Here is a 55,016-nt window from a genome sequence, read left to right as displayed (position 1 = left end):
CCGTTTCGAACGGTAGAGTGCCAATCAAATTCAAACCCACGGCAGTGCCATTCGTGTCAGGAACCGTTTTCGGGTTTCCGAGGTCTGCCTCTGGGTTTGATGGTGCTTTCCAGGCCGAGTTTTTTGATGATTTTTGCTGTCCACTCTGTGTTCCCAAAAGGACTGCCGCGTTGGATACTGCGTTGCAGGGCTACCTGTTCCCCGTCGGTAAGCGGCTGATTGACATGCGCCTGCCAACCCTGTTTTCGTCGTAGTGGCCAGGGAGATAAAAGTTGCCGTTGATCTGAAGACCCCTGTTTCCAATGGTGGAGGCTGCCCCACTGCCAGTCTTCTGCCTTCTGAACCAGATTCGCCGTTAAGGCATTGCGTTCAACATAGCGACACACGGTATAGAAGTGCTCATCGTTCTGAATCGGAAACGATTTAAAACGACCCTGATAGACATGACCAGAGCCGGTGCTCTGCCGATGTGCGTGCCAGCGTTGGGTATGTGTTAGAGTGAGCCAGCCTGTAAAACGCGATAGTTGACCGTCTTCACTGGGATAGACGACCAGATGCCAATGGTTGGGCATGATACAATAGCTGAGCAATCGTATTTCAAATCGTTCGACCGCTTCAGACAAGATGCGCTCAAATGCGGCATAGTCTTCATCGCTCTCGAAAATCGTCATCCGAGCATTCGCCCGATTGAGAACATGATAAATGAATCCAGCTTGAGCCGCGCGTTTTGGTCTTCCCATAATCACTAATTCTAACGCGATGGGACTGGAAAGTCAATTAATAGGTTCCTGACACCTTTAATTCTGCCCTGACTCCTTTTTCTGTCCATTAATGTATATTTGAAAGTACGTCTTTTGCTGATCATCACTTCTATGATGACAAACCACTAACCGAGGAAATTGATCTCCTTCTTCAAGGTCACCGGAATTGGTATCGTTACAGACAGGACATTTCCAGTAGTAATGTACAATTTCATTTTTCGCAAAACTTCCATAAATATGCCCATGGAGCTTTTTTACTTCAATTTCTTGAGATTCGATGCGCCACCCGTCCTCACTATTGCTCGCCCATTTAGTACCTAGCATATAGCGAGCATCATCTTCATTTTCTGGATCACCATAAGCAGGGCAACGATTAGTCAATTTTTCATATGCTTCTTCTTCCGATCTCCCAAATACGTAACTTTTGTTTCCCCATAAAATTTTATAAATCGTTATAAATTCTGAATCTGGAATCATCAGCCCTCCTTACCTGAATCAATGAGACTGCCTAGGTAGCTCACCATGTTCTTTGTAATACCCCCAAATCGCTCTCTTGGCATGACGTGTTATGTAGTTTATTCGGTGTCTTACTTTAGCATCGACATCCTGCCGATTATGTAAAACAACATCAGAATCACCATGTGTTCTTCTCCAGTAAGTAGTTCCATCCGGTCTACCTTGTATGACTGCAATCTCAACACCTCTTCTATTTCTGATATGAATATGGAATAAATCCCCATCTTGTAAATTACCAGTATCAATACGATATTCGTAACCTCTACGGCCGAGATTCTTCCATCTTGGATTTGGCGTTATCCAAGACGTAGGAAGTTGTAATCTGTCAGGTGGCTGAGGTGCTTGTGGGACTGGAGCAGGCCTGTTTTTCCTACTGCCTTCAATTTGACTCAATCTTGCTAATTTACGACGCAACTAATTTTGAAGTGCTTTTGATGACGAAGGTAGTGCAAAACCACGCCCCCTACTTCCCTTGGCACCACCACGGCCTCCAGGTAGTGCATCTTGAACCTGCATCAATCGAATGAAGAGTAGTGCATTATAAGCTTTTAAATATTTTAGTCTTTTTATTTCATACCTTTGATGCGCTCCTTCAGAAGCATTCGGCTCAGGTGGATACCCTATGGCCGCTGCCATTTTATCAGATTCTAATGAGAGTCCAGTATAACGTGAGTCATCAATCCTAAATATTACACCTGTATATAAATCAACATAGTAGACGATTCCATTATCAGCATACCATAATGCATAGGAGCGTCCCAAGGGTGGGTGGTATGGCTCATCTCCCCATTCACCATAGAGCTGATCAGCAGCAGAAACTTTGCCACCGATAACTAATCCACCTAAATGCTTCTCTTGTGGGGGAGCATAAGGACCAAAATATGATGGAATAGGAGAACCATCTTCATATACGCCTTGTGCAAAATCCCTTATGCGATCTTGAGAATTATTGGACAGAAAAAGGTGTCAGGAACCAAATAAATAAGGTTCCTGACACCTTTATCTGTTCTTTATCTGTTCGACACCTTTCTGATTACCTTCTGCGCTCACACTGCCACTTCCTGCTCGCTACGCTCGGCCCGAATTACATTCGAGCCCACCCAACGCTTTTCGTGTGTGTTCGTGTTTTTCGTGGTAGCTATCAATCCATTTTCAATCACATGATAGAACACGATCCCACAGACAGGGTAACGTTCTCGTGTGCCACCGCTCGGCTTGCCCGACGGTGCTCGTTCGAATGCAGAGAAACCATTCCAACCGTGTAGCCGTCCATCATGATCAGATCGCAACACCACCAGTTAATTCAAAATGCATCCCCAGCCTGAGCGGCTCGGCGCGAGCCGCCGTTTCGAACGGTAGAGTGCCAATCAAATTCAAACCCACGGCAGTGCCATTCGTTCCTAGTATCTCGCGTACGAGCACTATATAAACCAGACTGACAGAGTTGATGTGGCTGTTTATATTGATAAGGTCTTAATAAACCAACAAGGTCTTACCTGTAAAACAGGTCCAACAATGCTCGTAGATGAGATAGTAGGAACCAATGATTGAGGGACTAGCTGACGCGTTCGAAAATGAGATTAGGTCAATCTGTCGGTATTTCGACGAGACGGCACCTCAGGACCGGACAGAAAAAGGTGTCAGGAACCTTTTTTAATCACCCGAGGCGATAAAACGCTTCGGCGTTGTCGTGGAATAGCTTTCGCTGAAATGTTTCCGATCGATCCTGCACGATCCATTTTAGGGCGTTGAGCCAGGATTCATACGAGGATGTTAAGGTGCAGACGGGCCAGTCGCCGCCGAAGAAAATGTGATCTTCCCCGAATGTGTCCAGACAGAAATCGATGTTCTGCTTCAGATCTTCGGGTTGCCAGTTCCCTTTCGTTGCCGTCGCGATAATGCCGGAAATCTTACATATCACCTGCGGGCGTTCGGCCATCTGTTGCATGCCGGCCTCCCAGGCGGAACGATCGCTCTGCTGATCTGGCTGCACACTCATATTGCCGCAATGATCAATGATGAACCGTGTCTCCGGGCACGCGTCGACGAGTTCGACTGCATCTTGAATCTCGCTGGGGCGCATGCATAAATCAAAACTCAAGCCGAGCTCGCCCAGCAGTTTGATGTTCTGTTTAAACTGTGGCTGTAAACACATGCCACGCGGACGATCCGAATCATGCAAGATTGTTCTGACCCCCTTCACAAACGGGTTGCCGGCAAATTCTTCCAGATACTTTCCAAAACCGGCCTCACCTGGCATACCGCCAATCACAGCGCCCGACATCGGATTATCATCCCGGCTGCATAACTCCAGAACAGAACGCGCTTCCTGCTGCTGTAGATCCGGGTGGACATTGACTTCCATATACACCGACTTTTCGATCTGACAATTCTGCGTCGCTTCGAGATAATCGTCCATTCGAAAACTGCACCGCAAAGGATCTATGCCCGGTAATTCGAGCCAGGGCAAGTCAAATCGATCTAAATCCCAGAGATGCTGGTGTGTATCAATAACGGGCATCGGATTCATCACGGGTCGCTCCTTTTTGAAATAGAAATGATGCCTGGTGCTTTCTCAAGCTAGAAATTGAGGGTTGGGGATGTTGTTTACGTGCTCCGTTGTCGCACTCTCATAATATCTATCAACCCCAAATTTAAAAATGACACTCCACTAGTTTTACTCTGTACACAGACTCATTGCAAATCCGAAATCGCCTCTGTTTACGCTGGTATTGAACCGTTTAATCGGTTAGAAGTGAGATTTACCCGATCTGCGTTTTCGATGAATTATTAACTCGATGCAACCTTCGCCAATCCAACAGAATCCCCAGTTAGAATACGAACAACGGCTCGAACGCCGTGCGAGTAAGGTACGGGCACTGGTCAAACAAAGCGACCAGTTTTCCACCCTGAGAGGCCTGCTCTTTCTAGTCGCCATCGCCATATTAATGGCATCGACAATCTGGGGACTCCTGAGCCTGAAGTGGATCGGTCTCCCCATCCTGGCGTTTGTCATTCTGGTTGTCTTACATGCCCGTTGTATCCGCCGCCTGAAACAGGCCCGACTGGCAGAAGCCTATTACAAAACGTCTCTCGACCGCTTGAATGATCAGTGGATTGATGTCCGCCCGACTGGAGAAGAATTTTATGATCCAGAGCACATGTATGCGGGTGACCTGGACCTGCTGGGACGTGGCTCACTGTTTCAACTTATCTGCAGTGCGCGCACGAAACTGGGAGAAGAAACGTTAGCACGCTGGCTGCTGTCTCCCGTGACCACCACAGAAATTCAACAGCGGCAACAGTCTGTTGATGAACTGCGCAACGAGCTGGACTTCCGCGAAGAACTAGAATTGCTGGAAGCAGAAACGCATAGCGATATCGAACAGACTCATCTTTCAGAATGGATACAGCAACCGCTGGCCGAAATCCCCGCCGCCTTGAAATGGGCATCCATGATCACAGGCGGCTTTGCCGCGTTCTCAGTCATCAGCTGGGTGCTCTCCTATAGTGGGATCGCACCGATTTGCGTGGCAATCATCATTCAAGTCTGCCTGCTGTTTTTTATCGGCCCCCGGATTCGAGAACTGCTGAATCAGACCGATGAAGTCCGCGACGGATTATCCGTTCTCTCAGATGTCCTGTCTCTGATTGAACAACGACAATTTGATTCACCCCACTTAAAAGCCATCATCTCCGCTTTACAAACAGACGGTATTCCTCCCTCACAATCGATTGCCCAGTTACGGCGGCAGATTCAGGGGCTCAATAACTGTTTTCGCAACCAGTTCTCAGCTCCGATCGCAGTCCTGCTGGGGATTCCCTTTCATTACATGTTTGCCATCGAACGCTGGCTAAAACATGTCGGGCCGCATTGCCCTGAATGGCTGGCTGCTGTGGGAGAATTTGAAGCACTCTGCTCACTGGCTGGCTACGCGTACGAACACCCTCAAGATCCGTTTCCTGAAATTGTGGAAACAGCTACAGACGGACCGCGATTAGAGGGAGCAGACTTAGGACACCCGCTGCTTCCCCTGCACCAGATGGTCCGCAACGATGTGACACTGAACTCTGAGAATCGGCTGCTCATGATCAGCGGCTCGAATATGTCCGGGAAGAGCACATTGATGCGAACCGTCGGAACCAACTTTGTACTGGCGATGGCGGGGGCACCAGTGCGGGCCACTCGCCTGACCGTCTCCCCCATGCAGGCGGGAACTGCGATGCGGGTACAAGACTCACTGCAACAAGGTGCCTCGCTGTTTTATCAATCAGTCGCGCGACTTTCCGCCGTAGTCCACCTGGCTGATGAACCGATGCCAGTCCTGTTCTTGCTCGATGAAATCCTACAAGGCACCAATTCGCACGATCGCCGGATCGGTGCCCAAAGCGTGATTGAAACACTCATCGAACGGGGAGGCATCGGCATTGTCACCACGCATGACCTCGCTTTAACGGAAATTACCGCCCAGTTTGGTACACAGGCAAAGAACGTACACTTCGAAGACCAGCTCGTTGATGGCAAAATGACGTTCGATTACCGCATGCAGCCAGGTGTCGTCAAGCACAGCAACGCACTGGAATTAATGAAGATGATGGGCATCGTACTGAAAGATGTCAAAACCGAACCCGAACACGACGCCTCATAAAACCATTCAAAGGTCACTCAACTGACCAGATACATGGCGACCTGAAAATAGATGATCAGGCCCAGGATATCCACCAGAGCGGTAATAAACGGGTTCGACATCAAAGCCGGGTCCATTCCCAACCGACGGAATCCCATCGGCAGCATCCCCCCCGCAGATATCCCCATCAGCACGACTAAAAATACAGCCAGCCCTACCACAGTCGCCTGAATCAATTGCGCCGTAAACGCCCAGGCGATGAAGAAACTAATCAATGACAATCCGCTGCCCAGCAGGAACCCCAGCTGCAGCTCTTTTCGTAACAAGGCACGCAAATCCTCCTGCTGGATGTTCGACTCCAGCGCCATCGCACGAATGATCAATGTCGCCGACTGTGAGCCCGCATTCCCCCCGCTGGCAAGAATCAGGGGGATGAACAGAATCAGCCACTCGTATTTGTCCGAGAGGGCTTCGTAATGTTCCAGAACCTTTGCCGCCAGAAACGAGGGAACCAGCAGAAATATCAGCCAACCAATCCGTTTCTGAATTACGGTCTTAAGTGACGTGGATAAATAACTGTCTTCCAAAGGCTCGACCGCAGCCAGACGATATGTATCTTCGGTTGCTTCTTCCTGCATAATGTCGATGGCATCGTCGTGCGTCACAATCCCGACCAGTTGATTCTGACGATCGACGACCGGAATCGCTATGAAGTCATACTTCGCCATCTGCTGTGCGACAAATTCCTGGTCATCATCCACGCGCACGGATATCACATCTCGATTGATCAATTCTGACAGCGGTCGCGTGGGACGGGCAAAGATCAATTCACGCAAAGATACGATTCCCTGCAATCGACGCCCCTCATCAACGACATAGATATAGGAAATAATCTCACTGTCCGGGGCCTGATGTCGTAATTTTTCCAGCGCCTGCGCCACGGAAACATTTTCCGGCAGAGACGCGTACTCGGTCGTCATAATGGCGCCGGCACTATCTTCCGGATAGGAAAGCAGTTTGCGAATATCCCGCCGCTCGGCTTGCGCAATTAAGGGCAGAAGTTCTTCGACATGATCATCATCCATCCGCGTTAACAGGTCGACCCGGTCGTCGGGCGCCATCTCTTCAATCAGCTTAGAAAGGGGGCCACGATCAATGACACCCACAATCTCAATCTGTTGTGGTAATGCCAGAAATTGAAATATTTCAGCCTGCTTCTCAGGAGTACTACAGACAAGCACACGCCAGACATCCTGGCTGTCAAGCTCTTCCAGAATCTCTGCAGTAACGGCGGGATAGAGAGCTTCACAAAACTCCTTGATGCCTTCGGTGTCATTTTCATTCAGCATCACCTTCAGTTCTGGCAGCAATAATCTCCCATACATTGTTGATATCCCTTCTCTCTCACTGATATTGCTTGATCAACAAATTTGACCTGGGCGAATTGTCTGCGGCAAAGCGTCTGTGGCGAAGTATCTGCCAAAATAGAGAACTTGATTCACGCCAGTCGTCAGCCTGAGGCTTATCGTAAAAAAACACCCTCACTGGAATACGGCGCCAGTCAGGGTGTCGATGACTTCATACAGACAACACATAGTTGCATTGTCTGAAAATAACCATTCGCAGATTATCTCTTGGAGAACTGAAAGCTCTTACGTGCTTTCTTGAATCCAAACTTCTTACGTTCAACCATGCGGCTGTCACGTGTTAGGAATCGTCCTGCACTCAAGGTTTCGTGGAACTGATTATTGTACGCTTCCAGAGCACGCGAGATACCCAATACAATCGCTCCGGTCTGCCCTGTCGTTCCACCGCCGTTGACACGGATCCAGACATCGACTTTGCCAAATGTCTCGGTTGCCTTCAGAGGTGCTTCAACCATCTGGCGATCGCGTTCGACCTTCAGATAGTCTTCCAGAGAACCGCCGTTGATCGTCAGCACACCGGTACCCGCTTTGATCCGAACACGGGCCACAGCAGTCTTTCGACGTCCTGTTCCCATAGCAACACCGTGCTTGTCCAGCTTACCACGAATGACTGGTTCTGGCTTGATTACGTCTTCCGCACCATCTTCACCGTCTTCACTCGGCAGAGTGGAACCCAGAGTCAACTCAGGAACACCAGAAGTCGTTTCCGCAGTGTCAGCAGTGGCTTCTTCTGAAGTCGCTGTCTCACCCTCGATCGGTGCCTGCTGTTCTGTTACTTCTTCTGTTACATTTTCTTCTGGAGTCTCATTTTCCATGACGGTCAACTACTCTTATCTGATTATTTTGAAAAGGAATAAATAGAAGTTCGAATGCCTGTAATTCCGCCTAAGGCAGCAGATAGGCTGGCATCTCTTGAGGTTGCTGTGACTGATGATCGTGAGTCGGACCTGCAAACAACCTAAGCTTCTTCAGCATCTGACGCCCCAGTTTGTTCTTGGGAAGCATCCGGCGAACGGCTTCAGAAAGAACTTGCGTTGACTGGCCCCGTTCCAGCTTCTTTTCAGCTGTGACGACTTTCAGACCACTGGGATAACCACTATATGAAGGATAGCCCTTCTGCAGCATCTTCTTCGAGAAGTAGGGGTGAGAGTCGTGAGCAAGTTCTTTTCCGGAAAACTTGACTCTGTCACAGTTTACGATGATTATATAATCCCCGGTATCAACATGGGGAGTATAAGTAGGCTTGTGCTTGCCCATCAAAACGGTCGCAATTTTTGTGGCCAGACGTCCCACAATTTGATTATCTGCATCAACAACGAACCATTTCTGATCGACAGTAGAAGCTTTTGCCATATAAGTTTTTGTCGTAGACACCGGTCATTCCTCAAACGTAAACAATATAATATTATACACTTATGTCAATATGCACTTCAAAAAGGCATGTCAAATTGTAGTGAATCTTCCACAGTAGGGTCAGAAAAACGTCGACAAAGCGAGCGCATACCAACCGCAAGGGAGCGGATAACAGTAACCTTTTTAAGGTCTATCTTCAACTTCAGTGAGATGGAAAATCTGAGCTGGAACACAAAAAACAGAGAAAGGTCGCTTTTTTGGCTCGGTACTTAGCAGGAAACTGAAAAGCGAGAGCCTCATACGCTCATATTTCCCTTGATTCTACCTGATTGAGCGCCTGTGCTGCCATTCATCACTAATGAGAAATGACCACAGTTTATCGAATCTGTTCTACAGATAGGACAGCAAACTCAACTGAAGCGACTGCGAAGTAATTTTGAGATTGGCCTCAAACGCCGTTTGTCGCTGAGTAATTTCGATAATCACCTCGGTCAGATCCGTATGAAATTCGTTCGAAATTGCCTCTTCTATTTTTACTGCCTGATCTTTGAGGCGGTTATCCGCCTCTTCGAGGACTTTCATCCGGCTCCCGATATCAGCACGCACATGGGTCATCCGACCGATTTCGACATCCAATAGCGCACCAATCCGCTCAATTTCACGATCATCGCCGCTCCTCAAGCCTGCTTCCAGCCGGGACAGTAAACTGATGACTCCCGTTGATTCCTGCGGATTCGGTTCTTTTCCGACCAATCCCACCAGAGGATCAGTGCCAGACTCAATGCCATCAATGCCCAGCGCGTACGCAATTTCGATCGGCGGAATTTCCAGAGGTCCCGTCCCTGATGCATCAAAGATCGTAAGACCGTTCCCCGTTGCATTGAGCGTTGCCTGAAACTTGATCGGAATGAAATTCCCCTGTAGAGGTACGGTATTGATCGCGCCCGGCTCGGTGACCGACAGTCCCAGTGCATCGGAAACCACATTACTGGCAATACTCAATGGCCCCGCACCTGAATTATCAGTAATCTGAAGCGCATTGGTTGTCGGATCAATGCTGGCAACCAGATTTCCCGGATCAACGGCGTTGATGGAATCCAGTACGTCCTGCACCGTAGCATCACCGGCCAGATTCACATTCACCACTGAAGCATCTCTGCGTGTAATATCCAGTGTGGTCGCACCAACGGGCACGCCCTGCCCCAGATTCAAGTCTGCCAGAGGCGTGGTGCCGTCAAACGTCTCAAAATCATTTATTTTGTCAATCACATCCTGCACCGTGACCGAACCACTCAGATCCAGATTGATGGTTGTTCCATCACGACGTATTACCTGAAGCTGATTTGAAGAATCAACATCGACTCCCCGCCCGTAATTCAATTCGGAGAGGGGGGTACTGGCGGAGAATGTGGCGATCCCCAACCCGGCTGCATTCGAGCCTCCATTGTTCTCACCAATCGAAAAGTCAGCACCGCTGATAAGACTCGAAATCGCCAACCCGTTCTGACTCTGATTAATTCCCAGACTGAGATCAGGGTCCTGTGTGCGAATCAGATTAAAAACATCTTCGATCGTAGTGGCCGACGAAAGATCAATCGTTTCTGTTGTTCCACCATTATTGATAACCAGTCCAGTACCGAGGGTCGAACCAATCCCGGTACCACCGTTCAAAGATGCCAGCGTTGTCTGCAGCGTGATTCCCGGATCAAGATCCGCCCCATTGATTTGAGCGACCGCAGTGCTGGCAATTCCCAGATCAGTCGCGGACCTCGATCCGATCACATTCGAAACGGCAACCGTACCGGCTGAAGGAGTAAACCGCAGGCCGTTTTGACTGGCGGGATCAATGTCTACTGTCAGCGTCAAAGGCCCCGCTGAAAATGCGTCTTCCAACACGGTTTTGAGATCTTGTATGGTTTCCGCACCAGACAGATCCACAGTTTGAGTCTGAGGAGAACCATTATCCAATGTCACAGTGATCGATCCCAGATTTATTCCACGACCGCTGAGCAAATCGGAAATGTTGCTCTGCAAAGACAGAGCAGGATTGATATCACTGCCGACTTCAGGTGAACTGGCAGCAAACGCCGAAATCCCGTCATAGTTATTCGGCAGCAATGTCTGCACATCGACATAAGATTGTATCTGGTGAGAATCGCCGTGATAAACCACCTGCCCGTTCGCCCGTTGCTCAAAGGGAGTGACTTCTGTTTGACTCCCTGAAAAAAGATACTGCCCCCGAAAGGTGGTATTTCCGGCATTCACAACCTGAGTTCTGAGCGAGGCAATTTCATTTGCCAGAGCGACGCGTTCCGCATCACTCACCGTATCCCCCACGCCCAATAGTGAAATCGATTTTGCCTGGTTTAATGCGTCTCCCACACCAGTCAAAGATGATTCGCTCGTTGCCAGTAAACTGAAGCTCGTGCTGATATTTGTCTGATACTGTTGCTGGCGTTCAAAACTGGACTGCAAAATAATCGTGCGCAGAGCGGCTCCGGGAGACTCACTGGCAATCGAAAACAGTTCCCCTGTTGCAACCTGCTGTTGCAATTTGACTAATTCGCGAGCATTGTCATTCAGCGAAACCTTCAATCGGTCAGAAAGCATTGTTGAAGGCAGGCGGCCTGGCAATATGGGACCAATACTCATTTTTCATCACACCAAAAGAGGAAACGAAACAGAAAGAGAGAACAGGTTTGATCTCAAAAACTTCGCTTTCAAATATTAAGTAAAATCGTAAATAACTCATCAATGGTGCTGACCAGCCGCGCTGCAGACTGGTACGCTCGTTGATACGTCAAGACATTAATCGTTTCTTCGTCGATACTCACGCCGGAAAATTGCTCGCGCTGCCCCAGCAGAGAGTCCCTGAAGGCCTGCGCCCCCTCGGAAAGTGCAGCCTCAGAAGCAGAAGCCTGCGCGACATTCGATATCACTTTTTCGTAAAATCCATCCAGGCTGATCCCTCCCAGGGAGTCAACGGAATTTTCAGCAAAGGTAGCCAGCAACACTGCATTACTACCGTCTGAAGGACCTCCTCCCTGTCCGGTCGCCAGAAATTGCTGATTCTGCTGTACCACGGAATTGATTTGAATATCGCTGGAGTCAGCCCCTGTAAATAAGGTATTAAGACCAATCGCCGCTAACGCGTTACTGGTATCGTTGGAAAAGCGAAACTCGTAACCAGAGCCGGCGGCAATCGAAAGACGTCCATCTGTTGACACAGAAGAGCTCAAATTGGCAACACCACCAATGGCCGCTGATAAACTATTTAAAGTGGTATCAGCGCCAATCCCATCCAAGTCAACATTAATGGTCGTTGTATTAATCAGCCCCGTCGTTTTGTTAGTCACCTTAAGCTGGAAACTGCCATGTGTTGCCTGAAATGGAAGTCCGCTCAGGGTGGAATTTAAAGTGGCAGTGGGGTCGAGTGCGCTGGACGCGGCTGTCAATTGTTCGAAACCAGCTGTCCCCTCACCGGAAGCATGAATTTTGTTAAACTCAAAAATCAAATTCGAAGAGTAAGTGTCAAGTTGGTCAACGAAACTGCCCAGGATATCATCTCGGCCTTCAACCACCCCCTTGAGTTCGCCTCCCGTACGCGAGATATTACTGCTCGTCCGCGAGAGTAATACTTCATGAACTACGACCCCTCTGTCGGTATCCGTTTGTAAGGTCAGTTTTTGCGAGGTTCCGGCCAAGACCAGATAATCAGAGCCAGTAAACAAATCGATGGCACCATCGGAACGTTCTCGATATCGAATGGGAACCAGTTCTGATAGTCGATTCAGTGCTGTATAACGTTGAGTTCTGAGTGCCCCGGCATCACTTTGCAGCAAACCGGAAGCTTCCAGTTTTGAAATCTTGGGATTCAGCTCGATAATCGTATCGATCAACTGATTGGCTTCTTTGACCAGATTCTCAACGTTGACTGATTGCACTTCTCTCAGCTCATTCACACGCAAACGCAAGGAGCTGATTTCTGCCGCAAACTTTTCCGCTTCGTTGACGACAAATTCGCGATCGGGAATGGAATTGGGCTGATTCACCACATTATTAATCGTGGCTAAAAACTCATTGAGACCGGATGAAAGGTCACCTTCCGTCAATTCCCTTAACTCAGCCTCTAACTGTTTATAAATCAGGTTCCGTTCTTCGATCGATGAGTATTCCGTATTGGAGGAATGGATCCGTGTTTCCAGAAACAGATCGATCTGCTGCTGAATACCGGAAACTTCGACTCCCGTTCCCAGAACGAGTGCTCCCTGGCGAAACGGATCGGCAGCGTTGAGAACTAATTCTTCACGGATATAACCGGGAGTTCCCGCATTTGAAATATTCTGGCCGGATACCTGGATCCCAGTCCCGAAAATTTCAAGCGACTGCTTAGCCATTGCTAGTGCTGCGTTAAGTCCCATAGCAACAATCCCATACCGAATGACTCAATCTTAGCGCATCCATTCGCCCCTCCATTCCCGGAGAGAAGAACTTAAGCCGATGCGTCAAAAATCGCCCCCCCTGTACTGCTTTCATTTTGTCCGCGTGAATAAGTGGGAACTTTTTGTCCTGCATGGGCAATCAGTTCCAGAATTTGCGAATAGTGCTGATAAGACCGTTGTGAAACAATCCACTGCACCCAGCTTTCGTGTCGTAATTTTTTTGATCGCTGTTCCGCTTCGTCAATTCGCTGAAAAATGGCGGCACTTTCAGGCACCCCCATACCAGACAGTAATTCCTTTAACGAACCGGAAGGCAAGCCTCGTTGTTCTGCTGCCTGAAGTAATTGCTGTCGCCGGAGCAATACGAATTGCAGCTCCCGTGTCAGTTCTTCTTCCACCGCAGCCAGCTGGTCAATCTGCTTGACATCAACCTGCTTGAGTGCCTTCGATTTTTCCTGATAAAGCGTGAGCAACTGTTTTTGGATGGGCTCTAAATCTTTGATAACCCCAACCAACTGCCCCTGCAATTGCTGATCATTGGCCTGCGTAGACGCAGTTTGTTTTGCATGCATGGGAGCCCCCTTTCTCCCTGTTTACATAACCCGCCCCACGGAGCGGAGAAAATCGCCTATCGTTATAATCGACACAATCGATCCATCTCTCGCGTCTGTTTTAACCAGAATCTTTTTTCCCCGTGTAAAACCTCCCTGATTAAGGTGTTACAGTGGGAGCGGCTTCGAGAGATTTCACCGACTGCGCGTTCAACTGTCGTGTAAATGCGGAAAACAGTGTATCCGAGAAAGCACCGCCTTGTCCTTTGGCCAGATCTGCTGAGATCTGCTGATCCATTTCAGCCTGAAACATTTCTTCAGCCTGACCGCCATGAAAATAAGCCGGTTTGTTTTGTGCAGATCGAAACGATTTGAACATCTGCTTATAAAACGTTCCCGCGACAAAATCCTGAAATGCTTCTTTCATTTCAGGTGAGGCTTGGTTTGTCTCATTGAGTGCAGAGGGGGCATTCGTCGCCTCTGCGAGCAGCGATGTCTGATTGATGGATGGTTGAATTCCAGACAAGGAGGTCATGACTGGTTTTCCCTGAAAAAAAGATTAGAAAAAAATGAACTCAACGTGAACTCAGCAATGATCAATGCTCGTCATACTCGGCATGCAGTTTTCCCGAGCGATGAATTTCGCGAATGATGCTGATTACATCTTCGGTAGGCACGCGCAACTGATTCAAAGCCTCTACTAACTGCTGCAGACGTTGGGTGCTCTGCTGTCCCTGCTGATCCACGAGAGGCACAAAGCCTCCCGGCAATCCCCCCTCAACATTACCCACACCAACAGTCAGATTCTTATGTGAAATGATTACCGGACTGATTTCGACTTCGCCGGTAACAACAACCGTTTGCGATTTTGGATTTATCACAACCCGCGCCTGTTGATGGGGACGATCAATGCCCACCTCCATCACAGCAGCAACAAACTCGACCGGCGATTCCATATACTGTTTGGGAATACGAATAAATACTCTTCCCGGTCCCTGTGCAATCGCCAGTGCCTGATTACCGGCTTCAAAGCTGAATTCCGAGTTAATCACACGTGCCACTTCACTGGCGGTATGAAAACCAGCATGCTGTCTGTCAACCAGCAGTGTGATCGAACGCGTTCTCCGATCGATAAACGGCAGCTCGAAATTTCGCTCCATGACCAGCCCGTTAAAAAGCTTACCGGTAGCCAGTGATGTTTCATCTTCCAGGATCACAGCCCCGGAACAGAGCCCGGCGCCAATACCATTTCCGATTTCAGGAGTTGCCACTGGTGCGACTAACAGTCGTCCGCCACGCAAACTTTTGGCCCCCAGCATTGAACTGACAAAACAATCCAGTTTTTGGCCTTTGCGAATCCCACTTGCTGGAATTGTGGCTTCGATCATGACCAGAGCCACATTATTCGCACCAGACAGATCTTTTAAATCGACTACTGGGTTATTCAAATGTTTCAGAGCCGCTGCCAGGCTACGGATAGCGGGCAGATTTTTGCCGCCATCACCGGTTCCATCCAACCCAACGACGAGCCCCATTCCAGTCAGCTTGATTTCTTTCATCCCGTAAACAGTGCAGATATTTTCAACACGCGTACGAGCCCAAAGTTCCAGAGCAGAACACTGCAGGAAACAAACGGAAAGAATCAGAACAACAACAGCTTTGAATGGTCGGGTTTTCATAATACCTTCTCGAGGCAGATCAACATAAGACATTGGATTAGAAAGGAAAGATCCAGTCGTACAAGACAACGCCCCAGGGACGCTTCGTACTCTGATACACTTTACCTCGCTGATGTTTCTCAATATTCAGATTCGCGATATTTTCGCTTAACGCGGTATTGTCGCGGTTCACATCTTTACTGCGGATTTCTCCGGTTAATCGATACTCCCATACATCGCGATTCGTACGAATGCTCTTCCGCGCTTCCAGAATCAGATTCCCATTCGGGCGAATATCAACCACAATGGCAGCGATCCGGTACTGAATTCCTTCACGGTCTGCTAACTGGCCGGTGCTTTGCAATCGCCCCTGAAGCTGGGCATCGATTTTGGGACTGTTCAAGGCGGCTGGCGCCAGGTTTCCCGCTTCACTAATTCGCATGAATTCTTTCAACTCGGCCTTTAATGTCTCACTACGATTCCGGTTAAAGCGGGAATCAACGGTAACACTCGATTTTTCATCGACCAGGATTGAAATGATATCGTGCACCTTCACAACAATGGGTTCCGGTGCCGGTACATAGATCAGTGAATAATCTCGGATCAAAGGAGGCTTGGGATCTCGAGAATATAAATCTCCCTGGCCAAAAGTGTTTGCCAGTGATGAAGTCAAATTCAACGGTTCGGCTGAAAAACCAAACTCATCCACCTGAGCAGCCACTCGTATTGGTCGTCTTATTCGTGTCATTTTAGGCGATTGAATTTGCTGCGCATCATTGGCTGCGGAAGTACCCTGGGATGATCGAATTGTCGTGTTCGGTTTTGCCTGTACTGCTCCCGGCGCTGCTGGAGATTGCGCCTGAGCAACCGAAGAACAAAACAATACGATACACCCCAGGGAAATCGCCTCCCGTAATACTGCCAACAGCCTTCGCTGGTGGCAGATTCGCTCACTGTTTCCCAGAGTCTCTAAGACAGACGTCTCTATGACAGACTGCCACTTTCTGTGATTCCATTTCATCTTCGAATTCCCCCTCTTCGAACCGCTGATCTCGACGCATCGCGGACTCCACCGGTACGCTGAATCGATCCGGTGGGTTCTACGGTACCGGAGATGAACTGAATCCCAGCTGAACGCTGAATTTCACTCGCAGGCCGATAATTCATCTCGGCCTGGTTATAACCAGAGACCGTTGCCGTCAATCGATCGCGACCTTCCAAGGCAACCAGAGTGATCGAATCTCCGATCCCGCCTGTGCCTCGTGCTCGCATTTCTCTTCTGACACTGATTCCGCCTCGTCTTGCAGTGACCGTCACAATGGCACCATCACGAATCAGAGGTACTTCCATCAGATCCTGAGTCCGCATCACATTTGATTGATGCACTGTTCGAGTTAACTCCCGACCGATGACCAGTCTGGGATCGGAAATGCCGGTCTGATTTGTATCAGGCCTGACCCACATCAGGTCATCCGCCCGAACCACGGTCCCCTTATTCAAGGAATATTTGGCAGCCAGAATTTCAGGTACATTTTGAATCCGGCAGAAGACGCGTACCAGACGGGCAGTCCCTTCAGCATCGATGAAATTCAAACCGACGACCTGTTCTGCCTCTGCAAACCGGTTCAGCTCAGGAAAACGAAAAGTGTCAGCCCGGTTCGAAAGAATCAGTGACACATCAGCAGGCTGGACCCGCACTGTAAGCGTAAAGGCACTCGCATCCGGAAAATATCGCTTGATCCACTCAGATAAAGCCTGGTGTATTTTTTCTTCTGCTTTTTTAACGCTCTGTTGTGTCATAACAGGAGTCCGAGCGACCGTTTTTCTTGCTTCTTTCAGAGTCACGCGTACCTGACTTCTTCCCGTTAGTTCCAGCCGACTGAGATCCACGCCCAATGCCTGCAACCGACTGCGAATTTCAGAAATCGTGATGACACGCATTCGCCCCTTTGATGGTGCGGGCAGCAATATCATCTGTTCCATGCGGGCAACCTGTTCCGGATCCGCATTCAGAACATCGGCAACATCTCCCAGATGAACAATCGGTGAATCAACGACGGCCGTCGCTTTCAGACGAAGAATCTCCGCGTTCAGTTCGCCCCCACTGCTCAAACAGCAGATGACCAGCAAACAGCTCAAACACGAATTGATCCAAAAGCGAGACATACAATATATACTTTGTGTTAGCAATTATTCGTTGAACTTAGAAACGACGCATGTTGGCAACGGTCTGCAAAGCCTGATCGGCGGCTTGAATGACCTGACTGTTTAATTCAAAATTTCTCTGAGTTCGAATCAGTTCTACTAACTCACGAACCGGTTCCACATTGGATTGTTCCAGAAACCCCTGGCGGATCTGACCGCGACCTTCTGTTCCCGGGTCACCAACCTGAGCATTTCCGGAACCTGTTGTTTCGGCAAACAGGTTGTCTCCCTGTCGCAACAAACCTTGATTGTTAATAAACCTGGCAAGTTGAATATTGCCGGCAACTTGAATCTGATTCGATCCCTGTTGTTGATAGCTGACGACGCCATCACCGGAGATCGAAATATTAATCGCGTCCTGAGGAACCGAAATATTCGGCTCCATGAGATAACCTTTATCTGCAGACGCCATCACAACTGAGCCATTTGCATTCAGCGAAAAATTCCCGGCACGGGTATAAAGAGTTTGAGTTCCGTCATTGACTTGAAAAAAACCGTCGCCGACGATCGCCATATCCCAAGTACCCTCCGTCGGTAAAATCGACCCCTGGCTGAAGTCCCCTTCCGTACTCTGAACCCGCGCTCCCAAACCAAGACTGATTCCGGTGGGAGTAATATTACCGGCATTATCCTGCACGCCAGGCAACTTATAGTGTTCATAGAAAATGTCTTCGAAATTCGCCCGGCTCTGTTTGTATGCAGTCGTACCCGCATTGGCCAGATTATTGGCAATCGTATCGAGATTGAAATCGTTCACAGCCATGCCGGAGGCACCGGTATATAAAGCTCTGATCGCCATTAGTCGTCGCCTTTCTCTCACCACCTGTGTAACGGATTACAGCAGGTTCACTGTATTCTAAAACTGTTTCTTAACGACGAGGCATACTCTGCAGTAATCGCCCCAAAGAATCATCCTGTAACTTGATCATGTTGATATTGGATTCGAACATCCGGGAAGTGGTGACTAATTCCATCATTTCTTCGATTGAATTGGTGCCGGAAGCTTCCAGAAAACCTTGCTGAATATTCACAGGCTCTTTGGAGGGATCTACACGTCCCTCTGTCGTATAGAGACTGTTCCCCACTTTGACTAAACTATCGAGTGAGGTCGGCATCACCACGGCCAACTCACCCACAGGCCCCAGAGACAGTCCGTCCTTAGTAAAGGGGACAACACTACCATCAGTGGCAATCTCGACACGCACCGCCTCGGCAGGAATCTCGATTGGGTTTCCATCTTTTGATAGAATGGGTAAGCCCTGGTCAGCTGTGACCAGGCGTCGGTCAGCATCAACAGCGAGTGACCCATTGCGAGTCAGAAATGATTCTTGCCTGTTGCCAACCTGGAAAAAACCTTGACCTTTGAGCGCGATGTCAAATTCGCCTTCGGTCGGAATCAGTGAGCCGTTCTCAAAGTCTGTTGTAATCGCTTCCAGAGTAATGCCACCGGTATGATTTTCTAAATCGCCGGGCAATGGATTCAGATTCCCCTGCTTTTCATCTCGAGGAGGGTTCATGCGAAACAACGGAACATCACGCTTAAATGATGTCGTGTTTGCATTTGCCATATTGTTCGAGAGCACATCAAGCCGAACCGAATTTGCGTCGGCTCCTTGAGCTGAGAGGTACATGCCGTAAATCATCTTGATACCTGACTTGAACCGCTGCGGTAGACTTCTCAATCTTACTGCAACGAGAACAACGAGTTTCGATAGACACTTCCCCCCATATATCTATCGGACCTCTTTAACAGGAATCTTTAACTTAATCGGAAAATTTAGACCAGTCACCCCAAATTAACGTTCGTGGCGTAGAAAACGATCCTTGTCAGGCCTACTTCTACAGGTAGTTGCACTGACCTTCTTCGATCTAGGGACTTTTTTCGGAAATGCAGGAACAATTGGCGGGGTAGGTAAGAAAATCTAACACTGCATCTTGAAATGCAGGAGAGCAATAAAAGCTGTTGCAGCCCTGAAAAAATCCAACCATCCAAAAAAATGGCTGGTCACTCAGCGACAAAGGTGCTTGCTGAGCAACCTGATCGAATGCTTAGAAACCACAACTTTGAACCGGAACGCATTCAGTCTTGTTCTCGACCTCGACTTCAAACTGGCCCAAGAATTTCTGGATCTCAGCTCGATTGACCTGTACGTCATCAGGTGCTTCCACTCCCAAGCGAACTCGGTTTCCCTTAACTGATAGCACTTTGATAGAGATGTTGCCGTTAATTAGGATTTCTTCATCCTTGCGTCTCGTGAGTACTAACATTGATGGACTCCTTTCTTCGGGGTACATTCCTTTGTAAATTTAAACAGGCTCAATTCTTTCTAGAGTTTACGAGTTACATCCGTCTCGTATTGATTATACGCAGCAAACTCAGTTCCAAATGGAAGAAAATTCAGAAAAATTAAAAAAATTACTATAACCCTTACAGTTTCGTAAAATAACCTTGTTACTCATCCAGCACCACAATATTGCCTATTTTGAAATCACACTCTGAGGCGAGGCAAGATGACACACTTTTGTGCTAAAAAAGTGACGCATTTTGCAACAATGGGGTAAACTTACTAGAGGCGGATTAGCCAAATTGATCCCTGATTTCGTTTTGGGCTGAGTGAAGTATCTGGTCGATACATACTGAAAGGCTTCTTCCATTCACTGTCTTTCTTCAGGAGAGCACCCACTGATGTCATTCTTCCTTGATCTACGATTTAGCGGGATCCTGTATGCCATTCTCATTCTGACGACGCCAGCCTTCGCAACCGAACCGAAGGAAAAGGGCGCTTTACCTGAAATCGTACCGGAAACTCCGGGTTCCAAGAAAATGCCTCCCCTGGAAGAGGTGCTGACGATCACTCAAAATTACTTCACCGGCTGGGAAGGCTACCAGTCAGGTGATTACATTACGCGCAATCAAATCAAGCCCCTCTTCAGGCAGCTTCAGAAAGCAGGCTGGACTGTCAAAGCAGAGAAAAATATCCTGAAACGCATCCATGCGGAAACCGATTACCTGTCTCGACAATTAAGTACCCCCAAGGGGATCAAATTCATGCGCAGAGTCTCCCGCATGCCGGGAGGTTATGATCGACTGGACCACCTACTGGCCATGCCCTATGGCAAACGCAATATCCGGGACTTCATCAACTCCCCCGGCGGCTTCACGATGATCGAATACATGACCACCACCAAAGGGGGTAAGAATCTCGGCAAATACCTGTCTCAAGCCAAGACGGGCAAGGGGTTTAACAAACCCACAAGCTACATCTACACTGAGACAGAATTGATCCAGGCGATCAAGCAGGCTTATGAAACGGAAACCGGGCAGAAGAAGAAAAAGAAATAACAGCTTCTCAACCTTCCAGATTGACTCCGAAGAACTCGGCACTCTCGGCGACATCCTGCTTACAGTCTGCAATCAACGTTTCAATTTGTTGTTCATTGAGATCGAAAAACGAGATCAGGATATCTTCGGCTTCCAGATACTCTGTCGAAGAAATATTCCATAATGAGCCGGCAAGCAGCGTTCCCGTTCGCAGAGCGACACCCAGCGGACAACCATGTTGATTTGTGCCATGATGATTTTCGACGGCGGTCACGATTTCCAAAGGAATATCCCAGTGATCCAGCAGACGTGCCCCAAGTAAAGCATGATCAAAGCCAAAATACTGCCGTTCTCCTGTGATCAGCGCGTCTCCATGTGGATAACTCTCATAAATCAAGCTGTATTGTTCACGCTCGACTTGTGAAAAGACCAAAATCCCCACGTCGGCTAACAAACCTGCCGTGTAGGCTTCGTCTTTTTTCAGACACTTATGGTGATCAGCCAGATAAGAAGAGATCGAAGCAATCGTCAACGCACGTTGCCAATAGTCGGCAAAAATACGGCCTTTGCTTCGTTTTGTCAGTGACTCCACCATCGAAAAGCTGATCGTCAACATACGAATCGCATCTTTTCCCAGATAAGAAACGCCATGTTTGATACTTGTAATCTGGCGGGCAACACCATACTTCGATGAATTCACGACCTGCAGAATTTTGGCAGCAAGGCCCGGGTCATGTTCGACACATTTCACGATATCATCAATGTTACTATTGGGATCACGCGTGAGCTGCAAAACCTGTTGCGCGACTTTCGGAGCAGAATGCAGTCGGTCCAAACGTTGTACAAAGGCATCAGCAAGATCAATGGGCTCTACTCGATTATCTACTAACATGACCATGACCGTCTTTCTGTTTGTTGTTGCTATTGTTTCTCAGTTAGATAACCCGATGAATACTGTTCAAACTCAGGATCATCCAAGCAAATCTATCTTTGAGAAAAAGCAGGCACGGACTTAAATTGAACTTCGAAAACCAATTTCATGATTCTCTGATGCAACTCTTATAGAAAAAACGGTCAGTCCGGTTATAGCGGAGCAAGACAAAAAACAGCCTGAAGGGAAACACCTCCCAACACAGACAGCCAACCAGCCAACGTGGTTTATGTCAGAAGCTGAAGCCCTGACTCCTGGATCTCGAAAGGCACGAGCGACTCATCGACGGCACTGCCCCGATGCTTGGCAATGTGCAGCGCACGGCTCATTCGGTTTCCCTCACGGATTTTTCCCATCAGGATAATCGTATTCGCGTTCGATAACACATCGCCACTTTCAATCGGACGCTGAATCAAATCATCCAGCATCACTTCATGCGTGGTCAGTAATAACAGGCAGCCGATCTGCTGGAAATCGTAGGGGTGCTGTTCGATCTGCTCTTGATGACTGCGAAACTGGGCGCGAAACAGATCACGGGCCACCCAGTCATACTCTTTGCGCATAATCTGGTGATAAACATATTCAAACGCGTGAAACTGAAACGAATCACTGGGGCGATCCGTCGGCTCAATTCCATCAATCACGGTCCGCCTCACTCCATGCACAAAATTGGAATAGAAAAATGCAATCGCAGAGTCCAGCTTTTTAACAAACTCCAGCTTCCATTCTTTCCACTCATCCAGTTCCATATCTCGCCGGGTCACTCGACGACCACTTTGACGAAACAGGTGCTGATAATCTTTCCGCGCCTGATCGGCATTCCAAATCTGTTCCAGATCGAACGGCGCATCGACAAATTGTTCCCGCAGCTTCCACTGAAACAATCGCTCCGCATAGTCGCTATGACTTTGAGAATCGCCGCGTGTCGCCATGTCGAACAGAATCCCGGCCTGTCCTTCCTGCTGCAGACCAGCCTGTGCGAACTGCAACCCCAGTTGCGTCTTACCAATGCCAGTCGCCCCCAGCACCACCGTCAACTTGCCGGGCAATAAGCCTCCCGAGAGCATTTCATCCAGTTGAGGAATTCCCGTTTGTTGTCGTAACTCTGTCATGTTGGAATATTTCTTCGCGAAGAGACCCTCCGCGCCTTACTGATATAAATAATGGAGACTACCAGAAATTAGACTGAAATGAAGCGATCGCGGGCAGCCACATTCCAATGGTCGACGACCTTCCCGCCACTGACCACCGTAACCGATTTATGCAAGGCGGAAGTAGGGCAGACATGGCGGGGGATCGCCAGCAGTTCATCACCTGGTTGATATTCATTCGCCCGCTGGCTCATCACAACCAGATGTTCTTCATTCTGTAATACGGCTTTCGCGTCCGGCAGATCGGGGAATCGGCAGCGATCTTCCATCGCCGGGTCAGAGGCAATCGCCTTATAACCCAAATCAAACGTGATGCGATCGGGACCAGGACGACTGATCACGCGCGTTAAAACCAATGCCGCGGGTGTGAATTTCAAGTCGGGAAATAATTGACCATATCCCACATCATGCAATACACAGGTTCCCGGACAGACTTCGATATCCGGATCATCGATTTTGGCAAAGATCGGGAATGACCCAGTCGCGCCTGCCACAATTCGAGGCACGGATAAGCCTTCGGTAATCAACTGGTCGCGTAACCGACTCACATCGTTCCACACAGCCAGCACGGCCGCTTCACGTTCCTGAAAATCGACCTGATGATTCTGGCCGTCATACACGTGCAATCCCGCGGCAATCAACCCCGGCGTATTGGCGATCATCTGATACAGTTCGACCGCCGCTTCCCCCACTTCGACTCCGGTCCGATTCTGCCCCGTATTCAAATCGAGCAACACTTCGATCTCGACACCAGCCGCCGACATCGCTTCGCCCAATTGTTCAATCGGCGTTGGATGATCGGCTGTGACCTGCAGTGAGACATCAGGCCAGCGCTTGCGAAATTCAACCGCCCGCGCAATATTCGGCCCCACCAGGTTATAGGCCAGACAGATGTCTTTGACTCCCACGTCCGCCAGCATTTCCGCTTCCGCAAACGTGGCCGCCTTGTGCTTGATAATTCCCAGCGAGAGTTCCAGCGCAATAACTTCACGCATTTTGTGTGTTTTGCAATGCGGCCGTAAGCGATTGGAATCGCCGACCAACTCGAGCATCTTCCGCAAATTGTCTTCAAGCAGATCCTTAAATATTATCATTCCCGGAGAAATAATCTGACTCGTATCGTCTATCTGGTAACGTGCATCCATGAGAAGGCCTGATCACTCTATTAAAAATTAAATACCCTGGAAGAATACGTTTTCCGCCGTCTGTTCCAGAATCCAGTCTTTATCTTGATCAGAAAGGAACGGCATACCATTCTGGATCAATCCGATGGATGCCTGATAGGAATGATCGCCTTGCACCTGATAAGGACAGTCTGTCGCCCACATCAGGCGATTCGCACCAAAGGCCTGATAGACTTTCTTAATCAGCGGCAATAAATCATGGTAAGGCATCTTCTTTTTACCTAACGCATAAAAGGCAGAAACCTTGACATACACATTGGGGTGCTTTGCCATCTTGCATAACTGATCGACTTCTTTCGGATCGATCTCACCTGTAACGCCAATGCGGGCCAGATGATCGATCACCACGGTTGTATCCCGATGCTTCTGGCACATCTTGTCCAATGCGGGCAGGCCGTCAGGATTCATCAAACAGCACATCGCCATGCCCTCTTTGGCACCGGTGCTCCACATCTGCTCCATGCAGTCCCCGTCCAGCCATTCATCGACCTTTTTCGTTTTGGGAGCGATGCGAAATCCCCGCACGCCTTTCTTTTTCAGCGTCTGCATCTCCGGTGTCGGATTAGCACCCTTCTGATTGATCACAGCCACACCCGAATACATTCCCGGATACTTGGCCATAGAATCCAGCATGTAACTGTTATCAAAGCCATAGAAAGACATCTGAATCAGCACCACTCGGTTTACGCCGACGGTCATCATCTGCGCCTGCAACTCTTCCGCAGTAAAACTGGGCGGCTGCATGTCAGACACCTTATACCCGGGCGCCAATGGATATTTTTTAATATCAGGAGTCCAGACATGCGAATGTGCGTCGATATATTCCATAGCATGATCCTCTGATGATAATAAAGTGTTCGAATAACAAAGCCGAAATCAGGATTTGGCTTTGGCGGTGTAAAAATATTTCTTCACTAATTCATCTGAAGGGGGGGCAGTCAGTTTCGTGACCACAAACCCGGAGATGAACGAAACAGAGAGTCCGATGATGATCGGATCAAAGTTAAACAACTGATACGGCTTGAAGAAGCTGCCATTCACAAAATACCCGGTCACATACATCGCCAGATGCACAGAAAACCCACCGATCATCGCGCCCATCGCACCGGCTGCATTCACACGTCTCCAGTACAGGCCGTAAATAATCGGTGCCAGGAAGCTGGCCGCCAAGCCACTGCCCACATAGACAATAATATCCTGCAGGAACTTAGGCGGGTTAATCGCCACGATCATCGCCGCGGTTCCCACTACAAATGTGACCAGATAGCTTAATAGTTTGATCGTTCTCTCACTCGCTTCCGGATTCAGATTCCGCTGATACACGTCGCGGACCCAGGCAGAAGAGATCAGTAACAGAAAACTGTCCACGGTCGACATCACCGCCGCAAACGGTGCGGCCACTAACAGACCTGCCAGCCAACCCATCTGGATATTTTCCGTCAGTAAGACAGCCATCTTCGGCATGATACTATCCGGATCGCCTTCCATTCCTGGAAGCAGGACCCGGGCACAACAGAAGATTAATACCAGCGGAAAATAAATCAGCGTGTAATAAATGGCGACTGTACAAATCGAACGCTGCAGTGTTTTGGTATCTTTAAATGCCATCAACCGCACCATATTGGCCGGTTGACCTGTACCCGAAATTGCCCACATAAAGAAGAAGGAGATCGCCAGACTGAAAGGCAAAAACCCATTGGAACTACTCGGACTCGGTCCCGGCCCCACAACATAGGTCCCTTGCTGGGCCCCCTCTTCACCGTAGGCATAGGCTTTTAAATCGATGTTCGAAACACGGACTCCTTCCAGGAAGTCTTCCGTCTCTCGCTGACCGAGAACTCGCTTAATGTCATCCAGCGTTGTCAGTTGCAGTACCTTAACTTCATTGACGGTCGTCTCTCCCGCGGGAATCTCAGTGGCGCGCGTCACGCGAAACAACAACGGTACCTTCGAATTCGGAATCGGTTCGTCGGTAATCCAGGTGCCCTTATCGATGTGCAGAACTTCATCCTGGGGTTTGTTTAGCGTAAGCGTGACCCCCCCTTTTGCATCATCCGATATCCGCGGCGGCGTCATTTTCGCCATCAATTTTGTGGTGTGCTCCAGACCCCCTGCCTGTGAAATCGCCAAAGGTAACATAATGATCACACCAATCACCATCACAATCCCCTGCATGACATCGGTCCAGACCACCGCATGGAAACCGCCGTAAGTGGTATAAAGAATCACGGCGATACCGAAAACTAACAGACACAGCAAGTATTCAGGGCTCTCCGCGCTGTTTAAATAAGGAATCTCCGACACAGCATGAGACAGACTGCCCGCAGCACTTTCAAAGACCGTCACTCCATCCAGCAGTGTCTGCAAGATTAAACTGCCCGCTTTGAATTGCGCGACGAGATTGATCGACATGAAAAACACGATCAGAGAAACGGCCATCAAACCCAGCATCGGACTATGAAATCGATCGCGAATCACATCCGGCACCGTGATCGATCCCGAACGCCGCGCGACCTGATTCAATCGCTTACCAATCAGGCCCATCGTACAGATTGGCACGACCATATAACTGCCAATCCAGAGCGCGAGAACCCAGCCATGTGTGTAAATCTTGGATGGAAACCCGGTAAAGCTCCCGCCGGAACTGCTGGTCGCGGCAAATGTCAAAGCAAATGCCCAGACGCCCAGCCCACGACTTCCCAGAAAGTATTCGCTCATGAAGCTCTTACTTTTCAGTAAGCGATTCGACAAAGCAGCCAGCACAAAGACAGCCGCCGTATAGATTAAGAAAGAAACCAGCGCCGCATTGGAACCACCTTCTGCCAGCACGAGCGGTAAACTACGATTAATATCAAATAAAAGGTTCAAGACTCGTTCCCTCCAGCAGTTGCTTCATCTTGTGTTGCGTGCATCTCTGCAATTTCTTCTGCGAGATCTTCGTCTTCGTGAGCTACTCCGAGGTCGTCTTCTTTCATAAAAAACAGGCAGAACCAGATGGTGAATATGTCAGCCACCAGCCAGGGAAACGCGATTCCCCAAAAGACCCAGCTGGGAATGCCCATTGTGGTTTCAATCGTTTCAGGATCAAAGCCTGCCTGATAACCATTCATGTAGCAATAGGGGACTGCCCACAATAACGCGACTACCCATAAGCCCAGAATAATCCAGGCCTCACGTTTCGAGTGCAAAAAGACAGGGTCAAGTTCCATTGACTCTGTATCGTTCGACGGTGTGGTGCTCATGGCACGGCCCTCACTTCTAATCGAATTACGCTTTATGTATCGTTGAGCGGTGAATCGTTGAGCGAGCGATTGTACTCTTGATCCTGACGAGACACAAAGGACCTCTACTGGAATGGAGAAATTTTATCATAACTGAATTCACAGTGACAGAAACGTGAACAGACTGTTATACTGTTTTACAAATAAAACGTTTGAGTTTCACCAGTAAAACCAAACGCGTTTTAAAACGCAAACCTGTTCCATGTTTGGGAGCGATCTTCTATGTATCTGAGGCACACTGTATCTGTTTTCGTTTCGACCTTGTCCCTGATGACCTGCGTCGGTTGCAGTTCCAATTCTTCGGACTCACAAAAAGCTCCTGAAGAAGTCACCGTTAATCTGGGCTCAGGCGGTGCAATCGAAATGGAAGGCGATCTGGCCAGTGAGACGAATACTAACAAAGCAAAACCAGCCCGACGCTTCCAGCCCATCACACTCGGCAGCGGTTCATCCCCCGCCACCAAGACAGGGGCCAACGTACCCGACGAACAGAAATTCGATAATGTTCTTGAGGCGCTCAAACCACTACAGATTATGCTCGGCGAATGGGGAGGCACCACCTTCAAAAAAATTGGCGGATTCAGCTCCGTGGAAACACTCGGCTGGGTCTGGGATCTGCAAACCGATCCGGCTCAACCAGCACTGGTGATGAATGCCGATAAAAGCCGCTACTATGCAGACGCACGCTTGACTTATCTCGCTGACAAACAGAAATATCAGTTAACCGTCACCGACAAAGCGGGGACGAAACGAATTTATGAAGGCAATTTCTCCGTGCCTCTCAAAAAAGTGCCGGGTGATGACAACCCCAACGTCATGCACTCAACCTATAAGCTCAGTCTCGCGATGGTTGAACCTGCCGACGAAAAAAAACACGCACAAATTATTCTCAATCAACAGAACAACGACCGCTACATGTTTGAAATCTACGATCTGCGCGGCGACAGCTACGCCCGCATCGATACAATCAACACACGCCGCAAAGGAACTTCGTTTGCCAAAAGCGATTCCGATTACGGCGATAAGACCTGCGTGATCTCAGGCGGGCTGGGAACCTCACAAGTCACCTACCAGGGAAAATCGTTCTGGGTCTGCTGCAGCGGCTGTCGCAAAGCCTTTGATGCCAATCCCGAAAAATGGATCGCGAAACACGAAGCCAACAAAAAAAAGACGATGAATCAATAGACCCATCTCATCGGCACGTATAAACGGGAAGACTCCGCCATCAACAATCACGGTTCCGTTTTCCAGCGAACCGTGATTTCATCCCAGCCAGGAACCGTTTTGTCTGGCAAACTTTGCAAATAAGGTACGCGCTCAATTACCTGCGCGAACAATGCGGCAATCGCTTCTCCCATATCCCACAACGCGCCTCGCAGATTTGCTTTGTCCGCAGCTTCCACCATTTCCGCATACGAAAGCCCCCCTGTCTTGCGGCTCAGCTCTGCGTCACAAACCCAGTTCGTTCCTTTTTGTTTTAGCGCATATTTTTTGATCAGCCGCGGATTGCGTATTTTCTGATAGCGGCGATTCTCTGCCAGAACACGTAATAAAAGCGGCTCATGCTGCGGCGCCCAGGCATCCGGAAAATCAGCGGCTAACATGCCCCGCGGCTGTCCCACGCGCATGTAATGCAACTGCACCGGTTCGACTGGGGTCTCTGCCAGATCACTCAACAGACTGGCCCAGTCCAGGCGTAATTCTTTCCGCCCGATTTCATGAAACGACACCAGATCTTGTATCGGACGATTCGTCGGCGTGTACTTGCCTCCCAACAGATCGAGCGTAATCCCCGGCTGGACCGATTTAATCAGACTGTCGCCAACAATATGCGCCAGCCAGCCAAACAGATACGCCAGCTTCCGTTCTCCAGGGCCGTAAAAATCTTTGGCATCCTGAAACACCATCGCCGCATAGTCTGGTAGATGATCCCAAGGCACCGTCTGTTTTCGTTCTGCCGGCGTCCAGCCAAAGACCACGTGAGCCCGCCCATAAAACAGCTGATGGATCTCCCGCGGACGATACTCCCGATCTCCGAATTGCAATGACCACGGCTTGACTTCGCCCCCCGTCAGCGGACTGCGTTCTAAGGGGGCCGTCCCAAAGCCAACTTCCTGACCGGTATCAACACAGACCGCTTCCGGCATGAGCTGAATATCACAGCCCATATAGGCACCCGCCAGATAACTGGCATAGTGCTGATTGATCACAGAGGCAATCGGCAGCTTCTGCTGTGCAGCCGCCCTCCCCGCCAGTATCGCATACATCGTATGACCGATGATTCCACTCATGACCTACCCCGAACTTTTTGAGTCCCTCATTGGAATTTCAAAGAAACGATCCAACACTCAATCATATCAGAAGTCGCTCATATTCTGCACTCAGCCATCTAAAATTTGCCCTCCCAGAAATGATACAAGTACTTTTTCCCAACGTTGTCAGACATCGATCCGAATTCGATTCCAATCACGATGGCAAACTTAGACAGGTCACGTATGAACACAATCGTTAAGAAGGCATTTTTGATGTGTGAAGATTCAGTTTAGGTCGCGTAATTTCTCCACCAGTCCATATAAATATTTTTCAAAGCATCTACAGTCCCCAAAGCGTTTTATTTTGTGAGATGCCCAGCCAAATACATCCCCCCCTCTAAATCACGCTGATTTGTACTCTGACAAAAACAAATAAATCTCATATTTGTCTGAGAATTTTATCTACCGAAATGGGAGATATCGTGAGGCTTTTTAATCTTCCCGTTTTCTTTTAGCTAGCTCTGGAAGGCACTTTCCGGAAAGACTGTGATGGACTGCTCTAACTCGTTTAGCACCACAAATCGATCTATTTTTAACTCACCCACTGCAGCGAACTCCGATGCGCAACCGCATCAGAAACCAGCAGACGATGAGCAATTTATGCGCCTCTATACGAATTCCTATTCCAAAATTTTTCGATTCATTCTCACGCTCATTCCCTGCCGCAATGATGCAGACGAAGTCATGCAGGAAACCAGTCTCGTCTTGTGGAGAAAGTTTGGTGAATATCAATCAGACGGCAGCTTCACACGCTGGGCCTTTGGGATCGCCCGTATCGAAGTGCTGCGATTAATGGAACGCAAAAAACGATTCGCTGCTTTATTTGACGAACAACTCCTGACGCAAATCGCTGCGACGCATGCCAGGTACGACGAACTGCTCGAAATCAGACGTGATTTTCTCGGACAATGTAAACGACAACTTCCTGAAAAAGACCTCTATCTGCTGCAACTGATCTATGAATCGGAACACGGTGCAAAAACGGCTGCCAGCATCATGGACCAGCCTTTAAGTACCATCTATCGTCATCTGGATCGAATTCGCACTGCTCTGTTTCGCTGTATTGAACGTAAAATGAATGCGGAGGATGCCTGATGAGCAAAACACTCCGCAATCAGAAGGCACTCGTGAAACTGATTTATGAAGTGCAAAATGAAACTGCCAGTACATCTCAACTCAGGGAACTAGCCGATCTGCTGCGAGGAGACCCGGAAGCACAAAGACTGTATGTGTTCTTAATGGACATGCATGCGGAACTGATTCTGGAAGAAGAATTCGTGGTCCCCGATCAATGGGACCTGTTCCATGACCACACGTCTCACGAATTACCCACGAAAAAAAAGGCGGCCACACGAAAGACGTTATCCCACTATCTGTTACTCACACTCTGTTATTTTATTCCTCTAACAGTACTCTCCTATTTTGCTTATCACGCTACAAAACCACTGCCCCATACACAGGTCGCAGTCATCCAGGAAATGGCGGAGGGATTATTAACTCAGGATCACCGGCCCTTATCAGAGAATGCACCACTCCTGACTGGCCACACTTATCAACTGCAACAAGGAGTCGCCAAGCTTCGAATGAATTCGGGAGCCGAAGTGATTCTGGAAAGCCCGGCCACATTCGAATTATTGCATCACAACAGCATTCGGCTCCAGAAAGGGTCGCTGGCTGCAGAAGTCGAATCAGTGGCAGTGGGCTTTGTTGTAGAAACGCCATCACAGCGGGTCGTCGATCTAGGTACCCGTTTTGGAGTTCGTGTCGACGCTGACGGCACATCAGAAACGCATGTATTTCAAGGTAAGGTGGTCTGCGCACAACGACAGGACGATCGCGTAGAAAGCTTGACGCACTTTCTGACAACCGGACAAGCGATTCAAATCAAAAGCGATGGCAGCGCACCGCTGCCTCTCAAAACGAATGAAGACAAATTCACGCGCGCACTCAAATTCCAGGCACAAATTGAAAGGCTGGCGGGCGCGATTGAATATCGACAGGAAATCCCCGAGCAGATCGGAGCCGGCGAGTTCACCAGCAGCCAGCACATCTATTTGTTTCAGGAACGAAAAAACCTGATTCTCCCCAAAGATGTCACGGTCTGGAAAATCCCTCATCCCGGCGCGCCTGAGAATCAGAAAGAGATCAAACAGGTGATTCCCCAAGGCACGAAAGTCAATGTATTTTTGCTGCATCTGGATGGCCCGCACCAGGACGCACAAGGCCAGGATCATCCCACAGTTCGATTAAGTGGAACCATTCACTTCAAACATGCCGTATTGGGTGGCTTCAAAAAAGATAAGGACTTTTATACCACGGATCAGACCTTAGGGGCTGCTGATGTTGCCTATGACAACCAGAAATTCGGACAAAGTGGTCGAGGCATTGATCGCAGCGACAAAACAACACTCTCAGAAGAAGGTCATACATTGGATGTCTCCTGGAGCCAGAGAGGGAGTGGCGGTATCGGCCGCGATCAAATCCGAATCATTGTGGCGACGGAGGAATAACTGCCGCACCAATTCCCTTGAGTTTTTAAAACTGTTCCGGATCCCGTTACCGGAAAATGACAAACCCTGTTATCTATTCCTAGTGAGAAGAGACGAAAGATGAAAACCCGTTCAAAACATCCCAACAGCCGCGGTTTCACACTGATTGAGTTACTCGTTGTGATCGCCATTATCGCAATCCTGATTGCCCTGCTCTTACCGGCAGTTCAACAGGCGCGAGAAGCCGCTCGTCGATCACAGTGTAAAAACAACCTGAAGCAAATGGGAATCGCGTTTCACAATTACCATGAGACATTCCGCATTCTGCCCCCTGGATTTAACGTCGATCTCGTCGTCGCCAATACGTCAACTGGCAACGGTGGACTCGGCTGGAGCGGCTCCATTCTGCCCGGAATCGATCAAGCAAACGTCTACAATACAATCGATTTCAATGCAGACTGGGGGACCGGCGCCAATGAAGAAGCTTGTGCTACTTTTATTAGCGTCTATCGCTGCCCGTCTGACACAACAGTCGACCACCGTAATCATGACGGCATTGATGGACGCGTACCAACATCCTATCTGGCCTGTTATAGCGGAACACGTACTTCGGACAGTGAAGCCAATGTCACCGACGCGGATGGCACCTTCTTTCTGAACAGTTCCATACGCTTGCGTGATATTACCGATGGTACTACCAATACAATCGCAGCCGGCGAATGCATCAATAATTTCGATGTCTTCAAAGATCACTTTTATATCGGCTCGACTTCGATCGGCGGATGGGATGGTGCACCACGTGAGTATTCTGAACATGTCGCCAGTACGGGCGTGCCGATGAATACGACAAATGAAGTCGCATTCGGCAGCCTCCATCCAGGAGGCGCACATTTTCTGCTGCTGGATGGATCGGTACGGTTTTTGAGTGAAAACATGAGCCAGACTATTTACTCGTATCTCGGCAGCCGCGCAGACGGGAAAGTGATCGGCGAGTTCTAAACGGCGATGTGCTTCAAACAATTCAGAGCCAGCGCAGGAGGACTGCCGAAACGCAGTTTTCCTGCCTGCTGAGTCTCAGCTTCAAATCAGGATTCAAAATAAAATGATCGTTCAACAAAACAAATACCCATTTGGCAAAGTTTCTGCAGGATCATCACGCATTGCCTGCATCATTCTTTTCCTTGTCACCGTAGTGGGTTGTTCCTCTGCGAAAATCGATCCAGCCGCCAGCAAACCCTCAGCCGCAGTCGAAACGGCTGTCGCAGAACTCAATGACAGCGGGGCCGAGATCGTGCTCGACTCAGACGGAGAAGTCGTTGCGGTCAAATTGCCAGAGAAAACCACACCTGAAGTGATTGCAACCTTAGCCAGATTGAGTAAACTCATACGTGTAGATGCCACGGAAACCGATCTCAAACAACCGGCGTTTGCTGCACTGAAATCACAAAACCCGAAAGTGGAAATTGAACTGCCATAATCGCAATCACATATTTCAGAATTCGTTCCTCTTTATCATCACTGAGCTAATCATCACAGAGCGACGACTCACGCTGATCGACTTGCCTTAGGAATAATGAACCAACATGAAGCTTTCAAAAATAGTCACGACACTCTTTGCCATCGCTGCTTACGTCCTGCCCGTGCACGCAGATGAACTTCCCCCTGTAGAAGAAGGCAGCTTCAGCCTCGCCATCATCCCCGATACGCAACACTATCAAGGTAAAGGAACCAACCGAAAAAAACAGGCGCAAGCGCCTACAAGCAATCCGGTTTTTGAAGCCATTACCGACTGCATCATTGATGAACTGCAGCGCCAGCGAATCGTGTTTGTCAGTCATGTGGGCGACATCGTGGACCGCAATAACGACGAACAATGGACCGTCGCACAAAAATGTATGAATAAACTACAAGGCAAGGTCCCCTATGGAATCAGTGTCGGCAACCACGATATGATCACAAAAACCGGCGATTCTTCACTATTCCAGAAGTACTTCCCTCAATCACGGTTCAGCAAATTCGACTGGTACGGCGGCTGTTACAAATCTCCCAATGGTCAGCCTGAAATCTCTGGTAACAATGCCAACAGTTTCCAATTGTTTTCCGCAGGCGACATGGATTTCCTCTTTCTGCATCTGGAATGCAATGCCCCCGATTCCGTCTTAGCCTGGGCCGACAAGGTTTTAGAACAACACAGTGACCGAAGAGCCATCATCACCACTCACATGGGACTGGGACCACTCAATCGCCCCAAGCAAGCGCGCGATTACTTTGACACCCCGAAGGGCCGCATGACCTGGAAAAAATGTCATGGCACCAATGGCAACACATCACAACAAATGTGGGATAAATGTTTCAGTAAACACAAAAACCTGTTTATGATTTGCTGCGGCGATCAAAGCCGTACCCAAGCCTTGCATCAGAGTGTGAAAGGTCAACACGGCAACACAGTTCATGAGCTGCTTTCCGACTACGGCTCGAACGGTTTCCGCCTGATGAAATTTATTCCGGATCAGAATAAAATCGAAGTCCGTACCTGGAACCCGGTCACACAAGAGTACTGCGAAAAAACCAGCATCGTTCCCGAGCGCGATCAGCATCAGTTCACGTTGGAATATCAGATGACAAAATGAGTCAGCGTCAGGCGGTCCTGATCGTTATTTCTCGCTCACTGGCAGCGAGATGATCAGGCCGGCAAAACGCGTGGCGGTGCTGCGGCGGTTGGGCATGTGACATTTGAGACACTGTGAAGGAAGACAGATCGTCCCCACATGGCGGTAGATGCCTTTCTCGACTTGCTCAAATTCTTTTTTCCCCGAGGAAAGTGCTTCGGCCGCCTGTTTTTCGAACGCGGTTTTCGGTTCATGATCAATATTCATCGCCTCCGCATTCACCGAAATCCAGCGGAATTTGATATTCCGCGTCCGCTGCATTTCTTCAAACACCTCGTCCAGCACACTGGACGGAATCGGCAGCTTTTCATCCTCACGGTAATATTTGCGATGCACAATCAACAGCGTGGAATGCAAAGCTTCATGTAACAACCGCGCCTGCTCGCGCGCGGCATCAATAGATACGGATTTTTGATCCCCGTTCAGCCCCGCGCGCGCCACTTCCTTCTCGGCACAGGCTTTTTCCTCTTTCACCCCTTCCGCGGCAAACCCGACTGCCGTCAAAACGCCAACGACGCAGAGGGATAAGCTTAATAATCGCGGTATCTGCAAATTCAAAAACATGGCTGCCAACTCTCCTGGGTACCCGGAATCAATATCGGACATTTCAATCCAATATAAGAGCCACTAAGCACTCCTGTCAAGAAAAAGAGCTCTGAAACCAATCCCTGCTTGAGAACAAAGAAATCGCACCACTTCTCGGTGGAGTTCGCAGCCGCTACCAAAATGAACTGCACAACTATATAATGCAGCATGTTCTTTAAATCATTTCTCACAATAGTGTGTTATGTCTAAACCGTGTGATGTCGAATCGTTTCTTGATCTGCTACAGGAGAGCAAACTGCTCTCGGCGGAAGAGGTTCGCGCACTGGTAGACAAATTCAAGCTGGAAGAGCTGGACTCTCCCAAACAGGTGGCCCAAAAACTGGTGACAGAAAAAGTCCTCACGCGTTACCAGGGCGAACGCCTGCTGACCGGCCGCACGCGAGGCTTTTTTATTGATCGCTATAAAGTTCTGGAAGTGCTCGGATTCGGGGGCATGGGCAGCCTGTATCTGGCAGAAGACGTGGAGACCGCAGCCCCTGTCGCCTTAAAAGTATTGAATGAGAAATGCCGCAACGATGCCGGCATGCTCACGCGACTCAAACTCGAAGCCACCGCCGGCGCCCGTTTACACCATCCGCACGTCGTACGTACGATCAACTATGATGACACCGGCGCCATCTGTTATATCGCGATGGAATTTATCAAAGGCATCAGCCTGCTGGAACTGGTGCTGCTCAGACAAAAGTCGCTGCCCACACCTCAGGTCTGTGATGTCATCTTGCAGGCAGCGCTCGGCCTTCACAACGCGCATCAGGCCGAGATCATCCATCGCGACTTGAAGCCGGAAAATCTGATCATCGATTCTCAAGGACTCGTCAAAGTTCTCGACTTCGGCCTGGCACTGTTAAAAGATAATCCCGAGGCAGAATTTTCACTGGCTATGATCTTTGGTCATGGCTGTGTCGGCACTCCTGAATATATCGCCCCCGAACAATCCAAAGATGGGCAGTCCGTCGATGCGCGAACCGACGTCTACAGCCTGGGCTGTACGATGTATTTACTGTTAACGGGCAAACTCCCCTTCCCTAAAGGAACTGCCGCCCAAAAAATTCAAGCCCATTGCGAGCAGACACCCCGGCCCATCTCGGAAATCGCGCCCAAAGTTCCTCGGGAAGTGATCGCGATTGTCGAAAAAATGATGGCCAAACAACCCAAAGACCGGTTTCAGTCCATGAAAGACGTCGCCGCAGCCTTAGAACCCTACGCGAAACGAAGCCCGGTCGAGTTCCGCTTCAACAAAATTGTCTCTCAGCGGGTAGAGGAAGCCAAGGCCCGTAATGCCATCACCCATTCGAGCATCCTCAAACCACAACTCTCGTCCCGGATTGCAACTGCCAGCCATGTCGCGGAACAGGCGCGGCAAAAAACAGAAGGCATCGAACGACTCACGCGTGGCGAATCGGACATTTCCAAGAGCGGCATCCTGCGTCATGCCGTGCCTGTGAAATCAACCGATCAGATGGCACAACAGGCGACCGACGCCATCAACAACGAAATCCAGCCGATCGAAATCATTTGCCTCGACGATAAACAATGCTTCCCCATCAACCGACAACGGATGGTTTTAGGCCGTAATGCCAGTTGCGATATTCAACTCGACCGCCCCGGCATTTCGGGAGAACACTGTGCCTTCCATTTTGAAAACACCGGCTGGATCGTCTCAGATCTGAAGAGCAAAAACGGCACCGAAGTGGATGGCAGACGCATTCAGGAACAGATTATATTCCCCGGCAATACACTCTCACTCGCCGGTAGTTACCATTTCCGCGTCGCCTCTCCCAACCAGTACACAACAAAAGGCAAGTACAAAAAACTGATCATCGCCGCTTCTGTCTTCATTGGCATCAGCCTGATCGCCGGCATCGGTTACTGGCTTCTATCGTAGCAAATTTGAAGAAATCAAACCAACCTGTGAGCGGAATGGCGCTAGCCACCGTTTGTGTGAAACGCAACGTTATCAAAAACGGCGGCTGGCGCCGTACCGCTCACTTTGTCAAACGTTTACAGAACCGATATTGAAATCTTACTCGGTCTCTAATTTTGTTTTAGCGAACTTTCAACCTGTTTCGCCACTTCTTTGCCCAGCATCTCATAGCCTTTGCCGTTGAAATGCACGTCTTTGGGATTCTGTGTTTCAGCCAAGTGCGGCGTGATGAACGTAAACAGATCGTCGATCTCCACGCCGTTACGTTTCATGACGCGGGCTGCGATCACGTTCTTTTCTTCGAGTAACGTTTTGATCTGCGGCCCCTCTTTCCAGTCAGCGGGAATCGGCGTGCTACTAGCCCAGACCAGTTTCGCTCCGGTTTTCTTCAAGCGTTTGACAATTTCTTCCAGACGCGATTCATAATCGGCTGCAGGCGTGCGACGATCGTGAATCCCAAAATTGAAATGGATCAGATCCCAGTTGCCGTCCCCAAGCCAGACATCCAGCTTTTTCAACGCGGTCGCCGTCGGTCCACAATTCGCCGGTGCGCGATGCACATTCGCTTTACCCGCGAGCGCCTTCCGCGCGGCCTGCGTGTAACCCCGTGAGACAGAGTCCCCAACCAAGATCACACGCGGCAGTTTCGGATCATCGGCGACGTAGTCCCAGGCGGTGGCGCGGCCAGACAGCTTATTTTTTTTATAGATCGGCAGATAAAATCCGCCCAAGTTTTCTTCCAGAACGGTCTCCCAGGCCTGCTGTTCCGGAGAGAGTGTCGCTTTCCAGGCGGCGAACTTTGTGTCGTTCTCAGCCGCCTGCTTCGCTTTTTTTGCTGCTGCTTCGGCGGCATTGGTTGGTTCGGTATTCTTGTCTTTCGCCCACAGGGGAGCTACGATGAAGCCTGTCAACAGAAACACAAACAGCGTGGATCGCGAAAAGAAAACGGGGTTGAGCATCGCTAGTTTTCCGGTATCTAAATGAAATAATCGAAGGTAACACGTTCATTTCAGAATACCGCACACAGCGAGGAGAAACAATCTTATCCGGTAGATTGTTTTCGCAACCCGGTTTTAATCACTTAATCCCACACAAACATTATTGAGGACTGCCCCGTGTCACATAACTTCCGCTCGAAACTGAAACAAGGTGAACTGCTGATTGCCCCCATGGTCACGCTCTCTTGCCCGGAAGTGGCTGAGATTCTGTCGGACGTCGGTTACGACTGGCTGTTCCTCGACGCCGAGCATAGCACCTATTCGCCCGCGGACCTGCAGGCCATCGTCGGACGCGTCAGCCACAAGCTGCCGAGTCTGGTTCGGCTCCCCGCTCCGGAAGAAATCTCCATCAAGAAAGCCCTCGATCTCGGCGCTGACGGAATCATCGCACCGCAGGTCAATTCCGCGGAACAGGCAGAGAAAATCGTTTCCTGGTCCCGTTACTCACCCGAGGGAACCCGCGGCGTCGGCCTGGGTCGCGCCCACGGTTACGGTTTTACCTTTGATGACTATCTGGCAAAAGCGAACGAAGAAATCACAGTCGTCGTCCAGGCCGAGCATATAGACGCGGTGAATGCGATCGAACAAACCGTAAAAGTCCCGGGCGTCGATGCCGTTCTGATTGGTCCCTACGATCTTTCCGCCAGCCTGAAACGCATCGGCGAAATCGATCACCCCGAAGTCACCGGTGCGATTGACCATGTCACAGAAGTCTGTAAGCAACACAACATTCCCCTGGGCATTTTCGGCGTCACCGTCGACGCGGTCAAACCATACATCGAAAAGGGCTTCACCCTGATCACCGTCGGCGTGGACACCGTAATGCTGGGCCACGCCGCCCGCAAAATGCTGGGACAGGTGAGGTGAGCGTTAAAAAAGTATCAACACCATTGTGACAATGATTTTCAGAAATGAACTTCTTCACCAAACGTTCCAAACAGTGCTTAGAAATAGATGCATTCTCCCAGCTTTTCAAAAAAATACTTGCCTCTCTGTATTATCCCTGCAACAATTTACTCGGAGGTAACAATGAAACTATCAAAAGAACAATCAGAGGCTGTTTCCCGTGGAGAAAAAGTCTCCATCAAAGTTGGCGATGTGGACTGTATCCTGATCCGTGAGGATCTGTTTGAAAAAATACAACATATTCGCGAAACGGAGGAAACCTATTCGGCAGTGATCGAATCGCTTGATGATGAAAATCCTGAGCAATATCTAGAATACCTCAATGAGAAATAATCTCGTTATTGTTGATTTTCGTTCTACTAATCCTGCTGCAGGGGTTCGGCCCGCTCTCGTTGTCCAAAACGAGAGCGATAACGCGCGTATGTCTAATACGATTGTTGTGCAGATTACCACAACCATTCGTCGTAAGTTAGAAGGCACTCAACTTCTGCTTGACCAGCAGCATCCTGACTGGCAACAGTCGGGACTTCGTCGGACTTCGGTAATCAATTGCTCCAATATCTACACGATTCGACAACAGCACATCGCAAAGGTAATCGGATCTCTTTCGAATGCGACAATGCAGGATGTCGAAAAATGTCTGCGTGTAGCCTTAGAATTAAATTGAGCAACTGACGGCATTTCAATACTAACATTATCGACATTTTTTATCCCACAGGCCCCACGATGATCACCACGCGCGATGCCACGATTGATGACCTGCCTGCGATTGTTGAGATCTACAATCAGTCAATCCCCGCTGGCACTGCGACCGCCGATACGAAACCGATCACGGTCGAAAGTCGGCGTGCCTGGTTTGCGCAGTTCTCGCCGGACAAACGACCGATCTGGGTGGCGGAGGATGAAACAGGCCAAATTGTCGCCTGCATTTATGTGACTTCGTTCTATGCCGGTCGCCCCGCATATGACAAGACCGCCGAGGTCAGTCTGTATCTCTCGAATTCGCATCAGAAACAGGGGCTGGGTACGTTCCTGTTACAGAAGATGATCGACGCCTGCCCGGCTCTCGGTATCACCACCCTTGTGGGTATGCACTTCGATCATAATGAGGGAACGAAACACCTGAATGAAAAATTCGGGTTTGAAGTCTGCGGGCATCTGCCCGAAATCGCAGAAGTCCACGGACAGAAGCGCGGGCTGTTAATTTCCCTGCTACGGATTCCGGAAGTAGAATAAGGATCGGAGTTTAGTCCTTGTCTTGCGCCTCAGACATATCCGGCTCACTCTGTTTTGTCTCTGGTTCCTTGTCGTCTACTTGTTCGGTTTTTACCAGCGGCATTTTCTGAAACGCCTCTGCTGTCAGTTCCAGTGCCCGCCCCGCGGCCGTCAATCCATAACCGCCGTTTTTGCTGATATCAACGTGATACGCCAGCAGGTATTGATCATTTTCCTGACCGGAATCGGTTAACACGGCCCCCCAGACAACGATCAGACGCCCCTCCCTGATCTGTTTGATCAAGGAGTCTGGCACCACGATCACGGTGACCGGATCGGGGGGCACGATCCCTTCCGGCTTCGGGGGTGGCGGCGGATTGTCCAGGAAGTCTTTCAAATCATCCATGCTGGTCGGCGAATGCGCATGGACCCGATGAAATTCGTGATACGCCAGACCCAGCTTCTGCAAATCGTCCTTGAAGGAATCCCCTTTCTGTTGGGACTGAAAGATCTGCTCCGAATAAACGCCAATCAAGACCACAATCAGCGATGCAATCACCAGCCCTCTGACGATCAATGGCGTTCGGCTTGACTTCACTTTAGCGTCTGCCTCTGACTTCACTTCTGGTGTTTCTTCGCGCTCTGTTGAATCCATGCTGGTCCCCCGAACTCCCACCTCTCAGACATAGCCTGCACCTCAACGCACATGCGACTATGAAACAACGAATCTGACCGCTGCGATCACTGTACTCGGAAAAAGGGTGCAATTCAAGAACCGTCCCGTTTTACTCGCCGTCAATCGTGCCAGAGGAACCACCACGTTCGTCGCGCCAGAGAGTCCAGTAAGCCTGCATACGACGGGCAAACGCCTTCGGTTTCTCGGCAAAGATTCGATCCGCCATTTGAAACGCCGCCGTCTGCAGTGATTGTCTCTGCTCACGAATCAGCGACAGAAGTTGCTCTACATTAGCAGCTGAGCCGAATGATTCTGTTTCGCTGGTAATCAGTTGTGTCATCACCGTCAGGTCATGATCATCGCCCAGATAATCATTCAACAGGTCCAGCTCTGCAATACGAGCGGTCAGCATCGGCTGCCAGACAGCACTGATGAGCCGCATATGATACAGATGATATTTACTCCGCTTGCGGGACTCGTGAAACAGGTCATCATCTGGACGCTGATGCAGAATGGCTAATGCGTCTGCACCACGTTGATAGGTCTGCTGCAAACCATCACGGATGATTTTCGCCGCTTTCCCTTTGATCTTCCAGCCTTCTACGGCTTCCAGAGCAGCTTCCAACTGCTGAGACAGACTTTGCAATTCAAGATCCAGATCAATCCATTCTTCTACCAGCTGCTGTTTCCGAGCAAGAAACCGGTTTTCTAATTCAGAAAACAGCTCTGTATATTCATATTTGGGATCGGAAAACCGCTCTTTCAACTTTTGAAGCGATTCCAGCATCGACTCGGCATCTCTGACACGCGATAGGCGTCGCCCGGCATCACGATACCAGACATTGAGCCGCGCATAGTCATCACCCAATCCGGAACAAACCAGGCGAATCATACCACGCAATTTCTTGAAATGTTTCCGCACTTCGTGGATCGTCTGGTGCGGGTTCTGTTCTGCGTTTTTTAACTCGCGGATCGCCTGACTCAATTGCTCTGCAGCAATCCGTCGGACTCCGCTCTCCAGTGATTCCTGCTGTTTGAATTGATAACTCATTACAAAACCCAAGTGTTATTATTACGAACCTAAGTCATAGCCGAAGACTTTATTAATCAACGTCTGTTTCTGTCTGTGGAGTTGTCGCTTGTGATTCCACCCAATGCATCACGATTACGATCAGCACGCCCGAGATGGCAAACCCGCTGATTATAGGAATTACGGTGCCATTATAACTATGACCAATTAAAATGCCGCAAGGGACGGCGATCAATGTTGAGAGGGCCCCCGTCACAGCAGCTCCCACGCCAGCGATATGTCCCAGAGGTTCCATCACCATGGCATTCAAGTTTCCGTACATGATGCCGAAGCAGAACAGAATGACCATCATATACGCCATCAACGCCCATAGCGGCGGATGCCCCCCCACCGAGAGCACGTACAGAAAAAACAAAATAGAAATGACCGTCGAAATCCATTTGGACCTGCGCGTCAAATACTGCATACCAAATCGCCCTACGAGTCGGCCATTCACAAACGAAGCACCGCCGATACACAATGCCAAAACCGCAAAGTATAGCGGAAACAACGTTCCCAGTTCATACTGCTTTTGAAAGATCTGTTGTGCTGAACTCAGATAACCCAAAAAGGCACTCGTTATCAGACCTAGTGAAATTGTATACCCCAGTGAAGCCCGATGCGAACAGACTTCATGAATAGCACGCTTGATACGGCCCATCGAAAATGGAATACGATCTTCTTCCTTCAAAGTTTCTGGAAGCCGCAATGCAAACCAGCACAGCGTCAACACACCACAACCCAAGAGTGCTGCAAAGATGGCGCGCCAGTGTGCGATCAGTAAAATCGCCTGCCCCAAAGTGGGAGCGATCGCGGGAACGAAAATGAAAATCGTCATCACAAATGACATAACCCGCGCCATCGCGGGACCTTCATATTGATCGCGGACAATCGCCACAATCACACACCGCGGACCTGCCAGTCCCAGCCCTTGCAGGAATCGGCCACAGAGCATCACAGTCATATCCGTCGCAAACAGAGCTAGACAACCCCCTGCCAGAAACAGGCTGAAGCCGAGATAAACGGTCGGTTTTCGCCCCGTTGTATCAGAGAGGGGACCATAAATGCCCTGCCCGAGCGCCAGCCCCAGAAAAATAAGAAAGACAATCAACTGACTGTCATTGGCCGCTTTCGCTCCCAGATCATAGCCGATCTCAGTGAGTGCAGGCAGCATCGCATCGATAGATAAAGCGACTAATGACTGCATAGACGCCATCAATGCAACAAATTCGCCAAACGCGATGGCCGCTGGTTCTCGTTTGTGGTTCAAGGAAAGTATTTTCTAAACGGAGTTCATCCATGAGATCGGCACTGGCACGACGCATGCCTGTGAATCATATCGAGTGCAACACCGCGTGAAAACCGAGGGATAACCCGTTGGAGGAAATGTTCCTCTTGCCCAATTGATTCTGAAATCCTATCTTTCGCGTTCTGAATGAGTTCTTTTCTCGACACTTACTAAAGAGAGATATTATGCAAAGTGCAGAAAGTTGGCGTTCTATTTTAGAGAATTGGCCGGAAGCGATTCCCAAAAAAGGAATTGTGGTGACCACGTATCAGGAGTCCATTCCCTTTCAAAACTATTTGCTTTCGAATGGGGTCGTGCTGTTTGAGCGTGATAAACCGGATTCACTGGGAGCGCGAAAAGTCATGCTGTCTTACGAGGCAATCTGTGCCATCAAGCTCACAGACACGATGGAACTGGCCCGTTATCAGGTGATGGGGTTCCAGCCGACATTATAACAGCAGAGTGGCCGTAGCCCTGGCTGAATCAGGTGACTGACATCCAGCGAGAAAGAATGATCGTGGGCAGTAGCAGGGCAGCGGTCAGGATGGCGTATTGCGGGTTCGCGGTCCAGACAAAGACCAGGATCGCGTTGAGCATCACGTAAGAAGAAAGCATCGTTCTGACAGCGATCTGAACATTTTGGGGCACCGGATTTAAAACAGCCTGAACCAGACGCCGATTAATGGTCAGTATCACCACGCCTATCGCAGCCAGAACCATCGACAGATTAATCTGTTGCGGCCAGGGATAGGTCGCCAGCATCCAGACCAGCGCGCCGAGCCCCGCATTAATCACCAGCATACCGCCAATCAAATGGCCCCGATGACTCTGTTTTGCTTCCATGCGGGCAAACCAGGTGAGCCCCATAATAAACAGGCCCAAAGCGGCGGCAATGCGGAGTTGCGGCTTGACCCAGAGATTAATTTCCCGCGCCACAGCACTCGCACCCAGCATCACGTTCAGAAAACGACAGACGCCCATCATCACCGGGCCCAGAAATGTTTTTTTCAGAATCGTATCATAACCGAGTATGGCAACCAGCAGCAGGCCGGCGACAATCAGACTCTGTTTGCCAACCGTCTGTGCAGCGCCGACTCCCGCCAGCATCAACAAGCCGCCTAAGACTGCCGCTTTTTGAGTCGAAATGCGTCCTGAAGGAATCGGCCGCGAAGGACGTTCTTCCGCATCGACTTTCCGGTCGAACACATCATTAAACACCATGCCCGAAAGATACAGGCTGGCGGAAGCAACCAGCAGTAATGCAAACGAGAGCGGCGGATTGAAAGAACTGTGCGTCAACAGAAAGCCGAGAATGATATCCGACATCGCCGTAAATACAGCAGGGAGACGCATCAATTGAAAGTAAGCCAGACACTTCTTCATGTTGACAGTGATTCTATTCCTCAGAGACTGTGTTGGCCCATTCCTCAAGCTGCTGATACTGACGCTCAAATTCGGGAGTGGTTGCCTGCATCGGGCTCTTGAAGAACGAACTCAGATGCGTCATCACACCAGATCGATTGCCGCGACGCCATTCCCGCTCCGTAAAGCGAACCATATCAAGCACCAGTGGTGCCGCCAGAATGGAGTCGGTCCCCTGCCAGGTAAACTGCAGTGACATTTTCGTATCCAGGAAGCCTTTAAAGTGAATATGGTCCCAGGCAGTTTTCCAGTCGCCCATCGATTCAATATATTCGATCGAGACCAGAGTCTGTGGCTTGTAACCGAGAATTTCGGTCAGCAGATGATCTTTAGAATGCACTTTGTTTGATTTATTGACCGGATCATCGAGGACTTTGCCGTCCAGATTCCCGAAAATATTATGCCCCACCCAGCTCATCACATTCAAATTCCGGTGAGCAAACATCGGCGCGAGCACACTTTTCATCAATGTCTCGCCGGTCTTTCCGTCACGGCCTGCATGTAGTACCTGCTTCTCTTCTGCCAGCTCAATCAACGCCGGCAGGTCTGTCCCTGCGGAAGGGGTGAAGTTAAGGTGCGAACAGCCGGCATTGATGGCGGCGACCGCATACAGGGCACTGGCGGGAATCGGCGACGTGTCTGCCGACGCCAGCGCTTCTTTTAGTTCAGACAGATTCAGAGCTTTGGCTGATTCTTCGACCGGGGGTTCGGTCGAGGCCAGATTGACGACTACCACATGCGCCAGATCATGCTGTTTCTGGAATGCGGCCATATCACCGGAAAGCCGTGCCAGCGTGTCCTGCAATGATTCCTGATCGAATTTCTTGACCGCATCACTGGCTAACGAACGAATCGTATCACCGACATGAATCAGTGTTCCCGGTTTGACGTTTTTATCGAACTCGTTTAGCTCTGGCTCAACCGCTTGCAACAGAGCGGGATGAAACACGCCCGAGGTTTCACTAAAATGCTTAGCAGCCTCCATAAACGAGGTATCGCGGATCTCATGTCCGCCGATAACCATTTGATCCCAGCCTGCCAGATCAAGCTTTTCAAAGTAAGGATGTTCCGAAACGAGTCCGCTGGTCCCCGTGAGCCCTTTCTGAAGCGATAACAGTCCGATGGCGGCTGTCGTTGAAACGCCACCCCATGCTCCGATGATCCAAATCCCGATACGCTGTTTCGTCATGATGCTGCCTGAAAACTGATAAAACTAGATTCAATTAAAATCACTGATGATATAGTGCTAGGTGGGAGCAGACAAAAGGAAGACTGCTTTACTCGCGGTCTGGCAGATTTGATTGCTGCTTTCATGCGAGGTTTATTTCTGTGAGGAATATGTGACGAACTCCCTTGTCACAGAATTTATGTTAATCACGTTTATAATTGTAGGTTCGTACCAACGCAACACAATCAAAAGATTCTTGATTCCGCCGAATTTTTGAACGAGTCTTTCCTGAGAAGCAAAATTAGCTGGTTTCCAGGGTTTGATCAATCCAATCCATCAAAGCCTGCTTAAAGTCTTCAATCGTCGACAGTGCCCCACTTTTGGTTTCCTCAAGTTGGGTCGGATCCGTCACTGCTGCCTGTGCAAAGTAATAGAACTTGATCTTGGGCTCCGTGCCTGAAGGTCGCACTCCCAGCTGTACAGTCAGAGGCGAACCTGCTCCTTTTGCTTCAAACATCAGAACATTTCCCTGAGGTTTAGAAAAGGTCTCGGACGGGGTATTTTCGGGTAATGACCGAATTTCAAGGTTTTGATAGTCTCTAACCAACGTAAATGTGAGATTTCCCATTTTTTGCGGGGGTGTCTGACGAAATGCTTTCATCAATTGCTTGATCTGTTCATTTCCTGACGACCCTTTACAGGTCTTGGAAACCTGTCCTTCCAGATGGTAACCGTACGCGAGATACAGCTCATCCAGACGATTGAGCAGTGTTTTCCCTTCACTTTTCAACTCCGCCGCCAGTTCACAAATCCAAAGTGCCGCAACGGCTGCATCTTTGTCCCGACAGTATTCGCCCGCCAGATACCCCAGAGATTCTTCCGTACCAAATACGAACTTAGCGGGACCTTCTTCATCCATCGTTTCCGCGATGTATTTAAACCCGACCAGCAGATTATTGATGATCCGCACATTCGCTGCGCGAGAGATCGCTCCGATTAAAGGGGTCGTGACAATCGTTTCAACCACATAATGGTCCGGTGTCAGAGTCCCCGCTTCCTGACGTTTCCGGAGTACATAATCGGCCAGCAAGGCACCGACCTGATTCCCTGTGAGATGAATGAATTCGCCTGCCTCGTTCCGGGTACACACGCCCAATCGATCGGCATCCGGATCGCTGGCCAGAATGATTTCTGCGCCGGTTTCTTTCGCCAGTTCAATAGCCGGCTGATATACCTCAGTACGTTCCGGATTAGGCAATTGATCAGGCACATTCGGGAAATTCCCATTCTGCTCGCACTGTGGCTCAAACCGCTTGACCCCGGTAAACCCCACCTGCTGCAGGACTTGAAAAACCGATGTTTCTCCCACCCCATGCAGGGGGGAAAACAATCCACTTAGATCGCGGTTCGTCGAATGGCTCTGTGTGATGACCGAACTGCGATATTCACCGGCAAGATCCTCGTCGATGTATTTGATTAATCCCTGCGCCACCGCCTGATCGAAGTCCAGCATCGGAATTTCGGTCGCCTGATAAACTTCATCAATAATGCCCTGATCGTGGGGTGGAAGCACCTGGCCTCCAGTGGACCAATACGCCTTGAAGCCATTATCAGAGGGAGGATTATGAGAAGCCGTAATCATCGCTCCCACATCACAGCCAAGCTGTCTGACCGCAAAAGAAAGTTCCGGCGTGGAACGCGAGGTTTTGTAAAAGTAAACCGTCAAACCGTGCGCGGCAATGACACTCGCAGCGATGCGGGCAAAGCGATTTGAATTGATTCGGGAATCATGGGCAATCGCGGCTTTTCCGGTCTCGTTACCAGAGGCTTTTTTATAATAGGCAGCCAGTCCATGCGCCGATTCTGCAATCGTTCTTTCGTTGATCGTGGCAGAACCGAAATCACTCATCAAACCGCGTCGGCCCCCGGTTCCAAAGGGAATCACTTCCCAAAAATATGTGTCTAACGTCCCGAAATCTCTGGCTTCAATCAGCTGTAACAGTGCGGGCTGATAAGGAGCGTACTGAGGTTCAGTAAGCCAAGGCTGCAAATTGGTGAGAGCAGACTCAGAAAGTTGTTTTTCAGTGACGGCAGAGCGGGCAAGTTCGATGGCCTGCTGGGAATCCAAAGAAGGGGACGACTGGTTCATCCTGTGATCATTTCCGTATTGGGGATCGCGGGGGTTGTTTTTTACGTTTTTCTAATTAAAAATCGCGTTTTTTCACTCTCAGAGAGACTCATTTCCTGGTAGCTGACTTGCGACAATCAGAGAGAAATCCTCGAGAATGAAATTCCGCCGTGAGCTAGATTGTAGAGTGAACCTCCCTGTGAGCCAAGCCTCACGCAAATTCCCGTTTCACAGGCAGACGAGGCTTACCATAAAGGGGGAACGATTCCTCTCGAACTGAAATCATCACAAAAAGCGTACTTTGTCTCGAAATCAGATATACTTTTCTCAGTCGGATTAAACGGAATCTACCAATGATTCCGAATAGGGCAGCACTGAATTTTTGCCCACAAAAGAGCATCCCCTTTCTTTAAGACTTTGCCAGTTTTTGGTTTCCCACCAATCAAGTCCTTGATTCCCCATCATAACAGTGGCAGAATAGGTGGATTGAGTCAGCACATAGCAAAACTGGTAATACAAATCTCGATTTCTGAGAGCTGAGAAACAAGCAGAGAGTTCTCTTGGTCTGTTTCCCGCTTCTCTCAGTTCCACTCTAACGTCCTGTTCCATGATGAACCTGATTGAATAACGAAATTAAGGTAGCACTATGAAGTTTGTTGAAGGTCATACTGTTGGCATTGATTTAGGAACAACCTACTCAGCAATCGCACAACTTGACACAGATGGTCAGCCCATCTCTTTGAAGAATACCGACGGGCGTTCGATTACCCCTTCCGTTGTGTTGCTGGGAGAAGAAGGCCGCGTTGTAGTAGGTCCTTCTTTTGAACGAACCGCCATTGAAGACGATCCCACCCGCATCGTCGAAGCCGTCAAACGACACATGGGCGACGATAATTTTTATGTGGTCTATCAGGAAAAAAAACTGACAGCCGAATTTCTTTCTGCTTTGATCCTCAAAAAGATGAAGCAGGATGCAGAAAAAGATATCGGCCCCATTACCAATGCGGTGATTACCGTCCCTTATTATTTCAATGATGTTCGTCGCAAAGCGACTCAGGACGCTGGTCGCATTGCCGGTTTGAATGTGATTGATATTATCAACGAACCGACGGCGGCAACGCTGGCATATGCCTGGAAGCGGGATGAGTTAGGCAACCCCAACGCCATGCCAGATGGCGAACGCACGATCCTCGTTTACGACCTGGGTGGTGGTACATTCGACGTCACGATTGTCCGTTATTCGCCGACTCAATTCCGCGTACTCGCGACTGATGGTGACGTCATGCTGGGGGGGCTCGACTGGAGTCAACGTATCGTCGACCACGTCGCAGAGCAGTTTAAAAAGAAATTTGGCAGTGACCCGCGCGAAGATCCCGTCGCCATGCGGACCTGCGTGCAGGAGTGTGAAGATGCCAAACGCGAGTTAAGCCATAAAGCGCAGACTCCTGTTTCAATTTATCACAAAGGGAACACATTAACGGTCGCCCTCACACGAGGCGATTTCGAACGCATGACAGCCGACTTGCTGCAACGAACCCGCGACACGACGGAACTGGTAATGCAACAGGCGGGCGTGGAAAAAGGTCAGCTCGATGATGTGGTACTGGTCGGTGGTTCGACTTTGATGCCTGTTGTCGAAGAAATGTTGAAAAACGTCTGCGGCAGCGAACCTTCACGCACAATGAACCCCGAAGAAGCAGTGGCACAGGGTGCCGCCATTCATGCGGCGATTCTGGAAGCCCGGGCAACTGGTGGCGAAAGCCGTATGGCTCAGGCCGTTATCAAACGCTTGCGCAGCGTCAGCACGTCTGATGTGAACTCACACTCTCTGGGTGTAAAAATCACCGACCCCAATGATCGCACACGCAAGATCAATCATATTATGATCAAGCGAAACACGGAAATCCCCGCGAGTGTCAGTCAGAAATTTGTGACGACCTCAGACAATCAGCAGCGGATTCATGTCGTCATTCTGGAAGGAGAGGCCGGTGATCCTGATGCCTGTTCGACCATCGGCGATTTCCGAATTTTGAACTTGCCTGCGAATCTACCCAAGGGCTCGCCTGTGGAAGTGACCTACCGCTATGATGCCAATGGTCGAATTCATGCATCCGCACGAGAGCTGACAGGCAATAATGAATCGGCAACTGAGATCGTACGTGATTCCGGACTGGATACGGCAGGCATTGACCGCTTCGAAATTCTTGCGAAAGACTATCTGGTCGAGTAAGATTCCATCTGGTTGTGGACGGTATCGCTGTGAAAACGGATCACGGTGAAAACTTATTATTGAGAATATCAAACTGATATTGATCACTTCGTTTCTGATCTAAGAGCAAGGAGTCCTCTGAGGTGGCAATAGATGTCTACAAGGATTGGCTGGGAATTCCGGAAGGGGATCGCCCCCCACACCATTATGACTTACTGCGATTGGTCAAATTCGAAGACGAAGAAGAAAAGATTCGCGCTCATTATAAAAAATTAAATGGGCACGTTCGCAAGTATGCGTCCGGAAAATACTCTAATCAGTCACAAGAGCTGTTAAACGAACTGGCGAAAGCCATGCTCTGTCTAACAGACCCGGAGCGTAAACGAGAGTACGATGAAAGCCTGGGACGTGAGTTCGACGAGGATGAAGAAACAGGCCCGCAATCGATCGAACAGATCTTGCTGGAACAGGGACATATCACAAAAGACCAGGCGAATGAACTGAAGGTATTTGCCGATCAACGTGGACTTTCCATGAGAGACGCCGCCGTCCAGATGCGTTTCGTGAATGCCGAGACCGCAACACAGGCGATGGCCCGTTCGAAGGGAATGCCTTATATCGATCTGGAAGAAACAATTCCGGATCACAGTATTCTGCTTCAGCTGCCAGAGCATGTGGCCAAACGCAATACGATTCTGCCCCTCTTCATTGACGACGACGTACTGCTGGTTGCCTGTGCGGATCGACCGACTCATGACCTGGAAGACGACCTGCGCATGCGATATCAGGTTCCCTCTCGCTGGGTGTTGGCCATGCCCCGCTCCATTAATAGTGGGATCAAACAATTCTATGCTGCTGCAGAAGAGGTTGAGGACGAAGAGATCCCTTCCGAAGAAACTGCATCGAAAACCAAATCTAAAAAAGCGGCCAAACCTGCTAAAAAGGTCGAAAAAAAGAAACCAGCCCGCGGGCCAGCCCAGCTTTCACCTGAAGAACTGAAAGAAAAGAAACAACTCGCGTTCATTTTCAGTGGGTGGGCATTTTGTGGTGCGATCTTAATCGATCAGTTTGTTCTGAAAAACTTTCTCTTCCCACAGACGTGGCCGTGGCACTTCATGCTAACCACGCTTTCCGTTCCCATCATCGCCTTTTATCTGATGTCCGGGATATGGAAGAAGTAAAACAGCCCTGATCGGGACACGCCGCATAACCGACACAACTGCCATGGTCGGGACGATTTTCGCGTCTGCCTATCAGTGAACCGCACAGCTCTGATTCCTGCCGACCCGAGTTCCGATAATATGGTATATAGGTAAGAGGGAAAGCTATCATTGATTGAATGGTTTTCCCTGCAGCCTGCCTGATTCCGTTCAACATCAATGAAATGATTCAGACTCCGGAGCCTCTGATGGCAATTTCTTCTATCACTTCTGCAATGAATACGGCGCTATCAAGCATTGACCGCACCAGTCAGCGCGTGGCAGAAATTGCAGAGAATGTATCGTACGGAATTGAAAGCGAAACCGGAAAAAGCAGCCCGTTGATCACCAGCGGCATAGCAGAGCTCCCGCTCCTCAAACACCAGATCGCCGCAAATGTGAAAGTGTTCGAAACGGCTGACAGTCTGTATAACACACTGCTCTCACAGCGGCGCAGATAAGCGAGATTTCACTTACCCGGATTTCGTAAGCTTACCTGCTAGCGCACAACGGGGTTAAGCAGGTCCCGTACCCTGCTTCGCATCACTCTGCATCAGCTGGACCTTCGCTCGTCGACTCCATTTTGCGAAGCTCTGCAATCAAATGTCCCAGCTTGCGAACTTCGATCACTTTCATTTGAAAGCCCAGCCAGTCGCAGACGTCAGCCACCTCTGGAATGTGTTCCAGTTTTTCGTGGAACATTCCGGCGACCGTTAACAGGCCATCATCTGCAATTTCATAATCCTGCTGTAATTTACGGCACAGATAGCGGAGTGTCGTGATCCCCTCGACATGATAGACGCCCGGCTCGACTTCGCGAACCGGCTCTCGTCGTAAGATCCGTTTGGCCCGGCTTGGTTCGGGTGAAAGTATGGTATCAATGATATCATCGTGCGAGAGAATACCGATCGTCTCACCATATTCATCCACCACGGAAGCGAAACGACAGTCTTCCAACTGGAATCGGGAAAAGACATCAGACAGATTCGCACACCAGGGAACATGAATCACCCGCTTCGATTTTTGATTCAACGTTTTTTCAGTAAACGAAGACAATTCCGTCAGCGAGATAATCCGATCGATTTCATCTGAATCGTTCTTGCGTTTGCGCAAAATGATGTAGTCGGTGTTCGGCGTAATTTTCGTCAGGTCTTCCAGCTTTAACGGCATATTAAAAGTGAGGTAGGTTCCCCGGGGACGCATTGCTTCTTCCACTGGCATTTCGGAAAGATCCAGAATGTTATGTAGAATTTGCCTTTCGTGGCGAATCACCTCTTCACTGGCGCCTGACGCATCCACGGCCCGTTCGAGATCTTCCGAATGTAAATACGATTCCTTCTGAATCTGAGGCCAGAATGTCCGCCGCATCATCCGACTGATATTTTGCAGCAGCGGAATCACCGGGTCCAGAATTCGCACGGAGATCGCCAACGGCCAACTCACCATGACCGCGATTTTTTTGCGGAAGACAATCGACAGACTCTTGGGGAGCACTTCGCCGAACAGAATAATGGCCAGCAGGCTCCCGACCGTGAAAAAGCCGGCTCCCACTGTCATCCCGGCGTCGGCCAGTTTCTTGGCAATGACTCCTGCGACTGCGAAATAAGACAGATTGATCAACAGGTTCCAGAACAACACTGCAGTCAGTAACCGGTCGGCATCCGCGGCCAGAGCCGCCACGATCTGCTCGCTCGGTTTCCCTTTGCTGAACTGTCTGAGATCTCCCCGCGATAGATAAAAAATGGCCGTCTCGCTTCCTGAAAAGAAGCCGGAAGCGCAAATCAAGGCGAATAACGCCAGTGATCCTGGAAACCAAATTGCGGCGGAATCAATAAATGCGATTATCATGAAACGGGGTAGCCGCTCTATCCTTTATCAAAAGTGGTTTTTCCCAGGGCAACATCAAATTCGGAAACTGCCGGAATATACATTGCAAGAACGGGAAGCCCATACGCAAACAGAATCGTAATCAGAACTCCCAGAGTTCCTCCCAGTAAAAACGAAGTAATGGCATAAAAGGTCAGAAATGGGAGCAACCAGGCCGAAATCGCCAGAGCCCGCGAGGGGTTACGGTGCGTCAAAGCCGAGTGCAAAGCCGCACTTCCTACGACAATAAATACCAGGAAACTTTGCAACTGTAATGCAAATGAAGACCGTGCCTGCACTAGCAGAATCATGAAGATGCCAATCCCAATAAACAGGAAAAACATAGTGCCCAAACTACCTCCAATGGCCGAACGACTATTGTCATAAGTCAGCCCCATATGCAGGCCTAGCACGACTGCAAAAATCATCAGTGCGATGAAACCAATCAGAGCACACAGAAACCCTTCTGTAGAAAAAGCACCCTGGCTAACAAGATACACCAAAATCAAGATCGGGATCAAAATTACTTCTTTACTGTTATAGAAAATGCCGCCTAACTTCCCGAGTACAAATTCTCGGGCAGAAATATCGGTCACCAATAACAGCTCCAGCGTTTTACTATCTTTTTCTGAAGTGATGGACGTGACAGCCTGCGTGTTCGCCAGGACCAGACTCAGCCAGGCAATCCCTGCAAAAGCCAGCCCCTGAGGAGGGATCACGCCTAGATACAACGTCCCCTCAGCAACCGCGTCCGATGTGACGGCGGCCCAGAGCGTGAAGCCAGCCAGCAGAAAATAAGCCAGCTTGATCACATAGATCTTTCGCCCGTACGCCTTGGTCATGATCTCCCGCCAGATTACGGGATTCGGCCAGATGGTTCGCGTCTGCTCTTTTATGACAACTGCTTCTTTATCTTCTTTGGGCGTCGCTTTAAAAACAGAGCGTGAAGGATTCCAGACCCGCAGCCGCAAAACGGTGTAACCTTTGAGGGCGATTCCCAACACAAACAGACTGATCAAGGAAGGCCAGGCAGAGATCGAAACCGGTTGCAATCCCATATTCAGTGAGAGTGGGTTCAGAATTTCATATAATGTACGAAACGGGTCTAAGCCCGCAATCCAGGGTCGCACCACTGATTGTGTCCCTAACAGGCTGACGGCCAACTCGACCACTCCCAGGAAAACCACCATTCCCAACACACTGATCGCCAGCGTCTGAAATGTTTTTTCGCGCCAGAATGCCACTAGACCGGCCCAGCTTCCTGTTGCGAAAACAGTGACCAGACCTAAAAGTTCCATCCAGAGAATCTGGGATAGTTCAATTCCGCCCAGCAGGTACAGGAACACAAACACCGGAATCGAAGCAGCCAGCAGTACATAAACCACCAGCAGACTCGACTGTGTTTTCCCACTGACCAGTTCACGGTCTTTGAGCTCGGTCATTAAGAGCAGAATCAAGGTCC

52 protein-coding genes (1 of these 52 only partly in view) are annotated in these 55,016 nt (G+C 49.5%); 17 read left to right on the top strand and 35 right to left on the bottom strand.

The window, feature by feature from the left end:
• Positions 1–56: 56 nt before the first annotated feature.
• From AAC022_RS21095 to AAC022_RS21075, 5 genes are all read right to left on the bottom strand, one after another.
• Positions 57–740 carry a transposase gene (locus AAC022_RS21095; RefSeq protein WP_339734136.1) on the bottom strand — a complete coding sequence of 228 codons (684 nt, stop codon included), beginning with the start codon at positions 738–740 and terminating at the stop codon, positions 57–59.
• A gap of 57 nt (positions 741–797) precedes the next feature.
• Positions 798–1,238 (bottom strand): hypothetical protein, encoded by a 441-nt coding sequence (locus AAC022_RS21090; RefSeq protein WP_339734134.1) that lies wholly within the window; start codon positions 1,236–1,238, stop codon positions 798–800.
• A 453-nt stretch (positions 1,239–1,691) separates the two neighbouring features.
• Complete coding sequence (locus AAC022_RS21085; protein ID WP_339734132.1) at positions 1,692–1,913, bottom strand: hypothetical protein; 222 nt, start codon at positions 1,911–1,913, stop codon at positions 1,692–1,694.
• A 410-nt stretch (positions 1,914–2,323) separates the two neighbouring features.
• Positions 2,324–2,569 carry a hypothetical protein gene (locus tag AAC022_RS21080; RefSeq protein ID WP_339734130.1) on the bottom strand — a complete coding sequence of 82 codons (246 nt, stop codon included), beginning with the start codon at positions 2,567–2,569 and terminating at the stop codon, positions 2,324–2,326.
• A gap of 365 nt (positions 2,570–2,934) precedes the next feature.
• Positions 2,935–3,807 carry an amidohydrolase family protein gene (locus AAC022_RS21075; RefSeq protein WP_339734128.1) on the bottom strand — a complete coding sequence of 291 codons (873 nt, stop codon included), beginning with the start codon at positions 3,805–3,807 and terminating at the stop codon, positions 2,935–2,937.
• A 268-nt stretch (positions 3,808–4,075) separates the two neighbouring features.
• On the opposite strand from AAC022_RS21075, the gene AAC022_RS21070 reads away from it, so the two are divergent.
• On the top strand, positions 4,076–5,926 hold the full coding sequence (locus tag AAC022_RS21070; protein WP_339734126.1) for a hypothetical protein: 1,851 nt from the start codon (positions 4,076–4,078) through the stop codon (positions 5,924–5,926).
• A 17-nt stretch (positions 5,927–5,943) separates the two neighbouring features.
• On the opposite strand, the gene mgtE is transcribed toward AAC022_RS21070, so the two are convergent.
• The 13 genes from mgtE to csrA all read right to left on the bottom strand — a co-directional run bounded on the left by mgtE (position 5,944) and on the right by csrA (position 19,809).
• A complete protein-coding gene (gene mgtE / locus AAC022_RS21065) occupies positions 5,944–7,290 on the bottom strand; it encodes a magnesium transporter (protein ID WP_339734124.1) in 1,347 nt (448 codons plus the stop codon).
• 242 nt (positions 7,291–7,532) lie between these two features.
• Complete coding sequence (gene rpsI, locus AAC022_RS21060) at positions 7,533–7,907, bottom strand: 30S ribosomal protein S9 (RefSeq protein ID WP_339734142.1); 375 nt, start codon at positions 7,905–7,907, stop codon at positions 7,533–7,535.
• A 310-nt stretch (positions 7,908–8,217) separates the two neighbouring features.
• The gene (gene rplM / locus AAC022_RS21055; RefSeq protein WP_339734140.1) at positions 8,218–8,685 is read right to left on the bottom strand and encodes a 50S ribosomal protein L13; all 468 of its coding nucleotides are present in this window, start codon (positions 8,683–8,685) and stop codon (positions 8,218–8,220) included.
• Between the two features lie 390 nt (positions 8,686–9,075).
• Positions 9,076–11,337: a flagellar hook-associated protein FlgL gene (gene flgL, locus AAC022_RS21050; protein WP_339734122.1), complete on the bottom strand. Its 2,262-nt coding sequence runs from the start codon at positions 11,335–11,337 to the stop codon at positions 9,076–9,078.
• Between the two features lie 68 nt (positions 11,338–11,405).
• Positions 11,406–13,106: a flagellar hook-associated protein FlgK gene (gene flgK / locus AAC022_RS21045; protein ID WP_339734120.1), complete on the bottom strand. Its 1,701-nt coding sequence runs from the start codon at positions 13,104–13,106 to the stop codon at positions 11,406–11,408.
• 71 nt (positions 13,107–13,177) lie between these two features.
• Positions 13,178–13,699 (bottom strand): flagellar export chaperone FlgN, encoded by a 522-nt coding sequence (gene flgN, locus AAC022_RS21040; protein WP_339734118.1) that lies wholly within the window; start codon positions 13,697–13,699, stop codon positions 13,178–13,180.
• 139 nt (positions 13,700–13,838) lie between these two features.
• Positions 13,839–14,213, bottom strand: coding sequence for a rod-binding protein (locus AAC022_RS21035; RefSeq protein ID WP_339734116.1), 375 nt, complete (start codon positions 14,211–14,213; stop codon positions 13,839–13,841).
• Positions 14,214–14,274: 61 nt separating this feature from the next.
• Positions 14,275–15,357, bottom strand: coding sequence for a flagellar basal body P-ring protein FlgI (locus AAC022_RS21030; protein WP_339734114.1), 1,083 nt, complete (start codon positions 15,355–15,357; stop codon positions 14,275–14,277).
• A gap of 37 nt (positions 15,358–15,394) precedes the next feature.
• Complete coding sequence (locus AAC022_RS21025; protein ID WP_339734112.1) at positions 15,395–16,357, bottom strand: flagellar basal body L-ring protein FlgH; 963 nt, start codon at positions 16,355–16,357, stop codon at positions 15,395–15,397.
• Positions 16,354–17,502 (bottom strand): flagellar basal body P-ring formation chaperone FlgA, encoded by a 1,149-nt coding sequence (gene flgA, locus AAC022_RS21020; protein ID WP_339734110.1) that lies wholly within the window; start codon positions 17,500–17,502, stop codon positions 16,354–16,356. Before flgA ends, AAC022_RS21025 begins: the two co-directional genes overlap by 4 nt.
• 37 nt (positions 17,503–17,539) lie before the next feature.
• Complete coding sequence (gene flgG, locus AAC022_RS21015; RefSeq protein WP_339734108.1) at positions 17,540–18,340, bottom strand: flagellar basal-body rod protein FlgG; 801 nt, start codon at positions 18,338–18,340, stop codon at positions 17,540–17,542.
• A 70-nt stretch (positions 18,341–18,410) separates the two neighbouring features.
• Positions 18,411–19,184, bottom strand: coding sequence for a flagellar hook-basal body protein (locus AAC022_RS21010; RefSeq protein WP_339734106.1), 774 nt, complete (start codon positions 19,182–19,184; stop codon positions 18,411–18,413).
• Positions 19,185–19,590: 406 nt separating this feature from the next.
• Positions 19,591–19,809 carry a carbon storage regulator CsrA gene (gene csrA / locus AAC022_RS21005; RefSeq protein ID WP_339734104.1) on the bottom strand — a complete coding sequence of 73 codons (219 nt, stop codon included), beginning with the start codon at positions 19,807–19,809 and terminating at the stop codon, positions 19,591–19,593.
• Between the two features lie 418 nt (positions 19,810–20,227).
• Between csrA and AAC022_RS21000 the strand changes: the two genes are divergently transcribed.
• Positions 20,228–20,884, top strand: coding sequence for a hypothetical protein (locus AAC022_RS21000; protein ID WP_339734102.1), 657 nt, complete (start codon positions 20,228–20,230; stop codon positions 20,882–20,884).
• A 7-nt stretch (positions 20,885–20,891) separates the two neighbouring features.
• Here the strand turns inward: AAC022_RS21000 and AAC022_RS20995 are convergent, their stop codons facing one another.
• From AAC022_RS20995 to AAC022_RS20970, 6 genes are all read right to left on the bottom strand, one after another.
• Positions 20,892–21,761, bottom strand: a complete 870-nt coding sequence (locus tag AAC022_RS20995) for an HDOD domain-containing protein (protein ID WP_339734100.1) — start codon at positions 21,759–21,761, stop codon at positions 20,892–20,894.
• 260 nt (positions 21,762–22,021) lie between these two features.
• Positions 22,022–22,906 (bottom strand): ATPase domain-containing protein, encoded by an 885-nt coding sequence (locus AAC022_RS20990; protein WP_339734098.1) that lies wholly within the window; start codon positions 22,904–22,906, stop codon positions 22,022–22,024.
• Positions 22,907–22,974: 68 nt separating this feature from the next.
• Positions 22,975–24,090: a D-TA family PLP-dependent enzyme gene (locus AAC022_RS20985; protein WP_339734096.1), complete on the bottom strand. Its 1,116-nt coding sequence runs from the start codon at positions 24,088–24,090 to the stop codon at positions 22,975–22,977.
• A gap of 27 nt (positions 24,091–24,117) precedes the next feature.
• Complete coding sequence (locus AAC022_RS20980) at positions 24,118–24,957, bottom strand: amidohydrolase family protein (protein WP_339734094.1); 840 nt, start codon at positions 24,955–24,957, stop codon at positions 24,118–24,120.
• A gap of 48 nt (positions 24,958–25,005) precedes the next feature.
• A complete protein-coding gene (locus AAC022_RS20975) occupies positions 25,006–26,997 on the bottom strand; it encodes a hypothetical protein (RefSeq protein WP_339734092.1) in 1,992 nt (663 codons plus the stop codon).
• Positions 26,994–27,371 (bottom strand): hypothetical protein, encoded by a 378-nt coding sequence (locus AAC022_RS20970; protein WP_339734090.1) that lies wholly within the window; start codon positions 27,369–27,371, stop codon positions 26,994–26,996. Before AAC022_RS20970 ends, AAC022_RS20975 begins: the two co-directional genes overlap by 4 nt.
• 261 nt (positions 27,372–27,632) lie before the next feature.
• On the opposite strand from AAC022_RS20970, the gene AAC022_RS20965 reads away from it, so the two are divergent.
• Positions 27,633–28,595 carry a hypothetical protein gene (locus AAC022_RS20965; protein ID WP_339734088.1) on the top strand — a complete coding sequence of 321 codons (963 nt, stop codon included), beginning with the start codon at positions 27,633–27,635 and terminating at the stop codon, positions 28,593–28,595.
• Between the two features lie 47 nt (positions 28,596–28,642).
• Here the strand turns inward: AAC022_RS20965 and AAC022_RS20960 are convergent, their stop codons facing one another.
• On the bottom strand, positions 28,643–29,701 hold the full coding sequence (locus AAC022_RS20960; RefSeq protein ID WP_339734086.1) for a hypothetical protein: 1,059 nt from the start codon (positions 29,699–29,701) through the stop codon (positions 28,643–28,645).
• A gap of 510 nt (positions 29,702–30,211) precedes the next feature.
• Here AAC022_RS20960 and AAC022_RS20955 point away from each other — a divergent pair.
• The 5 genes from AAC022_RS20955 to AAC022_RS20935 all read left to right on the top strand — a co-directional run bounded on the left by AAC022_RS20955 (position 30,212) and on the right by AAC022_RS20935 (position 34,841).
• Positions 30,212–30,817: a sigma-70 family RNA polymerase sigma factor gene (locus AAC022_RS20955; RefSeq protein ID WP_339734085.1), complete on the top strand. Its 606-nt coding sequence runs from the start codon at positions 30,212–30,214 to the stop codon at positions 30,815–30,817.
• Entirely contained in the window at positions 30,817–32,232 is a 1,416-nt protein-coding gene (locus AAC022_RS20950) for a FecR family protein (RefSeq protein ID WP_339734083.1), read from the top strand. The genes AAC022_RS20955 and AAC022_RS20950 overlap by 1 nt, the downstream gene beginning before the upstream one ends.
• Before the next feature lie 99 nt (positions 32,233–32,331).
• Positions 32,332–33,210 carry a DUF1559 domain-containing protein gene (locus AAC022_RS20945; RefSeq protein ID WP_339734081.1) on the top strand — a complete coding sequence of 293 codons (879 nt, stop codon included), beginning with the start codon at positions 32,332–32,334 and terminating at the stop codon, positions 33,208–33,210.
• A gap of 103 nt (positions 33,211–33,313) precedes the next feature.
• A complete protein-coding gene (locus tag AAC022_RS20940; RefSeq protein WP_339734079.1) occupies positions 33,314–33,688 on the top strand; it encodes a hypothetical protein in 375 nt (124 codons plus the stop codon).
• Positions 33,689–33,794: 106 nt separating this feature from the next.
• Positions 33,795–34,841: a metallophosphoesterase gene (locus AAC022_RS20935; protein WP_339734077.1), complete on the top strand. Its 1,047-nt coding sequence runs from the start codon at positions 33,795–33,797 to the stop codon at positions 34,839–34,841.
• Between the two features lie 24 nt (positions 34,842–34,865).
• On the opposite strand, the gene AAC022_RS20930 is transcribed toward AAC022_RS20935, so the two are convergent.
• Positions 34,866–35,444: a DUF3365 domain-containing protein gene (locus tag AAC022_RS20930; protein WP_339734075.1), complete on the bottom strand. Its 579-nt coding sequence runs from the start codon at positions 35,442–35,444 to the stop codon at positions 34,866–34,868.
• A gap of 223 nt (positions 35,445–35,667) precedes the next feature.
• On the opposite strand from AAC022_RS20930, the gene AAC022_RS20925 reads away from it, so the two are divergent.
• A complete protein-coding gene (locus AAC022_RS20925) occupies positions 35,668–37,371 on the top strand; it encodes an FHA domain-containing serine/threonine-protein kinase (RefSeq protein ID WP_339734073.1) in 1,704 nt (567 codons plus the stop codon).
• Between the two features lie 149 nt (positions 37,372–37,520).
• On the opposite strand, the gene AAC022_RS20920 is transcribed toward AAC022_RS20925, so the two are convergent.
• On the bottom strand, positions 37,521–38,369 hold the full coding sequence (locus AAC022_RS20920; protein WP_339734071.1) for an SGNH/GDSL hydrolase family protein: 849 nt from the start codon (positions 38,367–38,369) through the stop codon (positions 37,521–37,523).
• 156 nt (positions 38,370–38,525) lie between these two features.
• On the opposite strand from AAC022_RS20920, the gene AAC022_RS20915 reads away from it, so the two are divergent.
• The 4 genes from AAC022_RS20915 to AAC022_RS20900 all read left to right on the top strand — a co-directional run bounded on the left by AAC022_RS20915 (position 38,526) and on the right by AAC022_RS20900 (position 40,550).
• On the top strand, positions 38,526–39,275 hold the full coding sequence (locus AAC022_RS20915; protein ID WP_339734069.1) for an aldolase/citrate lyase family protein: 750 nt from the start codon (positions 38,526–38,528) through the stop codon (positions 39,273–39,275).
• A gap of 162 nt (positions 39,276–39,437) precedes the next feature.
• A complete protein-coding gene (locus tag AAC022_RS20910) occupies positions 39,438–39,647 on the top strand; it encodes a hypothetical protein (RefSeq protein ID WP_339734067.1) in 210 nt (69 codons plus the stop codon).
• Positions 39,637–39,981, top strand: a complete 345-nt coding sequence (locus AAC022_RS20905; RefSeq protein ID WP_339734065.1) for a type II toxin-antitoxin system PemK/MazF family toxin — start codon at positions 39,637–39,639, stop codon at positions 39,979–39,981. The genes AAC022_RS20910 and AAC022_RS20905 overlap by 11 nt, the downstream gene beginning before the upstream one ends.
• A gap of 59 nt (positions 39,982–40,040) precedes the next feature.
• Entirely contained in the window at positions 40,041–40,550 is a 510-nt protein-coding gene (locus AAC022_RS20900; RefSeq protein WP_339734063.1) for an N-acetyltransferase family protein, read from the top strand.
• Between the two features lie 10 nt (positions 40,551–40,560).
• Here the strand turns inward: AAC022_RS20900 and AAC022_RS20895 are convergent, their stop codons facing one another.
• The 3 genes from AAC022_RS20895 to AAC022_RS20885 all read right to left on the bottom strand — a co-directional run bounded on the left by AAC022_RS20895 (position 40,561) and on the right by AAC022_RS20885 (position 43,544).
• Positions 40,561–41,184, bottom strand: coding sequence for a hypothetical protein (locus tag AAC022_RS20895; protein WP_339734061.1), 624 nt, complete (start codon positions 41,182–41,184; stop codon positions 40,561–40,563).
• 130 nt (positions 41,185–41,314) lie between these two features.
• Positions 41,315–42,256 carry a CHAD domain-containing protein gene (locus AAC022_RS20890; protein WP_339734059.1) on the bottom strand — a complete coding sequence of 314 codons (942 nt, stop codon included), beginning with the start codon at positions 42,254–42,256 and terminating at the stop codon, positions 41,315–41,317.
• 52 nt (positions 42,257–42,308) lie between these two features.
• Positions 42,309–43,544: a multidrug effflux MFS transporter gene (locus AAC022_RS20885; RefSeq protein WP_339734057.1), complete on the bottom strand. Its 1,236-nt coding sequence runs from the start codon at positions 43,542–43,544 to the stop codon at positions 42,309–42,311.
• Between the two features lie 203 nt (positions 43,545–43,747).
• On the opposite strand from AAC022_RS20885, the gene AAC022_RS20880 reads away from it, so the two are divergent.
• On the top strand, positions 43,748–44,017 hold the full coding sequence (locus tag AAC022_RS20880) for a hypothetical protein (protein WP_339734055.1): 270 nt from the start codon (positions 43,748–43,750) through the stop codon (positions 44,015–44,017).
• 28 nt (positions 44,018–44,045) lie between these two features.
• On the opposite strand, the gene AAC022_RS20875 is transcribed toward AAC022_RS20880, so the two are convergent.
• The 3 genes from AAC022_RS20875 to AAC022_RS20865 form a co-directional block, all read right to left on the bottom strand.
• Entirely contained in the window at positions 44,046–44,945 is a 900-nt protein-coding gene (locus tag AAC022_RS20875; protein ID WP_339734053.1) for a UbiA family prenyltransferase, read from the bottom strand.
• Between the two features lie 13 nt (positions 44,946–44,958).
• Entirely contained in the window at positions 44,959–46,173 is a 1,215-nt protein-coding gene (locus AAC022_RS20870; RefSeq protein ID WP_339734051.1) for an inositol-3-phosphate synthase, read from the bottom strand.
• Positions 46,174–46,453: 280 nt separating this feature from the next.
• Positions 46,454–48,301: a phospho-sugar mutase gene (locus AAC022_RS20865; RefSeq protein WP_339734049.1), complete on the bottom strand. Its 1,848-nt coding sequence runs from the start codon at positions 48,299–48,301 to the stop codon at positions 46,454–46,456.
• A 625-nt stretch (positions 48,302–48,926) separates the two neighbouring features.
• Here AAC022_RS20865 and AAC022_RS20860 point away from each other — a divergent pair.
• From AAC022_RS20860 to AAC022_RS20850, 3 genes are all read left to right on the top strand, one after another.
• Positions 48,927–50,510, top strand: coding sequence for an Hsp70 family protein (locus AAC022_RS20860; protein WP_339734047.1), 1,584 nt, complete (start codon positions 48,927–48,929; stop codon positions 50,508–50,510).
• A 122-nt stretch (positions 50,511–50,632) separates the two neighbouring features.
• Positions 50,633–51,670 (top strand): hypothetical protein, encoded by a 1,038-nt coding sequence (locus tag AAC022_RS20855; RefSeq protein ID WP_339734045.1) that lies wholly within the window; start codon positions 50,633–50,635, stop codon positions 51,668–51,670.
• 227 nt (positions 51,671–51,897) lie between these two features.
• A complete protein-coding gene (locus AAC022_RS20850) occupies positions 51,898–52,149 on the top strand; it encodes a hypothetical protein (protein WP_339734043.1) in 252 nt (83 codons plus the stop codon).
• Positions 52,150–52,231: 82 nt separating this feature from the next.
• On the opposite strand, the gene AAC022_RS20845 is transcribed toward AAC022_RS20850, so the two are convergent.
• A complete protein-coding gene (locus AAC022_RS20845; RefSeq protein ID WP_339734041.1) occupies positions 52,232–53,536 on the bottom strand; it encodes a CNNM domain-containing protein in 1,305 nt (434 codons plus the stop codon).
• Positions 53,537–53,553: 17 nt separating this feature from the next.
• Positions 53,554–55,016, bottom strand: partial view of an ABC transporter permease gene (locus tag AAC022_RS20840; RefSeq protein ID WP_339734040.1) — the 3' portion only. The gene runs 280 nt beyond the window's last position; 1,463 of the gene's 1,743 nt are visible here — the last part of the coding sequence; the start codon falls outside the window, past its right edge; the stop codon is at positions 53,554–53,556.

It is taken from the genome of uncultured Gimesia sp. (assembly GCF_963976445.1).
Classification (GTDB): domain Bacteria; phylum Planctomycetota; class Planctomycetia; order Planctomycetales; family Planctomycetaceae; genus Gimesia.
The sequence above is the reverse complement of the archived record's forward strand: the minus strand, read 5'-3'. Positions and strand labels throughout refer to the sequence as shown.

Bases quoted from the DNA above. Each gene is read 5' to 3' on its own strand.
- AAC022_RS20920 (WP_339734071.1), bottom strand. From the start codon at position 38,369: ATGCTCAACCCCGTTTTCTTTTCGCGATCCACGCTGTTTGTGTTTCTG.
- AAC022_RS20880 (WP_339734055.1), top strand. From the start codon at position 43,748: ATGCAAAGTGCAGAAAGTTGGCGTTCTATTTTAGAGAATTGGCCGGAA.
- AAC022_RS20990 (WP_339734098.1), bottom strand. From the start codon at position 22,906: ATGACAGAGTTACGACAACAAACGGGAATTCCTCAACTGGATGAAATG.
- AAC022_RS21095 (WP_339734136.1), bottom strand. From the start codon at position 740: ATGGGAAGACCAAAACGCGCGGCTCAAGCTGGATTCATTTATCATGTT.
- AAC022_RS20875 (WP_339734053.1), bottom strand. From the start codon at position 44,945: ATGAAGAAGTGTCTGGCTTACTTTCAATTGATGCGTCTCCCTGCTGTA.
- AAC022_RS20965 (WP_339734088.1), top strand. From the start codon at position 27,633: ATGTATCTGAGGCACACTGTATCTGTTTTCGTTTCGACCTTGTCCCTG.
- AAC022_RS20930 (WP_339734075.1), bottom strand. From the start codon at position 35,444: ATGTTTTTGAATTTGCAGATACCGCGATTATTAAGCTTATCCCTCTGC.
- AAC022_RS21030 (WP_339734114.1), bottom strand. From the start codon at position 15,357: ATGAAAACCCGACCATTCAAAGCTGTTGTTGTTCTGATTCTTTCCGTT.
- flgN (WP_339734118.1), bottom strand. From the start codon at position 13,699: ATGCATGCAAAACAAACTGCGTCTACGCAGGCCAATGATCAGCAATTG.
- AAC022_RS20910 (WP_339734067.1), top strand. From the start codon at position 39,438: ATGAAACTATCAAAAGAACAATCAGAGGCTGTTTCCCGTGGAGAAAAA.
- AAC022_RS20935 (WP_339734077.1), top strand. From the start codon at position 33,795: ATGAAGCTTTCAAAAATAGTCACGACACTCTTTGCCATCGCTGCTTAC.
- AAC022_RS20950 (WP_339734083.1), top strand. From the start codon at position 30,817: ATGAGCAAAACACTCCGCAATCAGAAGGCACTCGTGAAACTGATTTAT.
- flgA (WP_339734110.1), bottom strand. From the start codon at position 17,502: ATGTCTCGCTTTTGGATCAATTCGTGTTTGAGCTGTTTGCTGGTCATC.
- AAC022_RS20955 (WP_339734085.1), top strand. From the start codon at position 30,212: ATGGACTGCTCTAACTCGTTTAGCACCACAAATCGATCTATTTTTAAC.
- AAC022_RS20980 (WP_339734094.1), bottom strand. From the start codon at position 24,957: ATGGAATATATCGACGCACATTCGCATGTCTGGACTCCTGATATTAAA.
- flgK (WP_339734120.1), bottom strand. From the start codon at position 13,106: ATGGGACTTAACGCAGCACTAGCAATGGCTAAGCAGTCGCTTGAAATT.
- AAC022_RS20850 (WP_339734043.1), top strand. From the start codon at position 51,898: ATGGCAATTTCTTCTATCACTTCTGCAATGAATACGGCGCTATCAAGC.
- AAC022_RS20970 (WP_339734090.1), bottom strand. From the start codon at position 27,371: ATGAGCACCACACCGTCGAACGATACAGAGTCAATGGAACTTGACCCT.
- AAC022_RS21085 (WP_339734132.1), bottom strand. From the start codon at position 1,913: ATGGCAGCGGCCATAGGGTATCCACCTGAGCCGAATGCTTCTGAAGGA.
- csrA (WP_339734104.1), bottom strand. From the start codon at position 19,809: ATGTTAGTACTCACGAGACGCAAGGATGAAGAAATCCTAATTAACGGC.
- AAC022_RS20960 (WP_339734086.1), bottom strand. From the start codon at position 29,701: ATGAGTGGAATCATCGGTCATACGATGTATGCGATACTGGCGGGGAGG.
- AAC022_RS20870 (WP_339734051.1), bottom strand. From the start codon at position 46,173: ATGACGAAACAGCGTATCGGGATTTGGATCATCGGAGCATGGGGTGGC.
- AAC022_RS21090 (WP_339734134.1), bottom strand. From the start codon at position 1,238: ATGATTCCAGATTCAGAATTTATAACGATTTATAAAATTTTATGGGGA.
- AAC022_RS20985 (WP_339734096.1), bottom strand. From the start codon at position 24,090: ATGGATGCACGTTACCAGATAGACGATACGAGTCAGATTATTTCTCCG.
- AAC022_RS20900 (WP_339734063.1), top strand. From the start codon at position 40,041: ATGATCACCACGCGCGATGCCACGATTGATGACCTGCCTGCGATTGTT.
- rplM (WP_339734140.1), bottom strand. From the start codon at position 8,685: ATGGCAAAAGCTTCTACTGTCGATCAGAAATGGTTCGTTGTTGATGCA.
- AAC022_RS21000 (WP_339734102.1), top strand. From the start codon at position 20,228: ATGTCATTCTTCCTTGATCTACGATTTAGCGGGATCCTGTATGCCATT.
- AAC022_RS20925 (WP_339734073.1), top strand. From the start codon at position 35,668: ATGTCTAAACCGTGTGATGTCGAATCGTTTCTTGATCTGCTACAGGAG.
- AAC022_RS20905 (WP_339734065.1), top strand. From the start codon at position 39,637: ATGAGAAATAATCTCGTTATTGTTGATTTTCGTTCTACTAATCCTGCT.
- AAC022_RS21075 (WP_339734128.1), bottom strand. From the start codon at position 3,807: ATGAATCCGATGCCCGTTATTGATACACACCAGCATCTCTGGGATTTA.
- AAC022_RS20890 (WP_339734059.1), bottom strand. From the start codon at position 42,256: ATGAGTTATCAATTCAAACAGCAGGAATCACTGGAGAGCGGAGTCCGA.
- flgG (WP_339734108.1), bottom strand. From the start codon at position 18,340: ATGGCGATCAGAGCTTTATATACCGGTGCCTCCGGCATGGCTGTGAAC.
- AAC022_RS20860 (WP_339734047.1), top strand. From the start codon at position 48,927: ATGAAGTTTGTTGAAGGTCATACTGTTGGCATTGATTTAGGAACAACC.
- AAC022_RS20895 (WP_339734061.1), bottom strand. From the start codon at position 41,184: ATGGATTCAACAGAGCGCGAAGAAACACCAGAAGTGAAGTCAGAGGCA.
- flgL (WP_339734122.1), bottom strand. From the start codon at position 11,337: ATGAGTATTGGTCCCATATTGCCAGGCCGCCTGCCTTCAACAATGCTT.
- rpsI (WP_339734142.1), bottom strand. From the start codon at position 7,907: ATGGGAACAGGACGTCGAAAGACTGCTGTGGCCCGTGTTCGGATCAAA.
- AAC022_RS21010 (WP_339734106.1), bottom strand. From the start codon at position 19,184: ATGATTTACGGCATGTACCTCTCAGCTCAAGGAGCCGACGCAAATTCG.
- AAC022_RS20845 (WP_339734041.1), bottom strand. From the start codon at position 53,536: ATGATAATCGCATTTATTGATTCCGCCGCAATTTGGTTTCCAGGATCA.
- mgtE (WP_339734124.1), bottom strand. From the start codon at position 7,290: ATGTATGGGAGATTATTGCTGCCAGAACTGAAGGTGATGCTGAATGAA.
- AAC022_RS20995 (WP_339734100.1), bottom strand. From the start codon at position 21,761: ATGGTCATGTTAGTAGATAATCGAGTAGAGCCCATTGATCTTGCTGAT.
- AAC022_RS21025 (WP_339734112.1), bottom strand. From the start codon at position 16,357: ATGAAATGGAATCACAGAAAGTGGCAGTCTGTCATAGAGACGTCTGTC.
- AAC022_RS21035 (WP_339734116.1), bottom strand. From the start codon at position 14,213: ATGACCTCCTTGTCTGGAATTCAACCATCCATCAATCAGACATCGCTG.
- AAC022_RS21070 (WP_339734126.1), top strand. From the start codon at position 4,076: ATGCAACCTTCGCCAATCCAACAGAATCCCCAGTTAGAATACGAACAA.
- AAC022_RS20940 (WP_339734079.1), top strand. From the start codon at position 33,314: ATGATCGTTCAACAAAACAAATACCCATTTGGCAAAGTTTCTGCAGGA.
- AAC022_RS20865 (WP_339734049.1), bottom strand. From the start codon at position 48,301: ATGAACCAGTCGTCCCCTTCTTTGGATTCCCAGCAGGCCATCGAACTT.
- AAC022_RS20945 (WP_339734081.1), top strand. From the start codon at position 32,332: ATGAAAACCCGTTCAAAACATCCCAACAGCCGCGGTTTCACACTGATT.